Source organism: Enterococcus sp. AZ048 (assembly GCF_051715125.1).
Taxonomy (GTDB): Bacteria; Bacillota; Bacilli; order Lactobacillales; family Enterococcaceae; genus Enterococcus_A; species Enterococcus_A gilvus.
In genome coordinates this window covers 945,857-1,003,527 of the sequence record NZ_JBIOTD010000001.1, presented here as the reverse complement: position 1 = coordinate 1,003,527, position 57,671 = coordinate 945,857, and the positions used below count along the sequence as shown (strand labels likewise).

The following is a 57,671-nucleotide window of genomic DNA, read 5'->3' as shown; positions in this document are numbered from 1 at the left end:
TTTTATCAGTAAATCACGATTTTCAATGCAACGATTTAACAAAAATTGTTTTAAGTCCGTTTTTGTTCATAAATCGGATAAATTGCTTTATAAAATAACTAAGACGTGCTTTTTTGAACAGTACAATGAAAATTAAATGAAATTATTTTCATGAAAATGGAATTGTCAGAATATTTTGGTATTATAGTCAGATATTTATCAGAATCTTTTGAATCTACAAACGATTCTGTTAATTTTAGAAATGAGGCACCTTTATGGAAAATAAATTACAGAAGCAAATGACTTCTCGCCACATTATGATGTTGGCACTAGGGGGAGCGATCGGCGCTGGGCTATTCAAAGGAAGCGGCGAAGCAATCGGCATTGCTGGTCCTTCCGTTATTCTGGCGTTTCTGCTAGGCGGCCTGGTCCTCTTCATTGTCATGAATGGTTTGGGACGTTTGGTCTTAAGCAGCGACAATGTCCAAGGCTTATCCGGTATTATCAAGCCCTTCCTCGGCGACCGCACCGCAGACTTTATCGATTGGCTGTATTGGTCCTTATGGATGGTCAATATTATCGCCGAAGCCGTAGCTGCCGCGAGTTTTATGCAATTATGGTTCCCACATGTTCCTTCATGGATCTTTGTGCTGATTCTGGCGCTGCTGACGACTTTGATCAACCTATACTCTGTGCGCTTATTCGCTGAAACAGAATATTGGTTAGCCTTTATCAAAATTGCCGTCATCATTCTATTGATTGTTTTCGGAGTTTATCTAGTCGGGCACGAAGTATGGAATATCGGACTGGTCGATACCGTCTCACGTATGAACAGCCACGGCGGCTTTGCTCCGCATGGATTAAAAGGTCTCGTGAACTCACTGCTGGTTGTGATCTATTCTTACGGCGGTTCTGAATTGATTGCCATCACTGTCAGTGAAACGGAAGATCCTAAGACAGCGATCCCCAAAGCGATCAAAGGTGTCATGGGACGGATCATCTCTTTTTATATCGTACCAATGATTCTCCTATTGATTATTTACCGTTGGGATACACTGGCTGCAACGACTGCAAGCCCATTCGTGATGGTCTTCCAAAAGATGCATATTCCATTTGCCACTGATATCGTAAACTTCGTCATCGTATTGGCGCTGTTTTCTTCAATTAATTCAGGCGTCTATGCTTCTTCAAGAACGCTTTACTTCCGGGTAAAAGATCATTCAGGTTTTACTTCAAAATTAGCCGTACTGAATAAGCACCAAGTACCGCAGCGGGCCGTATTATTTTGTACAGGAACACTTTATCTTGGCGTCATCCTCTCTTATTTCTTAGGAGACAAGCTATTCAATTATTTAGTCGGCTCATTGTCTTACTCTGTACTGTTGACGTGGATGCTGATCAGCGTGGCAGCCTTTGTATTAGCCTTGAAGAAAGGCACACGCACGGAACGCTTTTTCAGCGGATTGGTCATTCTCGTTTTAGGATTGATCTTCGTAGGAATCTTGATAAACAATCCTGTGGGGGTCACACTCTTTACTGCATGTATTTATCTAGCGATCCTTTTGAGTTATCGTAAAAAGCAAGTGGATACAGCAACCGATCAGATCTAGTCACACCTGTCGAATCAATTTTAACGAATTGATTCGGCTTTTTTTGTTGCTTGAAGCGCCATTATGGAAAGCTAGCTTTACATAGTGTAGATAATGCTTTATACTGATAATGTAAAGCACACTTTCCGTAAGGAGTATACAGATGAAAAATCGCTTAGAGGAGATCCGTAAAGAAAAGGGAATCAAGCAGGAAGACTTAGCCGCAGCTTTAGAAGTTTCTCGTCAGACAATCGGCTCGTTAGAAAACGAACGCTACAACCCCTCTATTCTATTGGCATTTAAAATTGCACACTATTTTGATGTGACCATCGAAGATATTTTCATTTATGAGGAGGAAAAATAATGAGAAAAACAAAAAACTTGGCTGTCGCCTTGCTTGGCCTACTGTCGATCTTTGCTGGCCTCTATTTGATTCGAACGATGAACGAACCACAACACATCATGAGGACTCTTCCTTATTTATGTATCGGAATCGGCAGTGGCTTGTTCGGCAATGGGATTGCTGCATTCGTTAACAAAAAGGCGCTGGAAAAAGATCCCTTATTAGCGAAAAAAGAAAAAATCAATTCAAAGGACGAACGCAATATGATGATCGAGAATATGGCAAAAGCGAAGGGCTTTGATTTGATGATTTATATTTACTCAGCATTGTTATTAACCTTCGCATTGATGGGTGTTTCCTTCAACGTGATCATTCCTCTAGTCATCGCCTATCTATTCGTTGTCGGTTATTTTGTTTACCATCGCTTAAAAATCGAAAAGATTCTTTAAATCCCACAAATTTTCCCTTAAAGCAGAATATTGAATTCTGCTTTTTTTCTTTTCACCATTGATTAGATAAAAAAAAGAGACGATCCAAACGATCGCCTCTTACAAGAAATTATTTTTCTTCGCTGCCCATGAATTTCGCAACAAATGCAGCAATTGCAGCTCCCAAAGTTGGAGCTATTAGATAGACCCAATAATGAGACAGCGCACTACCGCCAGCAAAGATCGCAGGACCTAAGCTGCGGGCAGCATTCAATGATCCGCCTGTTAAGTTAAGAGCGACGATGATCAAGAATGCTAAAGTGATCCCGATTGCCAATGGGGCCATTTGTGCATTCCCGTATTTTTCGCTCGTTACCATCAAAATGACGAATACGAACAAGAACGTGATCAATGTTTCTACACCAAATGCTTGTGCAGCAGAGATGTTTGGAAAATCTGTTTGTCCAAAACCATCGCTAGGTAAGTTTAACGCGTGAACATACACATATAAAATTGCTGAAGCGACGATTGCGCCTAATGCTTGGGCGATAATATAAAAAATGCCATCCTTCACGGTCAAACGTTTATTGATCATCATTGCCACTGAGACACCTGGGTTAAAGTTTCCTCCAGAGATTCCTCCCACTGCATACGCCATGATCGTGATCGCTAAACCGAATGCTAATCCAATCGTTAACGTACCACCTTTAGCAATAACTACTGTACCAGTTCCTAAAAAAACAAGCATAAAGGTACCTAGAAATTCTGCCAAATATTTTTTCATTTTTATTGCACTTCCTTCACAAATAATTGAGAGTTTAGTTTATTTAATTTCTCAACTTTTGTAAAGCGAATAGATAACACGTCTTATTTTTCTCTCTTTTTCCCTATTTGACAGAACTTTTCTTCTAGATAAAGATCGTTATTTTGTGCAATCTAAAATCCTTTCATTCTCTTTCATTCAGGATTGAAAAATAAATGAAAGAAAAACCCTCCGAAGATTCGGAGGGTTTCATCATTAGACCAATTCGACTTCTACATCGATATTTCCTCGTGTAGCTTTTGAATATGGACAAAATTCGTGGGCTTCTTCCACGATCTTCAATGCTTCTTCTTTTTCAACACCTGGCAATGACGTTTCTAAGATCACACCAATTTGGTATCCGCCATCGTCTAGTTGATACAACGACACGCGTGCTTTTACTTCTGCATCAGATTCGATCTTGTGCTCTTTCAACATGTGATGCACGGCGCCATTAAAACATGAGGCATAGCCTGCTGCGAATAATTGTTCCGGATTTGTTCCTTCCGCGTGAATAGAAGGTGGCTCGATTTTCATTTTCATGCTGCCGTTTGGTGCTTGAACATCCCCAGTACGTCCGCCATGATTGATCATTGCTGTTTCATACATTTTTTTCAACATTCATCAGTCCTTTTCTTCTTCTTGACTAACAGTCTACGCGTTATCATTAGCCGATTCAATGATATTGCTCAGGAAAAAGATCGTTTGACAGAAAGACACCTTCCTTTTCTTGTTAAAACCTCGAGAAATGTGCAAACGATTACAAAGTGACGTTTTTTTGCTATAATCAAATACGAAAGGGGGATTGATTTTGAAAAAAATTTTAGTTCTAAGTTTCTTCGTCCTTGTACTGCTGTCTGGCTGCGGTAGTGATTCGCCCAACGGAGAATCCTCGGAAGCTTCAAGCAGCGGGGGTGCAACGACAGAAAGCTCACTACGCCCTACCGATAATTCTTCAAGCGGCGCTCAAACAAGTGAGTCACCAACAAATAGTACAGAAAACAGTACGACTCAAACGACATCTTCAGAAGATGCCCTCGCGGATACCGTCTCAAGTAGTGAATTTGGCGGGTATGCGACATTTTACTTTAATGGCATGAACGTACCCGATTCAATAAATATCAATACGACGACCAATCAACTCACCTTCAACGTCAATACAGCCACGCAAGCGGTGTATAATTTCACGATGGAAAATGTTCCTGTTCGCCCTGTTCGCCTTTTTTCTGCCAATACAAATGTGATTCGTACAGTCAATGTCAGCACGAGACTAACTATCGGAAGTCAATTGTCTGGTTCGACGAATGCGAATAACCAATCAGGCACCCTTTATTTATTCCACAATGCCAATGGCGGACTCTCCTTGGCTACACCAAATTACGCTGGAAATGTTCCTGCTGACCAAGCAGACGTGATGATCGAAGTTCTACAATAAATACGGTATCCCCTTCGAGTGACCATCGTCACTCGATTTTTTTGATTATTCCCGCTGGCTGGTCGTTCGTTTTCGGAATGTCTGGAGTAATCCTTGGACATAGGCTTGCTTCGCGGTCAGCGGTCGCCGGCGCTTCCCTTTTTCTTGCGGGTCGGACCTGATTTCTTCTATTGCTTGTGCTTTTGGCTCAAACACCGTATCTTCCTCGACCATGGATTCTTGTTCCTCTTGCCTGAATACCACTTGAATACCCGCTAAATCGGTAATATCAGGGTGTCCGCCACGGACCAACTTCAATGTCTCTTCCTCAGTCAAGTCGGTCAAATCAACTGATGACGGTGCAATGATTTCGATCGTTCGTAGTTCTCTAGTATCTTCTTCGATCGCTGAAGCTGCTTCAATCTGTTCATCGTCAAACGTGTCTGTTGTTCCTGGCCGAGAAACTTTCACGAATTTAGCAAATCGACGAATACCTTTCATTTTAAAAACACTCAGGGTCGTCAGAATCTCTAATATTCCTTCCGCTTCCGACCTGGTGATCGTCTCTTCGGCGTCTCGAATGGTCAGCGTGTGCCTTTTCCCAGAAGCATCCTCAAAAATAGCGACCATCCGCAACTGCAAATCCAGATACTTACGCTTCCCATCTCTAGGTGCCTTCAACCGTTGTGCATAAATACGTGTCGTCTTAGTAAACTGATGAAAGTTCTTTTTATTACCAAATAAGCGGCGAATGACTTGCTCCCAGTCCCCACTTTTGAAATAATCTTTAAAATAGACACAGTGCTTCCGTAATTCTTCGCTTGGATCAGCGTTCATAAAAATACCAACGATCAGCGCCTGGAAAAGTCCTGTAAAATCACTAACAACCATCGCATTCCGCACTAGTATCGCTACGGCGTACTCAACTACCGAAGCAGCATCCTGCGTCGCTTCATAATAGTCTATGACCTTCCGCTCCAGATTTTCTTTTTTGATCCCAAAAAGTTGACGTGGTGTTAATGGTTTGATCAGTGATTTCTCCTTCATGCGCTTAAACTTCCTTTCAACAATCGTTTTCTTTCAAAAATCATACCGCTATCCGAACGAGAAAACGAACCCTTTATTATTAAAAAAAATCAATAAAATAAGTATTGAAAATTCGTCGCATGTAAAAAAACAACCGTTATATCTTTTCATTCAACCGAATCCTTTTTAACAAACAGGATTCTTTATTTATAGGTCTCAATAAATAATCATTCTTATTAAAACCTTCTATAAAACAACAATCATGTTGACTAAAAATAGGCACAAAAAAACGAGGATCTACAATGAGATCCCCGTTTGAATAATCAACAATGATTATTTTAATGTTACAGATGCGCCAACTTCTTCTAAAGCAGCTTTTAATGCTTCAGCGTCTTCTTTAGATACATCTTCTTTAACTGGTGCAGGAGCGCCATCAACTACAGCTTTAGCTTCTTTCAAGCCTAAGCCAGTTGCTTCACGAACTGCTTTGATAACTTTAACTTTTTGATCGCCAACAGCTGTTAATTCAACAGTAAATTCTGTTTGTTCTTCAGCAGCAGGGCCAGCAGCAGCACCAGCAGCAGCTACAGGAGCAGCAGCAGTTACGCCAAATTCGTCTTCGATAGCTTTAACTAAGTCGTTTAATTCTAAGATTGTCGCGCCTTTAAGTTCTTCGACAATGTTTTCAATGTTCAATGCCATTTTAAATTTCCTCCGTTTAGGTAAGTTTTTTTTAGTTTTATATTTTATGCAGCAATTAAGCTACTTCTTCTTCTTTTTCTGCGACTGCTTTCACAGCGTAAGCCACGTTGCGGACTGGCGCTTGAAGGACAGACAATAGCATAGAAAGAAGTCCATCGCGGTTCGGTAGTTTTGCAAGAGCAGTAATTTCTTCGATAGAAGCTACTTTTCCTTCAATGATACCGCCTTTGATTTCTAGTTTCTCAGCTGTTTTAGCGAATTCATCGATAATTTTAGCTGGAGCAACAACATCCTCATTACTAAATGCAACAGCAGTAGGTCCTGAGAATACTTCTTCTAATCCGTTCAATCCAGCTTTTTCAGCTGCACGAACCAAGATAGAATTTTTGATAACTTTCATTTCAACGTTAGCGTCGCGTAATTGTTTACGTAATTCAGTCACTTGTTCTACAGTCAAACCACGGTAATCAACGATAACGGCTGAAGCTGCTGCGCTGAATTTTTCAGTGACTTCATCAACGATAGCGGCTTTTTTAGCGATTGCTACTTCACTCATTATATATTTCACCTCCTGATTTTGATGGAAGAGTTTTTTGAGCTAAGGAAGAACTTCAGGCAGGTTGTTTCTTTTATAAGGAAACTCCTCTCCCTGCGGTCGACCAGTATTGTTCGACATCGGCTCTGTCGAGAAAATCACTCGCCAATCCCCGTGTTGAGACAACAAAAAACTCCATGCCACCGTAGACATAGAGGGACTATTGAATGTTCTCAATAAACGTCCTCGGTAGGAAATTAAGACTTGCGTCACCTACTGTCTTCGGTACAGTTAATAATTAACCTCGACTAACTTACCATAGATAAGCTAGTCGAGTCAAGTGCTTTTCTAAAATAATTAGATAGCTGTTTGTTCAACATGGATACCAGGTCCAAATGTTGTAGTCATTGAAATGTTTTTGATGTATTGACCTTTAGCAGTAGCAGGTTTTGCTTTTACTAAAGTTTCGTTGATTGTGTTAAAGTTTTCAACCAATTTAGCATCGTCGAATGATACTTTACCGATTGGCACATGAACGTTACCAGCTTTATCCACACGGTACGTTACTTTACCAGCTTTAACTTCTTCAACTGCTTTTGTAACATCCATCGTTACAGTACCAGTTTTAGGGTTAGGCATTAAACCTTTTGGTCCAAGCACACGGCCTAATTTACCAACTGTAGCCATCATGTCAGGTGTTGCAACAACAACGTCAAAGTCGAACCATCCGCCTTGGATTTTTGCGACCATGTCGTCGTCGCCAACGAAATCAGCGCCAGCAGCTTCAGCTTCTTTTGCTTTTTCGCCTTTCGCGAATACTAAAACAGTTTGTGTTTTACCAGTTCCGTTTGGAAGCACAACAGCTCCACGGATTTGTTGGTCTGCTTTTTTAGGGTCTACGTTCAATTTGTAAGCAACTTCAACCGTTGCGTCAAATTTCGCGAAGTTAATTTCTTTTGCTAATGCTACAGCTTCCGCAACAGGGTAAGCTTTAGTAGCGTCGATTTTCTTCAATGCATCTTGCATTTTTTTGCTCTTTTTAGCCATTTTGTTTCCTCCTTGATGTGGTTATAACGGTAGAACCTCCCACGTGTTCCGTATCTTTAGATAGGGAGCCAACTGAGAAGCTACTTTCTTGGGTCGTCGAGAATTATTCGACTGTGATCCCCATGCTTCGTGCAGTTCCTTCAACCATGCGCATTGCTGACTCAACGTTAGCAGCGTTTAGGTCTTGCATTTTCAACTCAGCGATTTCTTTTACTTGATCGCTAGTAACTTTTGCAACTTTTGTTTTGTTTGGTTCGCCTGAACCTTTTTCCACGTTAGCAGCTTTTTTCAATAATACTGCAGCTGGTGGTGTTTTTGTGATGAATGTAAATGAACGGTCTTCATATACAGAGATCACTACTGGAATGATCAAGCCTGCTTGGTCAGCTGTACGCGCATTGAATTCTTTTGTGAATCCCATGATGTTGATACCTGCTTGACCTAGTGCAGGACCTACTGGGGGAGCTGGTGTTGCTTTCCCTGCAGGAATTTGCAGTTTAACTAATTTTTCTACTTTCTTTGCCACGAGACATACCTCCTTGAGTCCGTGATGTGGTTAATGGAGATCAAAATTTCTCCTCCCACTTAAAACAGTGTGTACAAAGACACACTTTGGTATCATAGCAGATTATTTATCTGAATGCAAGATGATTTCCTTACTGTTGCAATTTTTCGACAATAATAAAACGCTTCACAATCTCTTTAACTACTATGAGAATAACAAAATAAATTATTCATTTATCTATTTTCAGAAAGCGTATATGTTACACTATGGTCGACTTGATGAGGATTTTCATCGGATAAATTAGGGAGGTTTAAAATAATGGAAGTATTAAAATATCGTAGTGTTTTTGACATTATTGGTCCAGTGATGGTGGGTCCTAGCAGCTCGCATACTGCGGGTGCAGCGCGAATCGGAAAAGTGTGCCGTATGATTTTTGGGGAACGCCCCGATTCTGTTGAGTTTGATCTGTATGAATCATTTGCAAAGACCTATCGCGGTCATGGAACAGATATCGCTTTAGTTGGCGGTATTTTAGGGATGGATCCAGACGATCCTCGTTTATCCGATTCATTGAAAATCGCTCACGAACAAGGAATGGAAGTTCTTTTTGTTCCAAAAAAAGAAATTGCTGACCATCCGAATACAGTTACCTTACGCATGATCAAAGGTGAACTTGAGATGTCGATCACTGGTGTCTCGATCGGCGGCGGAAATATCCAAATCACTGAAATGAATGGTTACAGCATCTCGCTAGGCATGGGGAACCCTACCTATATCATTATCAACAAAGACGTACCTGGCCTGCTCTCACGTGTATCAACTATCTTCATGAAGCACGGGTTGAACATCGGTAAAGTTACTATGACTCGGAAAACAAAGGGCGAGAATGGCATCGTTTTGCTGGAGATCGATGATACCCCGGACGATCCAGAAGGATTACGACAAGAAATCAAATGTGAAGATGACGTATTAAGCGTGACCTATTTTAAATAAGCAAATGAAGGAGGAATTGTCATGTTCTATTCGATCCAAGAGCTTGTAGAACAAGCAAAGGATTATTCATCTGTTGGCGAATTGATGATCGCCACTGAAATGGAATTAACTGATCGTACAAGGGAAGAAATCATTGCGTTGATGGAACGCAATTTAGAAGTAATGGAAAGTTCTATTGAAGAAGGCATCCAAGGAGTGACTTCTGTCACGAAGATTACCGGCGGCGATGCCAAACGTATGAATGATTATATCGAAAGCGGCAAATTCATGAGCGGTGACACTATTTTAAAAGCCGTTCGTAACGGGATCGCTGTCAATGAAGTCAATGCAAAAATGGGCTTGGTTTGTGCAACGCCAACTGCAGGAAGTGCCGGTGTATTACCGGGTGTTTTGATGGCGGCGCGAGAAAAATTGAACTTGAGTCACGAGGAGCAAATTGATTTTCTATTTACTGCTGGTGCGTTTGGTTTAGTCATGGCAAACAATGCCTCGATCTCTGGTGCTGAAGGCGGCTGCCAAGCGGAAGTCGGTTCTGCTAGTGCAATGTCAGCAGCGGCCCTAGTCTCAGCCAATGGCGGAACACCTGAAATGGCATCAAATGCTTTGGCAATTACTTTGAAGAATGTCATGGGACTGATTTGTGATCCAGTCGCAGGTCTTGTCGAAGTTCCTTGTGTGAAACGAAACGCAATGGGGGCCTCTCAAGCCTTTATCTCAGCTGACATGGCTTTGGCAGGTATCCGCAGTGTTATTCCGCCGGATGAAGTGGTGGAAGCAATGTATAAAGTCGGCCGTGCAATGCCGCAAATTTTCAAGGAAACCGCTGAAGGCGGCGTCGCAACCACTCCAACCGGCTTGCGTCTGCAACGTCAAGTATTCGGCGAACCAGAAAAAGCGACCGTTTAAAACGAATAGAAAGCAGCTGATTTTTTCAATCAGCTGCTTTTCTTTATTTCATCAATCCATCGTGGATTTTCTCTAAATTCCACTTCATCATGCTGTAATAGCTGTCCCCTGTCTCTCCCTTTTTCGCTAAGGAATCTGTAAACAACTCGCTAGAAATCGGCAAGTCTACTTCCTTCGACAACCGTTCCATGCTGCGCTTGTCAACACTTGTTTCAACGAAGAGCGAAGGAACTTTAGACGCACGAACTTTTTCAACGATTTGTTTCATTTGCTCTGGTGTTCCTTGACTTTCTGTATTGATTTCCCAAATATAAGCGGCTGTCAGATCATACGCTTTAGAAAAATACTTGAAGGCCCCTTCACTGGTCACAAGTAATTTTTTCTCATTCGGAATATCTGCAAACTCATTCTTTGCGGATGCATCCAATGCCTCCAATTTTTTGATGTAGGCTTCCGCGTTTTCTTTGTACGTTTCTTTATTCTTAGGATCTTTTTCGCTTAATACATTTTGGATTTGTTTGACGTATAAAATGCCGTTGGAAATATCCAGCCATGCATGAGGATCTTCTTGCGTACTGTTTCCGCTTAGATGGATCGGTTCAACGTCTTTACTGACTGCGAAATAATCTTCGTTTTCTTTCTTTTTCGCCGTTTCCATCAATTTATCAAACCAGCCATTCCCAGTCTCTAAATTCAAGCCATTATAAAAAACGACATCCGCTTCACTCGCCTTTTTGATATCTTCCGGCAACGGTTCATACTCATGTGGATCGGTTCCTACAGGGACGATACTATGGATCGCTACTTCCCCTTTTCCAACTTCCTTGACCATATCTGCAATAATAGAGTTCGTCGCCACAACGTTCAACTGGCTAGACTCCTTTGACGCACTGCTGCTTCCTCCCTTAGCTCCGCAGCCTGTTAAGAACAACAGCCCCAGAAATCCTATAAAAATAATTTTTTTATACTTCATATAAACGCTCCTTTCGTAATTGTTGGATCAATCCCTTGCTAGGTGAAAACAGAAATGCTGCGATGAAGAAAACTGCCGCTGTCATGACGATCGTAGCCCCAGAAGGAAGATTGTAACTATAGCTAAAATACAAGCCTATGATGGCACTTAATACACCAAACAAGGTAGATAAGCCCACCATCACAGACAGTTTATTCGTTAATTGATACGCGGTCGCCGCCGGTGTGATCAGCATCGCGATCACTAAAATCGTGCCGACGGTTTGCAATGAAGTAACGGCCACTAACGTCAGCAAGAACATCAAACCATAATTAATCAGGCTGATATTCCATCCATAAGATTGTGCCATCGTCGGAGCAAAAGAAGTCAATTTCAGTTGTTTATAAAAAATACCCACAGCCAAAACAACAATGACCATGACGATCGCTGTTAGATACATATCTGAATCCCGGACCGCCAGCACATTCCCGAAAAGAATGTGGTACAGGTCCGTGGCACTCCTTGCAAAAGAAATCAAAATGATTCCCAGCGCGAAAAAGGAGCTGAATACAATACCGATGGCAGTATCATTTTTCAACCGTGTATGCTTTCCGACAAAACCAATCAATGCTGCTGAAAAGATACCAAAAAAGGTTGCTCCTATAATGTAACTGCTACCAAGCATATAGGAAATCGCCACACCGGGTAAAACAGCATGAGAGATGGCATCACCCATTAAAGACATTCCTCGTAAAATAATAAATGAACCGATCACTCCAGCAGAGATTCCTACCATGATGGAGGTAATCAACGCATTTTGTAAAAATTGATAGTCAATCAATCCTTGAAAGAAATCATGTAGCAAAGTCCGCACCTCCAATTCTTAACATTTGTGTAATTTCACTACCATACGTTTTTTCCATATTGTTCGTCGTATACGTTTGTTCAACAGGTCCTGAAGCAATCAAGCCTTTATTAAGTAAAATCACTTCATCAAAATAGTCTGTGACTTTATGCAGGTCATGATGGACGATCACGATCGATTTGCCTTCATCCCGTAATTCTTTTAGCAATTCAATGATGATTTTCTCACTCGTCGCATCAATCCCAGCGAAGGGTTCATCCAATAAAATCCAGTCTGCCTTTTGCGCCAACGCCCGCCCGATAAACACACGCTGCAGCTGTCCACCAGACAATTCACTGATTTGACGATCGGCATAATCTGTCAATCCTACCTTTTCTAAGCACTCATAGGCAAAAGCTTTTTCTTTTTTTCCAGGTCGCTGGAACGTTTTAAGATGCGGATACGTGCCAAATAGCACCACTCCAAAAACATCAATAGGAAAACTCAAATCAATGTCTTGCCGCTGTTCAACATAGGCGATTTTCTCCCTTTGCTTCGTCAACGGCTGATCACCATACGAAATTTTTCCTGATCGTGTTTTTACTAATTGCAGGATTCCCTTCATCAACGTAGACTTTCCAGCTCCATTCGGCCCCACAATCCCCGTCAATTTTCCAGGTGCCAGTTCTAAATCTATTTGTTTCAAAGCGATTTTTCCATGATACGCAACCGATAAATTTTCTATCCGAATCGCATTCATAGTTACCCCTTCTTTCTATTTTAGGTTAGCCTAACTTTCATATATATGATATACGAAAAAGAAAGCGTACGCAAGATAAATGCAAAAAAAATACTTCATCAAGAAGAGGTGTCTCCTTGATGAAGTATATATTGAATAATTATTTTGCGTCATGAAGCGTTGTGTTTTTTACTTCTTCAATCGTTTTTGTTCCTGCAAGTTGCATAGTGATGGAAAGCTCTTTATTAAGGTGATCAAAGACGGACTTCACGCCTTCTGCTCCACCAAGATTCAAACCATAGATAACTGGACGACCAATAGCGACTAGATCGGCACCGCCGGCTAAAGCTTTAAAGACATGCTCGCCACGACGAACGCCACTATCGAACACGATTGGAACTCGTTTGTTCACTACACCAGCGATCAATGGCAATACGTTGAAGGCTGCAGGACCACCGTCTAATTGACGACCGCCATGATTTGAGATCCAGATACCGTCAGCACCGGCTGCAATCGCAACCTCGGCGTCTTCAGGGGATTGGATACCTTTAACAAAGACAGGCAAATTGGTTAAGTCTTTAATTTTTTTGATATCTTCAGGAACGAGTCCTTGTTTAGCTGCCGCATAAATTTCGGCGATTCCTTTTCCTTCACCGTCTCCACTATCGCTCTTTGCGCTGTAAGCTGCCAAGTTTGGCATAGGCAATGGGAATTGGAAGTGATTGATCACGTCGTCTTCACGATAGCCGCCAAGTGTTGAGTCTGCGGTTAAAATGATGGCTTTTGCTCCTGCTTTAACAGCCTTATCCAAGATAAATTCGTTAAAACCATCGTCTTTACTCATATATAATTGGAAGAATTGCGGTGCATTTGGAGCTGCGGCTGCGGCATCTTCAATCGTTGTATTTGCATAAGTACTGATTGAAAAAATTGAGCCTGCCTCTGCAACCCCTTTTGCCGTATCCGCTTCGCCGTTTTCATGTGCTAATCCTTGCGCTGCGGATGGTGCTTGAATAATGGGTGTTGCTAAGTCCATATCCCACAGTTTCGTCCGCAAATCTGCACGGTCGATCCCACGCAGTACACGAGGCATAATGGTTTTATTATTGAATGAAGTCGTATTTTCCTTCATTGTCCATTCGTCTTCTGAGCCACCGCGAATGTAGCCGAACGCACCTTTTTCCATGCGTTCTTTTACGCGTTGTTCTAATGAAGCGATGTTTACAATGTCAATTGGATGTTCTTCGTTACTTGCTTGATAAGTCATAATAAATCCTTCTTTCGTTTGATTACATGAGTTATCTTAATACTCTTACAAAAAGTAAGCAAGTATTTTAACTTTTCAATGAAAAACCCTAAATGTATCAGCTATCCCCATAAGAAGGTTGCGACAACCTGATCGACCGCAGGATTTTCGTGTAATTGACTATGCTGAGCATTTGATCCGGTAAATATTTGCTCCTTGATGGGGTTGCCATGAGCTTTTAACAAGGAGTACGTTGCTAATGCACTAGATAAAGGGACCGTACCATCCGAGGGATCTTGTTCATTTAATTTTCCAGCTAGCAATAGAACGGATACGCTGCTTGGGACATTGTTTATGCCATTTCGGTAATCGAGATACCGACTCGATTGAGGGGTAGGTCCGTTTTGCAATACGTCATCGATGGATTGGTCTTTTGCTGTATCGTCGAAGTCATTGAAGGGAGCGCCGATCGCAACAAACTTTTCAATGACGGGGGCGTCTTTCGGCTGACCGTATGTCGTTAAATAGCGGAGCGAGCTGACACCCCCCATTGAATGACCGACTAGATTGACTCGATCTACACCTTCTTCTTTCAAATATTTGAGAACCCCGTAAATCCACTCTGTTTGATCCCACTCGTTGTCTTTATTAGCAGCAAATAACACTTGGATACTAGGATTGTCCTTTTTCTTATTCAATTGTCCGTCTACTTGCAAGGCGCCATCTGGCTGCACAGTGATCGTCAGTTCTTTCCTAGCCACCCCTTCATCCCTGAAACGCCGCAGCATACCTCCAAATGAATTGACTGTCCCTCCATACCCATGGATGAACAGGGTCGGAACGTCACTCTTATTTACTATATCTCGGGAGGCTTCTGTTGCAGTTGACCCAGTAGACGTGTTCCCTTCTTCGTGGTGGGATTGCTTTGTTACACAGCCTGATAGCAGCACCACGGTCATTAATACGAACAACCCATAAATTATTTTTTTCATCTTTTCGACTCCCTTCAGACGATTATTTTTTGTATCTTTACTATAGGTATTTGTTCCTCATTACTCAACAATAAGAGCACGCTTTTCGAGATTTTTATTGAAATCCATAAAAAAACCGAGACACACGGCCTCGGCTTCAGTAGTTGCTTAAATTTTATCGATTTGATCGAAGTCCAATTCAGTACTTGTTTCACGACCGAACATGTCGATGTTTGCTTTGACTTTGTCACGCTCTTCATCGATTTCAGTGATCACTCCTTCAAGACCAGCAAAGGCTCCTTCGATGATTTTCACTGTTTCGCCGACTTCTACTTCAATATCATTTTGACGTGTGTTCATACCTAATGAACGCAAGATATGATTGATTTCCTCTGGCATCAATGGCGCTGGTTTACTTCCGGCACCGTGAGAACCAACGAACCCTGTCACACCTGGTGTATTACGAACAACGTACCAAGAATCATCCGTCATGACCATCTCCACTAATACATATCCAGGGAAAGTTTTGTGGACGATTTCCTTTTCTTTGCCGCCCTTAACTTCTGTTTCTGTTTCTTCAGGGACAACTACACGGAAAATATAGTCTTCCATCCGCATACTTTGTGCACGTGATTCTAGGTTGGCTTTTACTTTGTTTTCATAGCCGGAATAAGTATGTAACACATACCATTGTTTTTCAAAAGATTCCATTTTCGCCATCGGCTCCTCGTTCTAAAATAAAAAAACCTCAGCAGTCCCAAGGTTTTTTCTCTCAAGTAGTATACCATGCTTTTTTTGAATTGGCTACTAGTGAATAATCAAATTGATCACTGCTTGAATGGCTGTATCCATGATGAAAAACATCAAAGCAAAGATGATCGCTGTTTCGATTACGACAAGCGAATCATGGCGCAATTGTTTTTTTGAAGGCCATGAAACCAACTTCATTTCTTCTTTGACACTACGTAAAAAATTCAAGGGATTATCCTCCTTAATTAATAGTTATTTTGTTTCTTTATGTATCGTGTACTGATTACAATGTTTGCAAAACTTATTGATCTCTAAACGCTCTCCGCGTTTGCCTTCACTCACTGATTTCGTGTAGTTTCTTGAACCACAGACCGTGCAGGCCAGAGCCGCTTTTTTAGTTGCCATAGCGATCTACTCCTAATTCCTATTAATGTATTCATTTTTCTGGTGAAAAATGAGTTTCTTTGTCATGCCGTATACCATCCAACTAAGGGGGTTCCTTATTGAGTTACCTAGTTTTTGATGATTTACCTTATGACGCGATGCCTCTTGCGAAAAGTTGGACTGGCATCCTAATTCCTATTAATGTATTCATTTTTCTGGTGAAAAATGAGTTTCTTCGTCATGCCGTATACCATCCAACTAAGGGTTGCATTCTATGACTTACTTAGTGGTTGATGACTTCGTTCATGACACGATGCCTCCTGCGAAAAGTTGGACTGGCATCCTTTAATTCTTAAATATGATAAATCTGAGTTTGACGTTCAGCTTGTGTACCGCAATCTGCTAATCTATAAAAAAGCATAGCTGGTAACCTCACAAAGTCACATAGTTACATTATCATCTATCCTTTTGGCTGTCAATCTTCCATTCAAACAATAAATGATTCTTTAGCAGTCGCTTCTTGAATCTGAATTGTTTCTAAAATAAATTTCTTTATCAGGTAGAATATGATAATATGATGAAAGAATGAATAGCTTTATTGGAGGGTTATTGGATGTTATTAAAAAGTCTCGTTTATCCCAAAGAGAATTTGACGACGATCAATGAATCAACGACTTTGCAAGAGGCATTGGACATTTTAGAAGGCACTGGCTTTCGTTGTGTTCCAATCCTTGATGAGAGTGATCAGATTTTCCGAGGCAATATCTACAAAATGCATATTTACCGGCACAAAGCAAATGGTGGCGATATGTCTCTTCCTGTTACTTATTTGCTAAAAAATGCAACAAAATTTATCTCGCTAGACACTTCTTTTTTCAAGATTTTTTTCACGATCAAAGAATTGCCATATATTACTGTCCTAGATGAGGACCACCATTTTTATGGCATCTTGACCCACAGCACACTGTTGAATATGCTGTCTCAATCATGGAATATCCAAACAGGCAGTTACGTTTTGACGGTTGTCTCCACAGGCAAACGCGGAGACTTGGCGTTGATGTCAAAAATCATCTCTAAATTCACTACGATCGCAAGCTGCATCACCTTAGATGTCGGTCAAGATTTCAAAGGACGACGTACGCTGTTCACTTTATCAGCAGGCGTGGATGAAAACAAGCTGAATCAAATTATTGATCATCTTGAACGCAAGCACTTCGAGATCCAAGAAGTGGAAGCATTATCGATGCAAGAATAATAAAAAACGACGGTCCTGAAAATCAGGGCCGCCTTTTTTATAGCTGCTTTGCAAAATGCAAACGCGTATCTAAATAGTACATAATCGGTGCTGAGATTGCCATGATGATCGCTTCACTTAAAGCTAGCCAGCCATAAGTCGGCCAAAATGGAAAGCTAAGTGTCACATTCAACATCAATGCAATCAAAAACATACTTGCGCTAAAGAACACGACATTCAACGCCAAACGAACCTTCGTATTTTTTACGACATTTTGTAAAATTGCTGTTAGTGTTAACGCCAGCAATGTTTGTCCGCCGCCGAAAACCACATCGAGCCATCCCATGCCAAAAATCGCATTATAAATGACGACTCCGCCGAAGATCCCCCACAAATATTTTCGATTAAATACGACTAAATGATTCAAACTTTCTGAGATACGAAATTGGACCGCACCAGATGCCACCGGTGAAACCAAAATCGTTAGAGCCAAATACAACGCCATAATGATCCCGTTCGTGACCACCACATTGACTCGTTTTCTTTCTACCATATTCATAATTTTCCTTCTTTCTCCGAGTTTTTTTAAAGCGGGATGGTTGATGAACCGCTGTAAACCTTTTTCAGCATACGTTGTTTAGGAAAGTAAGTCAACTCTCAAATTCAACGCCTCAGGTTATCAAAATTGAATTTTTTTTACGGCTGGTGATACAATAGTTCTATAGATTCTTATGCTAGTTCAGAGAAAGGTGATTTTATGCTAGGTATCGACAGTGAGTTGGAACAATTATATCAGCAGGCAGAGCAAGAAGGCGAAGCAATTTTTAAAGACCGCTGGACACCAGGAAACTATGGTTGTTGCAGCACTCGTGCGCCGCTAGTTGAAAAGTATAAAATCGTGTTTTCAGATACACGTATTTCTCTTTACCTTTGGGGCACACTCGTCGTAGAAAGCGATGTACAAACTAAAAAAAGTACGGTCAACAAAGAGTATTCAGCATCTAATTATGAGAAAAAAATTATTGACTGGTTTGTTCAAAAATCAACCCTGTAGTGCCTTCCCGCTATGAGAAGGTTTTTTTTTACGTCAGATTGATGAAAATTGGGTCGCTTTTCTACAGTTCCTTTCATTACTCTGTTATAATCTTTTTTTGAAAGGATCGAGGTCATGAATTTTCATTATCATATTTTAATCAACCCCGCAGCCGGAAGCGGCAATGCGGCAAAAACAGCCGAAAAAATCATTCACTTACTGGATGATGGTGATTATACATACACACCCTATTATACGGAAAGGCCCGGCGATGAAAGAGAAATCGTCAATCGCTTGTCCGACTTGCTAAGCCCGTGGTCAGAGTTTTGCGAAAAGGATCATGTCGATAATTCATTTCATTTATTGGTGGTCATCGGTGGCGACGGCACGCTGCATCAAGTAGTGAATCAGTTTTTTGCATTGGATCTTCAGTTACCCGTCAGCTATATTCCTGCCGGCTCAGGAAACGATTTCGCTCGGGGGATCGGACTTTCTCGTGACCCTGAGAAGGCGTTTGAGCAAATCACGTCAGCAATACAACCGCAGCCTATCAATGTCTTTCACTATGACGAAAAAATAAGTGAAGAACAAGGAATTATTCTAAATAACGTGGGAATCGGATTAGATGCATTGATCGTTGCGACGACCAACGCTTCAAATTCAAAAAAAGTACTGAATAAATATCGTTTAGGCTCCGCTTCTTACGCATTGTATTTAGTCAAGGCGATTTTCACACAAAAGACCTTTCCGATACTGGTTGAATTAAATGGTCAAACGTTGAATTTCGAACGGACCTTTTTATGTACGACGACCAATATTCCTTACTTTGGCGGCGGTATCGCGATCGCTCCTATGGCAGACCCTAAGAAAGAAGCAATTGATCTTGTCGTCGTTGAGAAGCCTAACATGTTGGCTATTCTGAGATTTCTGCTTCAACTTGTTCGTAAAAAGCATACGCAAAATAAACACTATCGACATTTTACCAGCAGTAAAATCCGAATCGTTTCTGTCGTCCCGCAATACGGTCAGGCAGATGGCGAGAATATGGGAGAGCGCTCCTTTGACATGAACTTCTCCACCGCGACACAATATATCTGGTACGTAGACAAAAGGACTGAAAAATAAATCCGCGGATTTATTTTTCAGTCCTTTTTACTTACATAAACATCGCCGGCGTAACCTCTTCCATTCCGATCATCGGATCAATGGCTTGAGACGAAATCAATTGCGGCGTCAAAACGGTCGGTCCTGCCTTGACGGGTTCTTCTCGCTTCTTTACTTTAGTGAAGGGTTCTGCTTTGGGCTTTTTCGGAATATCTTGCGTATCTTTCATGATCCGTTCGATCAGCGTCGTTTTTCGTACCGCAGATTCGCGCGTAACACAAGCTTGAAAAGCATCTTCCTCCCCCAATAAAATCAGCAAATCCTTACTTCGCGTTACCGCTGTGTACAGTAGATTTCGCTGAAGCATCCGAGAATACTGTTTGACCATCGGCAACAGGACCATTTTGAATTCACTCCCCTGTGACTTATGGATCGAACAACAATAAGATAGCTTGATTTTATTCCATTCTGAGCGCTTGTAACTAACCTCGTTACTGTCGAACTGAATGACCAGCTCATCAACTTTGTCTTCAGATTCCTTTGCGGGGATGATCCCGACAATGATCCCCATGTCTCCGTTAAAAACGTTCAATTCCGGGTTATTGACTAGCTGCAGCACTTTGTCCCCAATGCGATAAACGATATCGTTCCATTGAACTTCCTTCTTACGGCCGTCATTTGGATTAAAAATCTCCTGCATCATTTTATTGATAGCATCGATACCGGCTGGCCCTCGATACATTGGCGCCAAGACTTGTACATCTTGTGCTGTGAATCCTTTTTTCTTGGCACGTTCGACGACTTGTTTAATGACTTCCTCCATTTGAAAGGCATGACAAGCGATGAATGACCGATCCCGCTGGTTTTTTCGAAAATCTTGCGGCAGCTTCCCGTCTTTGATCTCATGAGCCAGTGGAATGATCGAAGAACCGTCTCCCTGCCGATAGATATCAGTTAGTTCCATCTTCGGAATCTCTTCGATTTGCAAAAGATCGTGAAAAACCTGACCAGGTCCCACAGAAGGCAATTGATCCTTATCTCCTACAAAGATCACCTGCATATTATCAGGAATTGATTTTAACAGGGTATTCGCGAGCCACGTATCCACCATAGACATTTCATCCACGATCAAAAGGCCGCCATCTAATTCCTTAGCTTCAATATCAGGCGTATCGTCATTCGCATTCAACCCCAGCAAACGATGGATCGTACTTGCTGGCAATCCTGTCGTCTCATTCATGCGCTTCGCCGCACGACCCGTTGGCGCTGCCAAGAGGATTGGGAAGACTGCCTGCGTGTAATCTTTCGGATCTAACGATAACTCATTCAATTCCGCAAACAATTTAACGATCCCGTTGATCACAGTCGTTTTTCCTGTTCCGGGTCCCCCAGTCAAAATGAATAACGGCGAGCGAATCGCTTCCTTGATCGCCTGATCCTGAGAATCACCGTAAGTAATACTCAACTGCTTCTCAATGATCCGCAATTTTTTATCAATTTTTTCTTGAGGATACTTGATTTCTTTCTTTCGAGCCAACAGCCTTTCGATAGAAGAAGCGATTCCCCATTCACTGTAAAACAAGGTGTTTTCATAAATCCTCGTAGCTTCTTGTTGGATTTTCTCCTCTTCCACCAATCGTATGATCATATCCGCCACTTGATTCGGCGCGATTTCCACAGGACGTGTCGTCTCCAAAAGTTGCAGCACTTCTGTTAATAGCTGCTGCGCTTCCACATACGTATCTCCACTTTGGTTGGCGTCCTCGGTTACCTGATGGAAGATGGCTGCCCGAATACGCTGAGGACTATCTGCTGCGATCCCTAATTGTTCAGCCAGCGTATCGGCCTTTTTAAACCCGATACCTTCGATATCTTCCACTAATTGATACGGATTTTCCGCGATTATTTCTAGTGCTTCATTCCGATACGTCTGAAAAATCGCAAAAGACAACTGACTTCCAAATCCATAGCGGCTCAGTCCAACAATAATCTGCTCCATCCCATGATTTTGACGGATCGTCTCTACGATCACTTTTTGCTTTTTGGCATTCAAATTGGGAACTTTTACCAACACAGCAGGATTTTCCATGATTTGATCAATTGCTTCTTCACCTAAAACATCAATGATATTTTCCGCAGTTTTTTTACCGATTCCAGGAAATTTATCACTAGAAAGATAGCTGATCAACCCGTTCGCCGAAGTCGGCTGTGCTTGCTCATAGCTCTCAACTAAAAACTGTTTACCATATCGAGGATGATCAACAAAATGTCCAAAAAAACGATACTCTTCGTCCTCTTGCATATCCCCAAAGCTGCCTGTCACAACGATTTCCTGTTCGAGATAATCGCTGTTCGTATCACTCACTTTGATCAACAGAACTTTGTAAAAATTGCTGGGATTTTGAAAAAAGATGGCCTTTAAAGTTCCTACGATATATAGCTGCTCTTCTGACATTTCGCGTCTCCTTATTCGTAGTAATGAAGGATTTTTCTTAAAAAACCCCTGGTTCGAATGCCGCTTATCATTCAACTAAACACTCCAATCGAAGATCTACCCAACTTTTTTAAGGCGATCATTCTTGTCAAACTGCGAAAAGTTGAACTGACATCCTTATTCGTAGTAATGAAGGATTTTCTTAAAAATCCCTGGTTCGAATGCCGCTTATCATTCAACTAAACGCTCTAATCGAAGATCTACCCAACTTTTTTAAGGCAATCATTCTTGTCAAACTGCGAAAAGTTGAACTGACATCCTTATTCGTAGTAATGAAGGATTTTTCTTAAAAATCCCTGGTTCGAATGCCGCTTATCATTCAACTAGTCGTTCTCGTTGAATTGGCATTCTTCTTTTTAAAGCAATGAATCGGGTTTTGATCCCGTACCCTCCAAGAAATCAACGTTATTCCACTGAATCATTTGATAGGGTGGTTTAATGTCCTTTGCTTCTAAAATCGTCAAACTATTGTTGTACAAGCCGCCCATTTCTCGTAGTTCACTTAATGATTTTCCTGTCAACGCTTGGATGGCCGCAGTCAATGCAGCGCCATGACCAACAAAAAGAAGTGGGCCTTCTTCGGCTTCACTCACTGCTTTTTCCACTAAATCATTGATTCGTTTCAGCATATCCTCAATTTTCTCTCCATTAAATGGCGTTGGATCATAAGCTTCTAAATGGTGGCGCAAATTGACCATGTCTTTAGGGTAACGCTCTTGAATGACCGGAATCAACTGCCCCTCTAATGAGCCTAAGCCAAGTTCTCGTAAATCATCTGAACGCACAATCTCAGCAGGGTGCACCAGTTGTTTGTTGATCCCCTCGGCTGTTAAATACGCACGCTTTAGTGTGCTTGTATATATTTTTTCAAAAGGAATGTCCTTTAATTCTTTTCCTAATGCTTGAATCGCTTCTAAACTTTCAGGTAATAGTGGGGAATCCCCCATCATCCCCTGAAATCGTTTCTCTTGATTCCAACGTGTTTTTCCATGACGAGTAAAATATAGTTTCATAAAAATCCCTTTCTATGTCCGTAGTATCTAATCTAACTTATCGTTTTCATAATGATGCGTCAATTCCAAATTAGGAAAATCTTGTTGACGCAAGGCTTCATAGACTACTAAAGCGACAGTATTGGAAAGATTCAGCGAACGAACATGTTCGTCATTCATCGGAATACGCAAGCATTTATCTTCGTTGTCTCGCATGAAGGTCTCCGGCAATCCAGTGGTCTCTTTTCCAAACATGAAAAAGTGATCCGCATCGTCAGTATAATCGATTTCTGAATACGTCGAATTGGCAAATTTTGTGATCAAATGTAAGGGCTGTTCCCCTACGAAAGCTAAAAAGGCCGCAAGATCTTTATGATAAGTGATGTTCACATCATTCCAATAATCCAATCCCGCCCGCTTCAAATGCTTATCATCCGTAGAAAAGCCTAAAGGTTCGATCAAATGCAATGGCGAATTCGTTGCTGCGCATGTCCGCGCGATGTTCCCTGTATTTGCGGGAATCTGTGGTTCAAATAATACAATATGGTTTGTCATAGTGATTTCCCTCGATCTAAGTTAGTATTTATTTCCTTAAAAGTTATTAGCTGCTCAGTCCATCTAAAAAAGAAACGTATGAAATCAAACTCCTCTATCTCATACAATTAGAAAATTTGTGAAAAGCTGGATTCGTATCTGGCTCACAAGCAAAGAAATCATTTTCCCAAAGACCAGAAAAATGAATCGATTTTCGTACGCATACAATTCCACTGCTCGCGCTAAAGACGCAAAGTGGAATTCGCAAAAAAAAAACGTACCAACTCGGTGTCTAGCACGGCGAGTCGCTACGTTAGTGAAGCACTTTTCACTAACTTTTATCAGAACAGGAACCTGATAAAAACCAATGAAAAACAACTTGTTTGTACTATAACATCACGAAGTCACAAATGCAACCTTCTCTTTTCAGTAATTTGAATGAAAACGATTTCTCTAATGTCCTTTTAATAATTCGATATCAACGGTTATTCTCTTTATCGGATCTCTTGCTAAATCAGCTTTTACTGCATCAGAAACCTGCCATTCCAATGGCGACATCTCTAACAGATCCAGACGATTTTTTTCAGGTATGTCAAATTCATACGTCACACGTTCCCGGTAGTCAATTGAAAGCTCCTCTGTGAATCGTTGAATGACCGCTTCATTTGAGTAAGGTTCGCCATCTGGGTGATAGACCGCTCGCAGCTCTTTTAAATACCCCGATTGCGGAACCACTTTGATCACACTGCCGCCTGGCTTCATCACACGTTTGGACTCTCGATACTGAGACGGAGAAAAAATGTTCAGGATCGTATCGAACGAATCATTCGCGAAGGGCAAATTGGTCAAATCCGCCACACACCAAAACGTTTCAATGAATTGGTTACTTGCAAGATAAATCCCCTCTTTAGCAATATCGAACCCGACACTCACCGGAGTTTTCTTTATTTCATTAATTTGTTGTAAAAAACTGCCTTCACCGCAGCCAACATCCAGAAGGCTGCCGGTTTGCATTAATGCCGCGATTTTTTCGATCACTGGCTGATACATACCGGAACGAATCATTCGTCCTCTGGGAGCGAACATTTCCTGATCATACTCTGTTTTGATTTGATGATCTAAAAAATAAAGCGTTCCTTTTTTTGATAGATCAAAGCGATGACCGTTAACGCAGCGCAAGCCTTTTTCTTGTTTAGTCATTTCCTGATGGCATTTCGGGCAACGAAACAACTCAGCCTGCTTCTCTAAAAACAACGCCCCTCGATCAATTTTTTTAAGCATTTTACACCTGCTTTTTTGCTAATTTTTCAAAGGAAAATCCAATGAGTACTCCCGCAGCTATCTTTCCAAACAACGTGAACACAGGGTTTCCCTTTCGCTCTCTCATCATAGCATAGTTCATCTATTCCTACTATCGTCAAGATGTGCTACACTATACGTCGGAATCATCCGCTTTTCAATTTAAAGATAACTAGGAGGATACGATGTTGATTAAAGAATTTTGTGCTGAAAACTATACTGATATTCCTAAAGCAATCCATGCAGGTGCTGGACGTATCGAACTATGCGACAATTTAGCTGTTGGCGGAACAACCCCTAGTATGGGGGTAATCGAAGAAGCGCTCTTGTACGCAGATGAAAAACAAGTGCCTGTTATGACGATGATCCGCCCCCGTGGTGGAAATTTCGTATACAACGATATTGAATTAAAAATCATGGAGAACGATTTGATTCATGCAAAGAACGCTGGAACAGATGGTGTCGTTTTTGGTTGTTTGACAGAAAAAAATGAGGTTGATGAAGAAGCTTTAGAGATGCTTTTGGGCAATAGCGAAGGATTACTGACAACGTTCCATATGGCTTTTGATGCCTTATCGAAGGAAGAACAATTTAAAACGATCGATTGGTTTGCACAATTAGGCATTGACCGCATCTTGACTCATGGCGGACCGCTATCAACGTCTATCGAAGAAAACCTTCCACATTTGAAAGAATTAGTCGATTACGCTGCAGGACGTCTTATTATTTTGCCCGGCGGTGGTATTCACTCAGGCAATGTAGATAAAATAACCGCTGCGTTAGGCGTGAATGAGGCTCACGGTACGAAGATCGTGGATTTCTAAACAATATAAGACCTGTTGCAACCATTTGAGTGGCTGCAACAGGTCTTTCTCTTTATTCTAAGGATTCTCCATTTGTAGCAATTACTTCTTGATACCAATAGAAGGAATCTTTCTTCAAACGTTTCAGCGTCCCGTTTCCTTCATCGTCTTGATCCACATAGATAAAGCCATAGCGTTTGGACATTTCGCTTGTACTGGCGCTGATCAAATCAATACAGCCCCACGGTGTGTAGCCCATGAGTTCGACACCCTCATCTATTGCTTTAGCCATTTCTGCGATATGATCTCTTAAATAATCGATGCGATAGTCATCGTGGATCTTACCATCCTCGGTAACAACGTCCTTCGCACCCAAACCATTTTCTACCACAAATAACGGAATTTGATAACGATCGTACAATTTATGCAATGTCACCCGCAACCCGACAGGATCGATCTGCCAGCCCCAGTCACTGGCAGCAAGATAAGGATTCTTTTTCGATCCCAAAAGATTTCCAGCTGTTTTCTCCCCAGCCTGTTCATGAGATGCGATACTGCTCATGTAATAGCTAAAGGACATGAAGTCCACCGTTCCTTCTTTTAAGATTTCATCATCCTCGGCCTCTTTTTTGATCTCAATTTTACGATCACGGAAGAATTTATCCATGTATCGTGGGTAGTACCCTCGAATTTGAACATCTGAATAAAACAAATTGATATGGTCTGACTCAACACTTTCCATAACATCTAAGGGATTCGATGTTTCAGGATAAGCCTCTTGTCTAGCCAGCATACACCCGATCTGTGCGTCTGGAATAATCTCGTGACAGGCCTTAACAGCCAATGCACTGGCAACAAATTGATGATGTGCCGCTTGGAATTGGGCTTGGAGCATATTATCCGTTTTATCCGCCAATAAGCCGCCGCTTAAGTAGCCTGTCATTCCAATAATGTTGATTTCATTGAAAGTCAGCCAGTATTTGACTTTATCCTTATAGCGATTGAATAAGACCTCGGCATACCGCACAAAGGCAGCGATCGTCTCACGACTCTCCCATCCGTTTTGTTTGAAGGACAATCCTAATGGGAATTCATAATGAGATATCGTGACCAACGGTTCAATTCCATAGTTCAGACACTCATCAAAAAGCGCATCATAGAAAGCCAATCCCGCTTCATTGGGCTGTGATTCATCACCATTCGGAAAGATTCTCGGCCAAGAAATGGACAATCGGAAGGTTTTAAAGCCCATTTCCGCGAATAAGGCAATGTCTTCTTTGTATCGATGATACGAGTCGATCCCAAACCGTTTCGGGTAAATACCGATTTTATCATTCATAATATCTTTTACTTTTTCAGTCGTCATTGGTTGTAGCAACGGAAGATTAACTTTATCAGGATTTTTTGTATAAACTGCGGTGTCGGCAGTAGACCAGCCTTTTCCATCTTCTAGGAAAGCCCCTTCCCATTGATTGGCAGCGACCGCTCCACCCCATAAAAAGTTTTTAGGAAATTTTTCCATCGTGTCATCCTCTCTAAACGAATAGTGTATAATTATCATTACTCCATCAGTGTAGCACATAATGGTATCGCTTTAATTCCATCTTCAAGCGGCCATTTTCTTTTTCTTCGTTCATTTTCATACGTATGAAAATGACGACTCGCTGCGCCTGGATTACTTAACTTAAGGAGTCTTATGATGTTCACGACCTACGATTTTTTTGATTATTTAAATAGACACGATTCAGATAAAACCTATGCAAAAATTATTACCTATTTGCTGACGCATCAAACAGAGGTTCAAACATTGACGATCTCGCAAATCGCCGAACGCTGCTTCGTTTCGCCTGCAACCTTGACGCGCTTTTGCCAAGCCTTCAACATCCCTTCATTTGGTGATCTGCGCGAGCTATTAAATACCAATCAGCAAATGAAAAGCTACAATTACTTGCGGATGAGGGAGACCGACTTTCAACAATTGCAGGAGCAGCCAGACTTGTTCTTAGGTAATTATGCTGCGGAGATCACAAAAGCTCTCCAAGACGTGCTTGGAAAAATCGACTATCCCTCTGTCGATCTGCTGCTTGAGAAAATTCAGCAAGCAAAGAAAGTCGTTCTGATCGGCTACACGACCACTTTAGAGCTTGCACGAACGATGCAGACCGGCTTTATCGCTTCTAACAAATTGACGCATGTTCCTGAAACGACAGACCTGCAGGAAAAAGCCATTCGTGAGGCAGATGAACAGACCGTTATTCTTGTCCTTTCTTCTTACGGAACCATTCTAACGTCTCATGTTGAGTGGATTACACAAATTAGCAAAGGGCCGGCTTATTCCGTTTTGATAACACAACACACGCAAAATTTAATCACCAATCTTTTTGACGAAGTGATCAACGTGACCAACACAAATTATGTACAGATTGGCAATTATCCATTGGAATTTTTTGGTGATTTCCTTGTTCGACGGTACGCCGCCTTAAACGAAAAAAAGAAATGATCGGTCTAAAACAGACGGATCATTTCTTTTTTTCTTTGATAAAACTGGTGAGTTTAAACACCCATTTATTGACTTTAAAACGTAGACGTACCGGATAATTGCCGCCTTTATAATCTTTGATCTGACGATGACGTTCTGGATAAATGTTCAACGGCAAATTCTGAAGATCAAAAAAATTGTAGGCTATGTAATCCTGCGAGTCCATTTTACTCTGAGAGATTTTCTCTTGTACTTTGTAAACATAGGTGATTTCGTCACTATATTCTTTTGTATAAATACCAATCAAATCCTCGATGGTACTGTCAAAAGAAAGCAGCTCCTTGACCAACCGCTGCATTCCTTCCCGTTCACTTTCATTGGGTAAAAGATTCCCTCCAGGCAAATCCCACACGGGCATCCCTGGCCGACGGACGAGTAAAATCAATCCGTTGCGAATAATTATGGCATAAGCTTTTTTCAAAATTTTCTCACTACTTTCAGCATATGTCTTTTTGAATCATTAACTTCCAATAAATCGTTCCATAAAGAGACTAGCAATATTAAAATAAATCAAAACACTCGTCAAATCACTCAGCGTTGTAATAAAGGGCCCGCTTGCTACAGCGGGGTCAAATCCTAATCTTTCCATGATCATTGGAATCCAGCTGCCAGCCAAATTCGCTACTGTAATAGCCGCCATCATCGCTGTTCCGATGACAAATCCTAGAATAAAATTATGCTTCCATATCCCAACGATAATAAAGATCGTTACCCCTGTGACAAGCCCCGTCACTAACCCTGTTAGAATTTCACCAACCACGAGCTTGCCGAAATTTTTCTCCTTGTCATCCGAGATCGCCAAGCGCCGCACAGCCACAGCAAGAGACTGGGTGCCCGCGTTTCCAGCAGTCCCGGTGATCAGTGAGATGAAAACTGCCAGAATACTTGCTTTACTGACTAACGCCTCGTAATGATTGATAAGGGTCGCGGTCGTCATCCCGAGGAACAACAGTGTGATCAACCAAGGCAAGCGTCTCGAAGCCGCCTTAACTGGATTTTCATTAACCTCTTCAACATTGACCCCCGCAAGTCCGGAGTAATCACTCGCCGCTTCATCATCGATTACGTCAATGATATCATCGACTGTTACGATCCCTAATAAGTGATCCTCGTAATCTGTTACAGGCAACGCAAGAAAGTCGTAATCACGGAAGGTTTGCGCCACATCCTCCTGATCATCTCCTACATGCACGGAAATCACACGTTCACTCATTACATCAGAAATCATCGTATCGTCGTCATTCACGATCAGATCGCGGAGCGAAATAACGCCTACCAGTTGATTGTCATCATTGACCACGTACGTATAATAAATCGTTTCAGCAATTTGCGCTTCTCTCTTTAATACATACATCGCAGAGCGAACCGTTTGATTAGCGACGATCGAAACGAATTCTGTCGTCATCAATGAGCCCGCAGTGTCATCTTCATAGTGAAGCAATTCTCGAATCTCGTTAGCGTGTTCTGAATCCATCAAACTTAGATATTTCGCGACTGGCTTCTTATCTAATTCATTCAGCAAATCCACTGCATTATCGGTATACATTTCTGACAGCATGTCCGCAGCATATTGCGGACGCATTTCATTTAAATAATCATCCACATGGTCGTCGTCTTCCTCAATGACGTCAAACATATCCGCCAATTCTTTCGGTGATAAGTAGGAATAGACCTGTTGTCGTTCCTTCTCGGTCAAAGATTGATAAAATTGTCCCTGGTCATAAAAATGCATCTCCAAAAAATGATCACGAAATGCCTGCAGCTCACTCTGGCTCAGTTCCTCCCGTAATTGTTGGAAATGTATCTCTAGCTCTTCTTGGTTTTCATCCATCAATCTCACCTACCTCGTAGTTATGTACTCATTTTCTTGATTCTCGATCATGTATTCCCATGAAAAGCGATACTGATCACTTATCTCGTAATCTAATAGTGCTTTTGCCTGGCATCGCGCATCGTACTATAGTTTTTTTGCTATATCGGCCATATCTTCTGCTAAAGGCAATTCAAAGGACAATCGTTTTGCATCGAAGGGATGCGGGAACGATAGTGAATAGCAATGCAGAGCTTGACGGTCAATTCCCTGATCCATAGCTCCTCCGTAAAGGTCGTCTCCTAGCAACGGGCAGTCGATCGCCGAAAAATGAACTCGAATCTGATGTGTTCTTCCCGTATGCAGTTGAATATCTACTAAAGCACACCGTTTGTTTCGTTTTTCTAGCCAATACTCAGTTTCAGCTTTCTGTCCTGTCTCGATCACTTGCCGCTTTAGCAACGAAGACAAGTCACGGCCGATTGGTAAAGAAATGGTGCCATGATCACGTAAAGAGGCCACTTCTCCAGAAACCAAGGCTTGGTATTTTTTAACAAATCGCTTCTGTTGCAAGCTTTGATCCAATTTTGAATGAGCAAAGCCGTGTTTCGCAAACAACATCAAACCAGATGTGTCTCTGTCTAATCGCGTAACGACATGAACGACCTGATTGGCATACCCTTGCGCCACATAATAAGCTTTCACCCGATTCGCCATTGTTCCTCTTGGATGATACTGTGCTGGAATCGAGGCGATCCCTGCTGGCTTGTTAACAACCAATAAATGCTCATCTTCAAAAACGATGTCAATCGGCACATCGTCCGCCAATAAGGTTTCATGAGGCGCTTCATCTGGAATCACAACTGTTACAATATCATGGGATTTTAAAGAAAACAAGACGTTTTGTTCTGCCCTGTTCACTAAAATTTTCCCACCTTGAAATTTGATTTTTGCCAATAATTTTTTTGATATTCCTTGATGCTTTAAAAAAGTTCTTACGAGCAAAGGAGTCTGCTCGTGATAAGTCCAATTAAATTCCACTTAATTAATCCTCTCGAATAAAGGCATCTTTCACGCGATGCCAAAAATGCATATGCCGATAGGAAGCAAAATGAATCCGCTCTTCAGCAATCTTATATTTGATCGATGTGATGTCTTTTCTGTTGATATCCAGTTGATCAATCGTGATCGAATGGTATTCATTGCTCTTTAGCCGTACGTCGATCCACTCGTGAGACCCAATAATACTAGGCGAACCGAGCGTTCGAAAAACACGATTATTCAATGAAGCAATCTCCGCCAATTGCATCGCGTTGATGCTAGGATGAACCACTGCTCCCCCAACACTCTTATTATAAGCAGTCGAACCGGTCGGAGTAGAGATTGCCAACCCGTCTCCTCGAAAACGCTCAAACAACTCTTCCTTAATATAGACATCTGCTACCATCGTGCGGCTGCCTTTACGAATCGTGGACTCATTCAAGGCCAAAAAATGTTTTTGCTCCCCTTCGTTCGTTGTTAACACAACGTCTAAAAGAGGGTAGCTGACACTTTTTCCTTGTTCGGCGCTCAAGCTGTTTACAAGCTCCGTCAGCTCATAGTCACGCCAATCTGTATAAAATCCCAAATGTCCAGTATGTACGCCAAGAAAGCGTACTTCATCCAGGCGATGGTTGTATCGATGAAACGCGGACAACAAAGTCCCGTCTCCGCCAATGGTGATCACTAACTCGGGATTACGATCCACGATTTCTAAATCATCCTTTTCTGCTAATAACTTGCGCAAACGCTGCAATACTTGAATCGATTTTTCTTCTTGATTATGGATGATTCCGATCCGTAGACTCATGTCGTCTCACTTCCTTTTTCTGTTCCTTACGATTGAATAAATGCTGAGCTTCTTGAATCTCTCCGCGAATACTGGACATTTCTTCATCCAATTGATAGGCGGCTTCTGCTGCTCGGAATAAGCGTTTTTGAATATCCTCAGGAATCTGTCCTTTATATTTATAATTCATTGAATGTTCGATCGTCGCCCAAAAGTTCATAGACAACGTTCGGATTTGAATTTCAGCTAACAGTTTCTTTTCCCCTTCTAACATCTGTACCGGATATTCGATAACTAAATGATAGGAACGGTACCCGCTCGCCTTTCGGTTCGTGATGTAATCTCGCTCCTGTATGATCCTCATATCGTTGCGTCGTCGCAATATCTCTACAACTAAAGGGATGTCTTCAACAAACTGACACATGATACGCATCCCTGCCATATCAGACATCTCTTCTTCTAAACGATTCATAGGGATTCCCCGAAGCTCTGCTTTGTTGATAATACTTTCTAATGGTTTTACTCGTCCAGTAACAAACTCGATTGGAACATGCCCCCCGCTCGTTCGGTACTGTTTACGTAATCCCCGTAATTTTATCTTTAGTTCAGCAACTGCCAATTCATAGGGCGCTAGAAATGTATCCCAGTCTCTCTCCATCGTGTATCCCCCGCTTCTCTTTCCATTCCTTACCTATCTTATCATAAACTTTCAATAGAAAGAATTGCCACATTTTTGTCTTTTGACAAATATTACAAAATACTAACATTTTCATGTATTTGATTCTAATCGTTTGACTAATCAGGTTATTCTATGTGAGGATGACTTATATTAGGAATATTCTGAAATCAGGAGTAAAATAAGATTGAGTAAAGAGATTGAAATCGAATTCAAAAGTATGTTAACAAAAACTGAATACGAGCACTTGTTACGTTTCTATCGTGTTACGGATAACCAATTTGTCACACAAACGAATCTTTATTTCGATACAGTTGATTTCCAATTAAAGCAACATGGTATGGGTTTAAGAATCAGGCGTTTCTCAGATCGTGCAGAAGCGACATTAAAGGTTCCCCAACCGATCGGGCTATTAGAGGTCACTGACCTCTTGTCGCTATCAGAAGTTGACAACGCCATGGAAAGTGAGCAATTCACACCTGAGGCAAACGAGATTTCTGATTGGCTAAAGGATTTAAAGATTCGATTACAAGACGTGCACCTTATTGGGAAATTAGTCACAAAGAGGGCAGAGTTTATGATCCCAGAAGGAAAACTGGCTTTAGATGAAAGCTGGTACAGTGATCAGCATGATTTTGAATTAGAACTTGAAGTACCTGATTCAACTTTTGAAGAACTCGATTTTAAACAGCTCCTCAAGCGTCATGATCTACCCTATCGCCACACACAAAATAAGATTGTTCGAGCAGTGACGGCATTGCAAGAACAACATAAAGAGATGGAGGGACTTCAGTGATTGAGATTTATTTGTTTGTGAATCCAATTGGAAAAAAATGTTTGTCAATTGAACAACGAATTATTGATTTGATCAACAAATACGATATGAAAATTCAATTACGTTTGGTTCCCATCATGAATCTAAATACTGTTTCAGAATTCATGCAGCGAATCGGCGGCTCTGAAAAAGATATTCAGTTACGAACAGAATTGTCTCAAGAGATACATTCTGCTGCTTTAGATGTCAAAGCAGCGCATCTTCAAGGAAAAAAACGCGGGCGGGACTTTTTGATTGAACTGCAAAAGGCAGTCGGTGAACAGAAACAACCCTACTCGAAAAAATTAGCCATTCAATTGTTCACGAAAGTGGGCGGAGACTTAGAAATGTTTTTAGAGGATCGGCATTCTGCTTTTGTGCAAGAATCTTTCCTGACAGATCAGCAAATCGCCCATGAAATGGAAATCACCTCTCACCCTTCTGCGGTTATCTACAATTACGGAAGTAACTGTGATGCCGGGATTCGCATTGAAGGTTGTGACGCGATCCACCATATTTTAGATACATATAACACGAAGGAAGCGCTGCTTGCTTTCTTAGAAATCGAGAGTAAACATGCACCCATGAGACACTCTCCAGATATTGACCATCATTTATCGTTGATTTAATAAAAGCGTCATTGCCGAGATTGGCAATGACGCTTTATTTTTTTAGATACACCGCATTGTCTTTTGTGAAAATATACTTCTTTTGCTGCTTATTTAGATAGAGAGTAATACGATCTTGTCTTAAATTCTTGATTCCAGCCTTGAATCCGACCGTGTCACTCTCTTTGACAACATATACACCACCCGGAATATTTTCAAATCGGGCGCGCCCTTCCTCATTTGTTGTCGCCATAAATGGAAGGCCCTCTCGTTGAATCGACTGCTTTCCGTTCTTTGTATATAAAGCGAATTCTTTTCCAGTTAAGGGATTTCCTTCTTGATCCATTCGAAGAATAGTCAAATTGAAACGCCTACTCCGCAAAAGATAGCTATGAACCGCACGGTATATTCCAAAAAGTAAAAGTAAAACGGTCAATGCAACGCCAATCAAAACCAACAATTCTTTTGATTTTCGTGTGTCGTCAGCCTTTTTTATTGCTTGCGCCATTTTCTTTGTATAGGGGACGCGATGTCCCGTAACTAAAAGTCGGTGACTGTTGATCATGTACGGTGTACAGGTAAGCAATGTAGCGATGTCACGTCCAGGTTCAATCGTAATTACGGAGGTGTCTGAAGGTTCGACGATATCTATTTTTTCTACTTCATAAGCTAATTTATCATCAAAAAGGTCAATGACAAAGACTTCTCCAATTTTCACATCTTCCAAATCGGTAAATAGTTTTTTTTCTGGCAATCCGCTATGAGCAGAAATGACGGAATGTGTATCTGCCCCTCCTGTTGGATAGGAGGTTCCCTGCAAAACAGTGGCTCCCTCTTGCAGCAGCTTCTCATTTGTTGTGTCAAATAGCGGCAACGTGATCTCGATCGCCGGAATACTGATCGCACCAATTAGGTGTTTGCGAATGTAAGCATCCCCTACAATTTTCCGTTCATTGCTGTTTGTAAAAGGCGGTGCTTTAGGGACCAGTCCGTTTTTTTTCAGCTCTTCATTGCGTTGCTTCATTCGTTCTTTCGCTTTACGTACTTGTTCTATGTTTTGTTCTCGATTTTTTCGTTGAACCTCTTCCATCCGCTTTTGATCGATAAAATCATTCATCGCATTGATATAAAAAGGGTACGTCATTACTAATAACCCGACTAAGAAAATCAGTATCATAAAAATCTTGCTGACCATTTGTCTCTTCGGACTCTTTTTTTTAGGTGCGCCTTTCACGCTAGTTCACCTTGCTTTCAATAATAAAATGTCTGATTTTCTGTTTGATATTCTTGTATCCGCGATGCTTGAGAATTTTGAATTTCTTGTCCTTCAATCGCCATACTTTCCCTTTCACACTTAAGCCATTCTCGGTCTCTGCCCGGTAAACACCACCAGGGATTTGCTTGAATTCAACCTTTCCATAGGCATCACTGACTGTGTGGACAAGGCGGCCATCTATCCGAACAACGTCTCGTTTTTGCGTCAGTAACGCTCGAACCCCCGGTAAAGGTTCGCCATTTTTATAGAGATAAAAGACAAAGGTATACTCGCGCTTCTTCGATTGATAAAGGATGATCTTGCGCCAGACAAAATAGCCAAAAAGCGCTGCAAAGAACAAGCATCCTGCTACAAGATAATAGACTCGTTGCCGGTGGTAGGATTCAGTCTCTTTGATTTTTTTTGCAGCCTCTACTGGGTAGGCTACTCGATGGCCTGTAACGAGCAATCGATGGCTATTTACCCCATAAGGTGTACAGGTCAACAACGTCACTAAATCTCGATCCAGCTCTATTTTAAGTGCCGCATAATTATCAGGTTTTACTTTCTTGATGCGATCAACCTGATAAGCGAGTTTCTTTCCTTCAATATGTAAGAAAAAACGGTCTTTCTTTTTCAACAGCTCCAGGTCGGTAAAAAGCTTTTTCTCTGGCAAGCCTGTATGACCCGTTATCACTGAATGTGTTCCTTTCCCGCCAACAGGAAAAGACGTTCCTTGTAAAACAGTTGCGCCCTTATCCAATAGGAAATCATTGGTTTCATCGTATACAGGCAAACTAACTTGTATTTTCGGAATAAATACCGCGCCGATCATATGCTTTTCATAGTATTCCTTTTTGGGACTTTTCGTTCCTCGCAACGAAGACTCAAATGGATCATCGAAGCTGCCCGCACCAGGAATAATGGTTTTTAACTTCTTATTTTCTTTTTCAAGTCTTTCAAGACGCTTTTTCTTATCCGACTCAGAACGCGACTCCATCTTTTCCTGCACGGCTTCCAAACGCTGCTGATCTACATAGTTGTTGATAGAATCAACGACGAATGGGTACATAAAAATCAGAAAACCCGCAATAAACATGACGGCAATCGATAGCTTCAAAAACAAATCGATTTTGTCTCTTTTATTTGGTTTGCTCATCTTTACCCACCCCCTATACTTATGCTAATTTTCTCATAATTATTATCAAAAGAGAAATTCCGTTTATAAAATTTTTTTCAATTATTTGAATACATTGGCCTTAATTATTAAGTTTTTATTGAGAAAACGTTTAAACCCTTAGATATCCACTTTTAATAAGTCCTTCGCCTCTATTTATCCACATTTTAAAAAAATAAAACTAGCGAATCCTTTTCTTTTTTCGCTTTCGCCTCCATGAAATGCCATTGAACCGAAAAAAAAGCAGAGGCTGTCACCTCTGCTCACTCACGCTATTATTCTTTTAATTCTGCTACCAATTCTTCTAACTCATCCAACCGGCGAGCGAAAATTTCCATAGCATCTTCGATATATGTCGGTTGTGTCATATCCACGCCCGCTTTTTTCATTACTTCGATCGGATAATCACTGCTGCCGGATTTTAAATACGTTAAGTACTTGTCTAAAGCATCTGGCTCCCCTTCAACGATCCGTTTCGCTAATGCGCTTGCCGCTGAAAAACCTGTCGCATACTGATAAACATAATAATTATAGTAGAAATGCGGAATTCTTGCCCATTCGTCTTTTATTTCCTCATCGTTAACGACGATCGGCCCATAGTATTTCGCATTCAGTTCACCATAAAACTTGCTAAGATGTTCGCTAGTCAGTGGTGTTCCAGCAGCATCTTCCGTATGAATAAAGTGCTCGAATTCAGCAAACTGTGTTTGACGGAAAATGGTTCCTTTAAATCCATCTAAGTAATGATTGATAATATAGGCACGAATTTTCGGATCTTTCTCCGTCTCTAATAAGTAGCTCGTCAGCAGATTTTCATTCGTCGTAGACGCGATTTCTGCTAAAAAGATTGAATAATCTCCATAGACATAAGGCTGTGTGTGACGGGTAAAATAGCTATGGGCACTGTGGCCCATTTCATGGACGAGTGTGTAAAGCTCATCTAATCGGTCGTGCCAGTTTAAAAGAATGTACGGTTGCGTATCATAGGCCCCAGAAGAATAGGCACCGCTGCGTTTGCCTTGGTTTTCTACAACGTCGATCCAGCGCTCTGCAAATGCTTTTTTGACGACATCTAAGTATTCTTCCCCTAAAGGTTTTAACGCTTCAAGCGCTTTTTCTTGCGCTTCTTCATAAGTAAACTTCATTGGCGCTTCTGCTAATAGCGGTGTGTACAGGTCATACATATGCAACTCTGGCAGACCCAACAATTCTTTACGCAATTCCACATACCGATGCAGCAGTGGTAAATATTGGTTGACCACGAGCGTCAATGTTTCATAAACATCCTCTGGAATATGATTCCCACTCAATGCGGCTTGGCGGGCAGACGTATAGCCGCGTACTTTTGCTTTATAATTATGCCCTTTTACATGCGTGCTCAATGTTGTTGCCAGCGTATTTCGAAATTGATGATAAACGGAATATAAGGCCTTAAATGCCTCCTCGCGAACTGTGCGATCCGTACTTTCGAGTAACTGTCCATAGACCCCATGAGTCAATTGAACATTTTCCCCTTCTTCATTTTTTACAACCGGGAATTTCAAATCCGCGTTATTCATAATTGAAAAAGTATCCGCTGAACTGCTAAAAATCTCACTGGCTCCAGCTAACAAGGCTTCTTGCTCAGCAGGTAAAACGTGGGCTCTTTCTGAAATGATTTGTTCAACAAAGTGACGGTACAACTCAAGTTTTGGTTCAGCCTCAAAGAAAGCCCAAATTTCTTGGTCCGAAAGCTGCAACATTTCCGGTTCAAACCAGCTAACCGCTTCACTGACCTGCGCGATCAGACTAGATGCTCTGGCGTAAAGTGCTTGGTTGGTCGTATTAGCCGTGTCTTCATCGTTTTTCAAATGAGCATAGACATAAATGACCTCCGCTTTGCGATAAATATCCAAAATATAGTCAATCGCCATTAAAAATTCTGTTGCTCCTTGATTTAGACTTCCCTTGATCTTGGTTACTTCGGTCAATTCATTCGCTAAATCTTGAAATTTTTTCTCAAAAGCAGCATCATCAACAAAGATTTTGGTTAAATCCCAAGTCAACTCCGCTGGTACTTCTTGACGCGTTGGTAATTGCTTTGCCTCACTCATAACTACACTCCTAACTCTATTTTCGTACTTTTTCCATTAGAAAAAAGCAGCATGTATGAACGTTTATCTTTACACTTCAGTCGTTTTACTACGTAAAAGTAAAGGATAATCGATTGTATTTTTCATCCTCAATCTTACCACAATTTAGAAAAAAGTAATTTGGAAAACTGCTAGGGGGATAAAACTTTAGCCTTTCTTTGACAAAAAATAGCCTCAAGATACATTCTCTCTAAAATTTCGCGCTGGTCAATTCTATAAAACAGCCATTCTTTCTGATTCTCTTGACGGAATTCCAAAAATTTCTGAAAGATTCGGGAAGCGTTCTTAGCTTCCTTTTGAAACAAGTAGCGAAATACAAGAAGATCTTCCTGATAGAAAAAAGAATAGCGGCTGGGAAAATATACCCAATTAGGCAAATACAACAAATGTCTACGCTCACTATAAAGATATTCTTGCAACACTCGGACTCTGGGATTGCTTTGAACAAGCTTGAGACTCAATTCCTGTTTTCTTTGACTGATACTTTCACTAGTTAGGTAAAGATGGGGCGGACGTTTTGCAACACAGGAATGATAAATTTCTTTTAACGGGTGGGAAGACTCCGACCACCGTTCTTCTGAATAAATCATTTCATCGACTTCATGGATATGATAAAGCAATCGAATTTGATTATCTCCTAACAGCCATAGGTGCACCCCTCGTTCTTTATCGAAGGAACAAAACTGTTTTTGCAATACCGTAAATTTTTCTTTTGGCCAAAGCTTTTTTCCTAATAACCACCAATCCTGATAGTTTTTGTCCCGGTACCCGTGGATACGTTCTTCTAAGCGCGTGCTTTTCAATGGGGAGCATTGAATTTCCACCGCAATACGTTCATGGAGCAGGTCTGGACGTTGCGGTAGATCTGGCAATGGCGTTTCCAACTGCCACGTTTCGTCAAAGTGATTTCCCCATTCATGAAAAAACCATTTTGCTCCCAGATGTTCCGGTGTCTCTCCTTCACTTAAGCCATGACACTCCGAGTGTCTTCCATGAGCGAAATGAGGAATCTTGATTTGGCCTGCCTTTCGAATCAATCCTTCACCACAATCTGGACAAAAAACGTGTTGTTTCTTTTCAACTTCCGAAGCTTGTACCATCTCTTTTTTTTTCAGTATAAGCAAATATCATTCTCATCACCTCAAAAAAAGATACGCAATTGCATTCAAACCTGCCTATTTTTTGTAGAAGCGTTTATTCCATTCGACAAATATACTGAAAATCAAAAAAAGCCCTCGTTCAAACGAACGAAGGCTGTAACATCAAACTATTTAATTAAAATGAGCACGGGTAATTTCAATCGCTTCACGATGCATCAAAAGCTTCCCATATTCTTCTAACATTTCTGTCGACACAGAAGAATCTTGCGCATATTCCAAAACTTCAGCAATCACGTCTGATAAACCAAACTCACCGAAAATTTCAGGATCAAAGTAGACTTGTAAATAATAAGTCTCGTTCAACAGATATAAATCACACCAAGCTTCATCTAAAAAGTGATAACTTGCTAATTCAATCATATCCTCAAAACTATTCAACTGAAAAACCCGTAAGCGACTTGTTACTTCGTCCTCTTCAAGGCTTTCAGAGTTTGCTAAAATTTGTTGACGAATCAGTTGGTCAAAATCATTCGTTTCGAACTCCGTCGAATTGTTCATCTTGTTGATGTCTTCTGGTGTCAAGTTTTTACTAATAAATAGTTCCAATCCGTCATTTTTCGGAAGGACCTGAAACGTTACCGCTTCACTACTTTTAAACTCATCTTCGATATCTACTTCTTCTAAAATACTGTAAAAGAAGGATTCGATTTCTCGATGATTTCCTAGTAGATCTAAGAAAGTAATACCGCGCTCCGCTAGATCTTCATTCTCAATAATGACTCGGATCGTATTTTCATTGATGTGTTCCATCTCCATCTTGGCACACCTCACTTTAAAGATAGATTATATGTTCATTGTAACTGATTCCGGTTAAAAGTAAAGAAAGCCATCGAATTTTATTAAATTCCTATAAACAAAAGAGGAAACACTCATTTATAAAGGCTGTGCACTCAAGAAATTTTCCCCTTAGAAAAAAAGAGAATCAAAAAAACACCTCGCAACCGCGAGGTATTTATTCTATAATCCAGCCATTAATTGGGCTTGACGTAATTCATATTGGCGAACATCACGCGGTAGGAATCGACGAATTTCATCTTCATTAAATCCTACTTGCAAACGTTTCTCATCGATCATGATCGGACGACGTAATAATCCAGGATTGTCTCTCACTAAATCCAACAATTCCTTCAGTGACAATTCATCTAAATCCATGTTCAACTTTTGGAAAACTTTCGAACGGGTTGAAATGATTTCTTCAGTCCCATCTTCAGTCATTTGTAAAATGGCCTTCAACTCATCAATGTTCAATGGCTCAGAAAAGATATTTCGTTCAACATAAGGAATCTCATGTTCCTGTAGCCAAGCACGTGCTTTCCGACATGATGTACAACTAGGGGAAGTATATAGTGTTAACATGCATATCACTCCTTTTCTTGACTCTCAATTTTTGTAACAGATAATCAGTACTTCCTGCTATCTGTTTCTATTATACAAAAAAAAGGTAACAAAAAAAAGAGGACATTGTCTTTTTTTTTACAAATATTAACGTTATTTAATTTAGGCTTCCGTTATACAAGGAGTCACGACACTTCCCATTTGTCAATATGAGAAAACAATGGCGTATCTCTCATTTCAGACAGTGCTATAACAGTTGCAAAATCTGTAACATAATAAGCGCCATTTTTAAATAAAATCAAATTTTATTCTTTTAAAAAAATTTTTTTATCTTAGAAAAATTAAAAAACAATATTTTTATAAAGTAAATTTGTGTTTATAAAACTTTATATAACAAGGCTTTTTTAGAATGATTTTAAAAAACTTCAGCTAATAAAGTACAGCAGTTATTATTTTATAGTTATTTTATTTTGTGCTGTTAGTAATTTTTCTGTATCAAATTTTTTTACTATTTTGCGGTTAAACAATAGATACAGCTTCCAAATAGTCGAAATAAATCAAAAATTTTATGGAGTTTTCAAAAAATGGTAGACCTTAAAATTCCGCACTTTCTTCCCATTTCAATCATTATTTTTTTCTGCATGAATATTTTTGATTGATGGCAGTCTATGTTTTTTCATCCATTTTGATGCATTGATAACATAACAAGAATTCTCTTAAGTTTCTATTTTTTTGCTCAGAACTGTTAAGAATTTATTATTTGCTATAATAGAGGTACAAACTATTAGGAGTGAGAAAATGATCCAAGGTATCGTATTTGACCTAGATGACACTTTATACGAACAGCAGTCACCTTTCGCAGAGGCGATCAAAAGCCTATTCCCATCGTTTCCAGTCAGTAAAATGAATGATCTTTTTATCCGGTTTCGCTATTACAGTGATTTGCATTATATGAAATCAATTACGGGGGAATGGACGCTTGTGAAAATGCGCTATGAACGCATTCGACTTGCTCTGGCTGACTTCGGTTACCTACCGACTGACTCAGAAATTCATGCTTTTCAAGAAAACTATGATCACGCTTTAAAGAACATTGCTCTTCCTTATGAAATAACGGAGGCACTCGACTATTTGAATCAGTCAGAAATTCCTATTGGACTTATCACCAACGGTCCTGTCGAACGCCAAAATGATAAGATTCGCGCATTGAACATTCCTCGCTGGATTGACCAGAAACATATTCTAATTTCTGATGGTGTTCAAATTCAAAAGCCGGATCCCGGTATTTTCAAGCTGATGGAAGCTGCTTTGAATCTATCACCTGAATCGCTTCTGTACGTTGGCGATAGTTTTGATAACGATGTTCTCGGCGCTAAAGCTGCGGGATGGTCTGTTTGGTGGTTCAATCATCAGAGACGTGAAATACCTAAGAATCAACTCCCTATTTTTGAAAAGGAACTGCGGAGTTTTAACGAATTAAGCCAAGCCCTTATGAACAAAAAAAGTTTGCAGCGCTAACGCACTGCAAACTTTTTTTTATTCACCCAAACTTAAAATCATCCGAATATCTTCTTCTGTAAGTTTGCTTGTTTGTTCTTCATTGCCTTGGATCACTTTTTGGAACAGTTCACGTTTTTCTTGCTGCAACTGATTCATTCGTTCCTCTATCGTCCCCTCAGCTATCATTCGCCAGACTTCGACCACTTTCTTCTGTCCGATTCGATGCGCGCGTCCAGCTGCTTGTTCCTCTACAGCAGGATTCCACCAGAGATCGTATAAGATGACCGTATCTGCACCTGTTAGGTTTAGACCAGTGCCTCCTGCTTTTAATGAAATCAAGAAGACGTCTTTCTCACCTGAGTTAAATGCATCGACCATGGTCAAACGATCAGAAACTTTCGTACTGCCTCGCAAGTAGAAGCTGCTGATCCCTTCTTCGGCAAATTCTTTTTCGATAATTGAGAGCATACTGGTAAATTGAGAGAACAGTAAGACACGTCGACCATTCTCTTTGGCCGCATGGATCAGATCCTTGACCTGATCTAATTTCCCTGAGCCGCCTTCGTAGCCTTCCATGAATAGTCGAGGATCATCACAGATTTGGCGCAAGCGGGTCAGTCCTGCTAAAATACTTACACGCTGTTTGCGGAATGTTGCCGAATCCATTTGATCAACTTCTTGACGCATCCGTTTTAAGTACGCCAGATAAACGGTCTTTTGCTCCTCTGTCAGGCTGCTTAAGACATTGGATTCGATTCGTTCTGGCAACTCCTGCAACACAGTGTCCTTATCACGACGGAGCACAAATGGCTTGATCATCTTTGCAATTTCTGGAACAGCCATTTGTCGGAAGCGTCCAATAGGTGGAAAGAATCCAGGCATGACTGTTTGAAATAATGACCACAGCTCTTCCAGATTGTTTTCGATTGGTGTCCCACTCAAGGCAAACCGATGTGGAATCGACAAATTCCGTAGTGCGCTCGAAGTTTTAGTCGAAGCGTTTTTCACCATTTGCGCCTCATCAAGAATCATGTATTGATACCCATTCTTTTCGTGAAGGTCGATATCCTGACGCAAACTTGCGTAAGAAGTAATGACGATCTCCTTTGCTTCTCCAAGCAATTGCTCACGTTCTCCTCGATTACCGGAAACTACGATAGAGTCCAGCGTAGGAGCAAATTTTCTAATTTCTGCCTGCCAGTTATAAACCAAGCTTGCTGGAGTCACAATCACCGCTTTGATCGGATGCTGTTCTTTTTCTGCTAAGAGGAACGTAATGACTTGGATCGTTTTCCCAAGTCCCATTTCATCTGCTAAAATCCCTCCAAACCCATAATCACTCAGCATTTTCAGCCAACGGAAACCCGATTCTTGATACGGACGCAACGTGGCTTGCAGATTATCCGGCATCGCCACTTGATACTCTTCTGGATGCGTCAAGTCTTGTACCATCGCAGTAAAGCTTTCACTGAATTGCGCTTGCGGATTGTCTTTTAAGCGCTGCTCCAGCATGATTCCTTGGCTTTTAGGCAAACGAATCAGCCCATCTTTCGCACTAATTTTATCACGCAGCTGGCCGATCATCTCGCTAGTCTGTTGAAATGCCTCTGAGTCAAAAGATAATACTTCGCCATTGTCCAATGTATAAAAACGATCTTTTCTCAGTAAACTATTCAATACATGATCTATTTCATTGTCTTTAATACCTGTGACATCAAATTTGATATCTAACCAAGACCCGGCTTGATCGACCTCGATCGTTGGCTGGTATTCTTCTCCGTCTAAGAACAATTGACGAAGTTTTTTCCCCATTCGTACTTCAGCGTATTTTCTAAATTCTTCTACTTCAACCTTGAAAAAGTAATAAAGATTGTCTTTCACCGGCAATTTTTTTTCAAACCCGGTATCGATTTTTTGATAGCGATAAGTATCGAAGAGATCCAATAGTTGCTTTTCCATTTTCCGGTCTCTCAAGATCTCGACATTATTAGGAAGCTTGGGCTGATGGGTCTCATTCGTTGAAAAATAAGCGTTCCCGTAATGGAATTCTACCTCTGCCTTAATCATCCCTTTAATTTTCCGAAAAATCACTACCGCGCGCAAAGGTTCCTCTTTCATGATTTCAGCAACCTCATCCAAAACAATCACGCGCCCAATTTTACGCAAATACGGGAAGACATCCGTAAATAATTGTGAAAGCTGACGTTGCTCGTATCCAATAACAGGCTCTTTCAAGCGTTTCATCAATTGTTTCAATGTGATGTAAGTATCCTGCTGCTCATGAGTCATCAAATAATAAGAATTCTCGACAAATCCCAAGAAATAGTTGCTGTAATAATTTGTAAAACCATCCTCAACAGTCAAACCGAAGTCATTTTCCCCACGCTTCTCTAACGTAAACGTTAACGGTAATTCTTGCCCTTCATGAACCTCAGAATAGGTCTTATCCCCAAGATTGATAGTTAAATTTCCCGTGACTTCCATTTCCTTCAACAATTCCTGCATCCGATGAACAGGCAATAATAGATAACGCTTGTCTAATTTACCTTTGACTTGTAGACCTGCTTTACCTAATAATTGATACGTTTCGCTGATGCCTACCAAATCTTCAATCAAATCTCGACATTTTGGATCAAAAGCGCCCGCTTCAATTTGGAAACGGCACTGTTTATTTACGGTGTATACGGAATCCGTTTGGTACGCATGAAGAAACTCATATAAATTCTTAACGATGTAGCTTCGCTTATTCAAATTGCTGCCAATTCTTAGTGAAACTGCTAAAACATCCAATTCAGGATGGTACGGATTTGTCGGGATCGCTTCTACCACGAATTCCACAAATAATGAACGCAAAGGTTCTGCTTCCTTCTCTAATCGGGAAAACCCTTGATTTAGGAGATCCGCAAAAGAAACACTGCTCTCCATTTTTTTAGGTAGTACACTTTCAGGTTTGATTACTCGTGACAATCCTTTTTCCCGCAAATACAATTCCACAGCCACCGTGTGCTTGCAATAGCCATGCTCTTCCCAATAAGGACACGCACAAATATCATTTTCTTTTCCACTGCCATCTAAATCAACCAGATAAAGTTCACTGCCTAATACTTCACCATGCCAAACACGACGAGCGGGATCTGCCTCTACAGACAAGACCCGACCTTCCTTCAAGTAAGTTCTGCCGCGTTCGATCACTTTTTCTGGAATACTCCATCTCATTTACGCTTCACTCCATCCTTCTAGCTGGTAACGAATACTGCTGCGTCCCGTCCCGCTAGTTTCCACCACAATTTGCTGCGGAATACGTTCTTTTAATTCTCGTACATGACTGATGATACCGATCATACGTCCTGCACTTTCTATTCCTTCTAAGGCTTCCATTGCCATTTCTAATGCCTCTTCATCTAACGAGCCAAACCCTTCATCAATAAACAAGGCCTCAATTGCTACTCCGCCTGCCTGATTTTGGATCACTTCGGCTAATCCTAATGCCAATGACAATGCGGCAATAAAACTCTCTCCTCCAGATAATGTGTGAGAACTGCGAGTCGCCCCTGCATTATCATCGTATACATTGATTTCTAATCCGGTATTTCCTTTAGAGCGTCCCGTTTCTTGTTTTAGTTCAAACTGATAACGCCCTTTTGTCAGATGCTTTAATTGCTGATTGGCATTTTTTAATACTTCTGCTAAATACCACTGCAATACATAGCGCTCCAAACTGATTTTTTGAGGATTGTCCCCATTCATCGTTTGATACAACTGAATAATTTGACTTAAATCCGTTAACTTGTCCTTACTTTGTTCCTGAAGACTCTTGATTTTTGTCACTAAATCACGCTGCTGCATTAACTGATTCTCTTTAGCATAGTACTGTTGCTGATACAACGCAACTTCTGCATCACTTTCGGTCAACAGTTTTTTGAGTTGTTCCATATCCGGTTCAACCTGCCCTTGTAACGTCTCTTCCAACTGTTTCTGACGATCCCTCAGAACAAGCACTCGTTGTTCAAAATCACTGATCTCCTGCTCCAGCAGAGAGACATTCGCGGGTGGCTGCTTCACTTGATCGATCGTTAAGCCTTTTTCAGCCAATTGACTGTTTAACGACGTTTGATAGCTCTCAAGAGTTTTGGCCGAGTCCTGCTGTTGTTTTTCTAAAAACCTTTGCTGTTCGTGCAAACGAATGCGCTTCTGTTCGACCTCTTTTACTAACGCCTGATGAGCGTCTAATTGCACGTGGTACTCCTCTACACGCTGCTTCAGATCAGAGATACGAGCTTCTAAAGCCGCAACTTCCCACTCTTTTGTTTGCTCATCTACGCTGGCTAAACGCCCTTCTATACGTTGATTTTCTCCTTGAAGTACGTGGATACTCGTTTCAAATGCATGCTTTTCAGTTTCATTTTTTTCAAGACCTGCTGCCAACTCTTGCATATCTTGATTGGCTTTTGAAATTTCTGCCAATGCGTCTGCTGTTTCATTCTGTCGCTCCTCAAGAAATTGAAGGATCGGTTCAAGTTCTGCAGCAACCTTTTTCTGGTAATAAGTTTCAAAATCTCTTTGAACACGTTTTATTTTCTCTAATAATGACTGTTGTTCAGACAAACGAGCGGCTTGCAGAGTATCGAAAGCAGTCATTGAAAGCTCATAACGAGCTTCAGTTTGCTCCCTTATCAGCTCTAATTGTTTTAAACGAGCTTCTTGCGTTTCAAGTGCTACCTGTAATTTCCCTAAGTTATCTAGTGTTAATTCTTTATGCTGTGCCGGATTCGGATGCTCTTTTGATCCGCATACAGGACAAGGCTCTCCCGGCAGAAGGTCCATGCTTAAACGAGCGATCTCTGCTGAAGCCCATTGGCTCTTTAATTTTTTATATTCTGCTGTTTCACTCGTCAGCTGGTTGCTTGTACTGCTGACTTTTTCTACTAATTGAGCTAATTCGATCTGTTGGGATTCTTCCGCTTCTTGCTGCTCAAAGATATGCTTAGCTGATTCTTTTAACTCCGCAATTTTTTGTTGAAATTGCAGTTCTTCATACCGTCGCTCTTGCCAAAAATTTTCGCTGTTTTGCTTTTCTTTCAATGTTGCTTGCTTATCTAGCTGCCTCGTGATTTCCTGATTTAGTCGCGCTAATTGCTCCTGTTGCTGTGCTAGCTTTTGGATCAAATCATTTTTTTGTTTGACCAATTCTTCCTTTTGTCGAACCAGAGGCAAGAAGGATTCTAAACTTTGCAATTCTTTTTCTTTTGCTTGCCAATCGGAGCGCTGTTTTTCAAACAGGTCCGATTGCTTTTGACAACGTGTAGATTGGCTTACTAATTCTTCAGAAAGCCGTTTATTTTCATTTTCTTCAATCGTTTGCTGCGCTTGGATTTTGAGTAATTCTTGTATGCGGTCATAGGTTGGACGCAGCTTCTCGATTTCTTTTGTTTCACTCAATCGCCGCTTTCTTAATTCATTCTCGGGTAAGTCTGCTTCCACTTCTTGCTGCTGCTCTTGGGTCTGGCGATACGATTTGAAACTTTCAGACACCTTTTCTGCTTTTTGAACTTGCGACAGCAGCGTTTTTTGCTGTGTCTGTTTTTCAACAAGCGCCTCTTTTTTTTGTGTTAAGGCCTGCGCCTCCTCAGAGAGATAGCCCTCAGCAAAAATCAATGACTCTTCATAGGTTGCCCCTTTTTCAGCTAAGACCTGTTGGAATAGCTGATCGATCCTAGTGGTCAGCTCACTAACCCCTTTTTCCAATTCTGCCTTTTTGAGTTTCAAATTCTCTGTAAACTGTCGATACACATTCGTTCCAAACAAACTACGCAAAACGGCCTCTTTTTCTGTGCTGTTCGCATTTAAAAAGGTTCGGAATTCTCCTTGAGGAAGCATGACGATTTGGCGAAATTGATCTTTTTGCAAATGTAAAATCTGATAAATCACTTCGTTCACGGCATCTACTTTTGTATAGGCTTCCGCTTCTTTTCCAGTATCGTCAAAAATACTGAGCTGAACCTTTTGATTTTTAGTCGTTTCACCCTTGCCGTTTTTCTTTGCTAAAGTCTGCTTTGGCCACCGCTCGATGGCATAGCTTCTTCCCTGGTGTTCAAAAATAAATTGAACGCGGGTTTCTTCCGTAGGCTCCGCAAAGGAAGAACGAATCTCATTAGATGAACGTATTCCCCCTGAGGCGTCTCCATACAAAGCAAAGGTTATGGCATCAAAAATGGTGGTTTTTCCGGCACCTGTTTTTCCACTGATCAAAAACAAAGGCGCTTCTGTCATTTCTTCAAAATTTACTTCTTCATGAAGGAAGGGGCCGAAATTTTCCATAATAATCTTTTTGGGAAGCATTATTCCTCGCCTCCTTTTTTAAGTACGGTATGCAAGCCTTCTTCGATCCAGGACTTTTGTTGTGTTGTTAAGTCATTTTGTGAGACTTCTGTGAAGAAATCCTTCGTTAATTCTATTGGGGATTTTTCTTTAATATTTTTTACTTTTAAACGTGTCTGACTTTCATTTTCAAATCCATTCGCCCGTTCTACTTGAATGATCCGTGGATATACCTGCCTCAATTGATTCATTAAATTCGGGATCACGGCTCGATCTTCCAACAGAATAGAAAGATAATCTTCACGGTTAATCGTTGAATAGAACGCCGGATCGAGCAATGTTGCAAAATCGGCTTGCAGCTCTTTAATTTCATGAAGCGGCGACAATTCCCGAAAGGATAACGCCAGCGTTTCTGTATCTAAGATCCAAACACCCTTCGTCTGGTCTTTTTCTGACAACGAATATTTTAAAGGCGAACCACTATATCGCGCATTCGGCATTTTTAATGCATCTTTTCCATGTAAGTGTCCCAATGCAACATAATCAAAGTCCGACAATAATTGCCCATTGATTCCATCAAGTCCGCCCACTTCGATCTTTGTCTCAGAATCGGTCTTACTGCTTCCTGCAACAAAAAAGTGGCTTACAAGTATCTGTTTTTTGCTTGGATCAAAACTTTTGACTATTTCCTGCATTACCTTTGGCATTGCCTCTTGAATCGTCCGAATGCTTGAATCTTCAAAATAGATGCGGGCATCCACGGGTTCAAAGTATGGAAGCAAATAGAACTGAGTATTGCCTATCTCGATCGGAAGTAGCCCTTCCTGTAATCGCGTATGTAAATGAAAGTTTGCTTGATTGAACCAAGGCGCACCCGTTGCTAGTCTCGTGGCACTATCATGATTCCCAGAGATCGCTAGTAGCGGAAATTGTTCCGTTAAATTCCACTCAGCAATCGTTTGATTTAATAACCGTACACTGTCCTCTGAAGGAACAGAACGATCGTACAAATCCCCTGCGATCACAATAGCATCTACTGCTTCTTCCTGTGCGATTTTTTTTATTTGATCAAGAATATATGCTTGGTCTGACAACAAGTCATAGCCATGCAATTTTTTTCCTATGTGCCAATCCGCAGTATGCAAAATTTTCATTGATCCACCCTTTTTCTAATAAAGTCCTTCCCAAAAGTATAACATGATTTCCCTTTTTTTTCTGCTTGGCGAGTGAAGGTCACACTATAAAAGACTTTCTCTTCAACGTGTTTTACGATACGATAAATGAAGTGTCGAATAAAAAAGGAGGAAACGTTGTGCCTGTTGGTATTATCATTAATTCGCTCTCTATTATTATTGGCGGAGTCTTGGGGGGGTTTTTAGGACATCTGCTTTCTGAAGATTTTAAAAAGCAAATCACTTTGATTTTTGGTGTTTGTTCAATGGCTATGGGAATTCCCAGCATAAGCCAAATGGCGAATATGCCTGCTGTGATTTTAGCTATTATATTAGGAACCTCATTAGGACTTCTCTTACATTTCAATCAAAGGGTCAATGACGCTGCCGCTCTGATGCAAAAACCGATCGCACGATTCCCGCAAAAAGATTTACTTCTTTCACATGATGAATTTATGGGAACACTCGTTACGATCATTGTCCTTTTTTGCGCAAGCGGGACGGGTATTTTTGGCAGTTTGACTGAAGGGATGACAGGAGACCCCACGATCCTCATTGCAAAATCGATTTTGGATTTATTCACCGCAGCAATTTTTGCCTGCAACATCGGTTACGTCGTTGCAGTAATCGCCATTCCTCAATTTATTATTTTTTTCTTTCTATTTCTTATCGCAGTTTTTATTTTTCCTTTGACAACGCCGTCCATGATCTTAGATTTTAAGGCTTGTGGAGGATTTTTAATGCTCGCAACAGGATTTCGCATGATCAAGGTTAAAATGTTTCCTACAGCCGATATGATTCCAGCAATGCTTTTGGTGATGCCCATTAGCTGGATTTGGTCGTCGTGGATTGTTCCGTTATTTGGCTAAAGAAAAAAACAGGTTCCACACTCTACAGTTGAGCGTGGAACCTATTTTTATGAAGCCATACACAGAATCAATCTGCACTTTTTTCTTTTGCAACATATTTATACGTTGGATCGATTTCCTCATCTAGTTGGTTAAAGGCGCCTTGAACACGCCGCTCAACCTCCGCTAAACCAGCCTTGTCCATTTTTTTAATATCAGAAATATCAATAGGATCTCCATATCGAATGATTACGGGCGTCCGTTTGAATAGATGGGAAAATTTAGTTGGTCCCTGATAAACAGAAGGAACAATAGGCTTCTTAGACAAACGGGAAATCAAAGCCATGCCTCCCTTTAACTCCGAAGAGTGACGTGTTCCACTTGGAAACATGATCAGGCTCTTGTCAGAATCCTTTAACATCTTGACAGGTTTTTTAACGACACTAGGCCCTGGCTTGTCGCGGTCCACAGGAAAAGCATTCAAATGAACCAAGATGAAGCGTATAACAGGATTCTTAAATAGTTCCGCTTTCGCTAAAAAGCTGAACTGTTTTGGCGAAGCACCAAGAGCCAAATAAAATGGGTCCCACCACGTTCTGTGAGGGGCTACTAAGATATAGTTTCCCTCGGGTAATTTTTCTCGATTTTGATAGTGAGCGTTCCCATTAACAATCGCCAAGAGAACTCGTACGATGACACGGATAAATTTAAAAAACATTTTTTCTTCCTTTCAGTTAACTAACTAAACGTAGTATAATACATCAGTATGATTTTTTTAAGGGGGCAAAAGAAATTGTTAAAAAAAGGCGAACGAATCGATCAACTTTATGCGGAAGACATCCAAATTATCCAAAGCTCAGAAGTCTTCTCTTTTTCCATTGACGCCGTTTTACTGGCAAATTTTGCTCGTGTTCCAAAACGAGGCAAGATCGTGGATCTTTGTGCTGGAAACGGTGCGGTCGGCCTTTTTTTGAGCCGAAAAACAACTGCGCACATTGATCAAATTGAATTGCAGCCTCGACTTGCCGATATGGGCCAACGAAGTATTCAATTAAACCATTTGGAAAGCCAATTGACTATGCACGAATTGGATTTAAAAAATACGTTTGATCGGATTAAAGCAGATTCTGCGGATCTTGTTGTCTGCAACCCGCCTTATTTCAAAGAACTGCCGACTAGTCAAAAGAACCCCAACCCCCATTTAGCTATCGCTCGTCATGAGATTCACGCAACTTTAGACGATGTTGTCGCTGTTTCAGCAAAATTATTAAAAATGAATGGTCGTTTTTCAATGGTCCATCGTCCAGATCGATTCTTAGAAATTATCGACTGCCTACGTACCCATCGCATTGCACCAAAAAGGATTCAATTTGTTTATCCCAAGCCAGGCAAAGAGGCCAATACACTCCTCATTGAAGGCATTAAGGATGGAAAGAGTGAAGGCTTGCGATTCCTTCCACCATTATATACTTATGACCATTCCGGCAGCTACTCTGCGGACTTACAGGAGATGCTTTATGGCAACTGATCAATTTTTCTACGTATTACTTTGCAAAGACCATAGTTTTTATGGCGGGTACACCACTGATTTATCACGCCGCTTAGCCGAGCACAATAATGGGACCGGGGCAAAATACACCTACCCCCAAAGTCGGCGTCCTGTGAAGATGATTCACGCCGAACGTTTTGATACACGGAGTGAAGCCACAAAAGCAGAAGCAGCGTTCAAAAAACTACCACGTAAACAAAAAGATAAATACCTAATAGACAATCAAACAAAAAATGTCCTATGATCAAAAAAGACCCTGTAATTTGTACACGAGAAAAACGTGTGTGAATTACAGGGCTCTTTTTGGCTTTCTCAAGATTCTTCTATTTTCTCAAGAAAAATTAAGACGTCCGTCTGATAACTGACGGACGAACCTTTTTTGTTGTTGCTTCTTACTCGCCTTTTAACAATTCTTTTGTAATCAGATGACAATAATGGATCGAACCTGTTTCATTCGGATGGACTTGATCGTCATAAAACCAGTCTGGATGATTATTACTAAAATCATACCAATCAATCAAGTGAACATTTTTATACGTTTTAGCCGCAGCCTCTAAGTTTGCATTTACATCATTTTGCCAACGTCGTGTTGGAACATGTGTATTGATAACAAAGACTTGATGTTTTTCACCTAGTACGTTCATTATTTGAGCAAAATCATCGCTGTTAAACGCACCATTTGTCCCTAAACTCAATAAAATCGTGTCATGCAGTTCGCCTTTATCCTTCAAGGCCTGCAACAATGGCGGGCTATCTTTCAACTGTCGGCCAACTTCACCGTCAACCACCATTTTAGGAAATATCTCTGTAAGTCCTTTTGAGCCGGCCAATAGGACGGAATCCCCAAAAGCCGTGACCTTTAGATTCTTCGCCTTCGTTACTTCACGTTGACTAAGACTATATTTGTCTGCCAAGCTTGTAGGGATTTCAGAACTGCTGGTAGACCCTTGTGTCTGATCGGTTCCACTTGAGTCCTGTTGCTCAGAAGAACCTTCTGTTTTATTAGCTGCCTGTTTATTCTGTTCAATTTGCTTTTGCAGTGCCTCTTGGTTCGCATCTACTCTGTTTGTCGGCGCGATAATCATACCAACAACTGCAATCAAAGCAATCAAACTAGAAAAGACAAAACCGATTTTTCTACGACTCTTGATTGGTGCCCCAAACGAGCGTTTTAATGAAACAAACGTCTTGCGATAATTAAAGGTACGCAACGGTTTTTCTACATAGCGATACGAAAGCTCTGTAACGAAAAGAATCAGGATGACTTCCATAATAGTGTGCAAAAATGTATGATTGGCTACATTTACTTTCGCTTCATAAAAAATCATCACTGGAAATTGGTACAAATAAATGCCGTAGCTGCGCTTCCCAATCCAAGTAAAGACTGGATTTGTCAGCCATCGGTTCCAACTTGCGCCAGGATGAGCTGTAATAGCAACTAGCAAAACGCTTAGTAAACTAACGAGAAACATTCCGCCGTAATACACAAAAGACAAATCATCTCTTAAGAATAAGAACGCTAGGATCAATAGTAGTAAAGAGCCAAATCCGATCCCATTTAATATTCGCTTCGCTTGTGAAGGGATTCTCGCCTTCAACCGTGTACTAGGCCAAATGAACGCCAAAGCTCCACCTAATAAAATGGAGAACAAACGTGTGTCTGTCCCGTAATAAACACGTGTAGGATCTTGTCCAGGTACGTATAAAATAGCCATCAAAATCGCTGAAAAGATCGCTGCTCCAACAATACCAAGAAATACTTTCCCTTTATTTTTTACAAACTTCATCAATAGGACAAAAATGATCGGCCAAAATATATAATTTTGTGTTTCAACCGCCAAGGACCAGATATGGGTGAACGGTGATTCCCCTGAAAAGCGATCAAAGTAAGACATTCCATGATTGATCTGCCACCAGTTATTTACATAAAATAAACTGCTGATGACATTTCCCCGTAAATTATTCAGCAAATTACGTTGAAACAAGGTGATGTAGGCCGAAGCCCCGATCAACATAGTTACCAATGCCGGATACAACCGTTTCATTCGTCGATAGTAAAATTGCTTGATATCGACTTTCCCGGTTTGTTTCCATTCTTGAATTAATAAATCGGTAATCAAGTATCCTGAAACTACAAAAAAAACAGGAACTCCTAAGTATCCGCCACGCATTTGAGCGGGCATCAAATGATATAAAATTACGCCAATTACTGCTAAGGAACGGATGCCATCGAAACCAGTAATATAACGGCTATGCTCTAGTCTTTTTCCCATATTTTTACTTTCCAACTTTACTATAGAATATCAAACTAACTATACGTATAAATCAAACAAACTGCAACAATTTCTCAATAAAAAAAGCATTTCCTAAATATTTTAGTTTTTAGATTGAAAAATGTTGATGAGAATATCTTTTGCATTGAGTGTTCTTGTAAAAGATCAATTACTCATTTGCCTACGTTGACTACTTTTTAGACTGCCTGATTCATTATGTTCTCATAGTGCCAATAGTCTTATACTCATGTCAACTGGTATCAACTGCAATCAGCAGCGCTGACAAAAAAAGCTGAGACGGCTGTCTCAACTTTTTAATCCATTGTCTCCTCGTAAAAACGCCCCATGATTCGAACGTTCTCTGAGATACTTACGAACGCAGCTGGGTCACTCTCACGCATGATTGCTTCTAATAAGGGCAATTCAAAACGAGTCACGACCGTAAATAAGACGGTCTGCTTGTCATGCTTATAAGCACCTTCAGCTTCATTGATTATTGTAATTCCGCGACGCATTTGATCTTGAATACCATTGATCACTCGTTCTGGACATTTTGTGACGATCATGACTTGCATTTTCCGCTGCTTCGTATAAAGGGCATCTGTTAGTTTCCCGCTCATAAAGATTGCTAAAGCAGAATAAAACATGTATTGCCAGCTAAACAAAATTCCAGCCATCAGCATGATCATTACATTGAAAATAATAGAAATCGAACCGACAGAAGTTCCCGTTCTTTTGCGGATAGTGATACTCAAAATATCCAATCCGCCAGAAGACAATCCGTTTTTTAAAGCAAAACCGATTCCCACGCCCATAATTGCTCCCCCAAAAATCGCACAGATGATTGGGTCTGTTGTTAGGGTCGTTTCTGGAATAATGTGAATGAAAAACGAGGTTAAAAAAACGGTTATAAACGTAAATATCGTAAATTTGTGACCGATTTTAAACCAAGCCAAGAAAAACAACGGCACGTTGATCAAAAATAATGTGACAGATACTGGTACGGTGAAACCAACTACACGATGCGATAAAGTTGTCAATATTTGAGCAAAACCAGTTGCTCCACTTGAATAGATGTGTCCTGGTTGGTAAAAAAAGTTTACGGCTATCGCCGCTAAAAATGCATAAACTACTGCGACAGATAAGCGGGTGGCGTAATCGTGGTGAGGCCACTCCTCTATCTTCTTTTTCATCATGTCATGTCCGCCTCATTTCAAAATTTCACTCACATTATACGTATTTTCATGAAAAAAAGAAAGCACCTACCATAAAGGCAGGTGCTTCTCTTAGTATTTTCTTAGAGTTACTGCTTGATTATCCAGTTTTTATAGAACATCGGCCCTCTTTAGAGCTGGATTTGCTCGCCTAAATACAGGATTCAGCTGGTTACTCTTCTATTTTAGTCACATCGATACTCAACTCATAAAGTTGTAATGGAGATACGGTACTTGGTGCATCTGACATTGGGTCTGCTGCTTTACCATTCTTAGGAAAAGCAATGACTTCACGAATATTGTCTTCGCCAGCCAACAACATAGCAAAGCGGTCCAAACCAAGGGCGATCCCGCCGATTGGAGGGAAACCATAATCTAGTGATTCCAATAAGAAGCCGAATTGTTCATTGGCACTTTCGCGAGTGAAGCCTAAAGTCTCAAAGACTTGCTCCTGTAATTCACGTGTATTGATACGCAATGAACCACCGCCCAATTCGTACCCGTTCAAGACAATGTCGTAGGCCTGTGCGTATACTTTTTCAGGATGATCTTTTAAGTTCGCAATATCCTTTTCCATTGGCATCGTAAATGGATGATGGGCAGACACATAACGACCCAATTCTTGATCAAACTCAAATTGCGGCCAATCAACGACCCATAAATAATCGAAACGGTCTTCATCGATCAAACCAAGCTCCTTACCAACTTTTGAACGAACCGCACCTAAAGCTGTCACAGCAGTTAAGAATTGGTCGGCAGCGAACATCAATACGTCGCCAGCTTCAGCATTTGTCGCTTTCTTCAAGTCTTCACTGACACCGCCCATGAATTTCGCGATCGGTCCAGTTAATTCACCGTTCTCGTCTACTTTGATCCATGCCAATCCCTTCGCACCAAATTGACCAACGAACTGACCTAGGCGATCCAATTCTTTTCGAGAATATTTATCGGCAGCACCTTTTGCGTTCAATGCTTTAACCACGCCGCCATTATCAGAAGCCATGCGGAATACTTTGAAATCAGTGGCAGAGGCAATATCTGTCACATCGATCAATTCCATATCGAAACGCGTATCTGGTTTATCTGAGCCATAGCGTTCCATCGCTTCATCCCAAGTGATCCGTGGGAATGGCAACGTCACTTCAACCCCACGTACATCCTTCATGACTTGTGCGATCATTGCTTCGGTGTATTCTTGAATTTCTTCAGCCGTTAAAAAGCTCGTTTCAATATCGATTTGTGTAAATTCTGGCTGACGGTCGCCACGTAGATCTTCATCACGGAAGCAGCGAACGATTTGATAGTAACGGTCAAATCCAGCAGTCATCAATAATTGTTTTAAAATTTGCGGTGATTGCGGCAACGCATAGAAATGTCCTGGGTGAACACGTGAAGGAACCAAATAGTCCCGAGCACCTTCTGGCGTTGATTTAGCTAAATAAGGTGTTTCAATATCTAAGAAATCATTGTTATCTAAGAAACGACGAACCGATTGTGTCAAACGGTGACGCATCATCAAGTTTTGTGTCATCTTCGGACGACGTAAATCCATATAACGATATTTCAAACGGACTTCGTCACTGATATTTTGGTCATCTTCAATTGAAAATGGCGGTGTTTTCGCACTATTTAAAATAGTGATTTCTTCACCCTTCACTTCAAAGTCGCCCGTGCTCATTTTTTTGTTTACCGCACCTGCATCCCGTCGGATCACCGTTCCGGTAATTTCAACAACGAATTCGCTGCGGCATTGATCCGCAACCTCCCATGCTGTTTTCGATTCTTCAGGATTAAAGACCACTTGGACGATTCCTT

55 protein-coding genes, 2 pseudogenes and 1 other annotated feature (1 of these 58 cut by a window edge) are annotated in these 57,671 nt (G+C 41.0%); of the genes and pseudogenes, 17 read left to right on the top strand and 40 right to left on the bottom strand.

Features of this window, described 5'->3' with window-relative positions; translation table 11 throughout:
* Positions 1 to 254 precede the first annotated feature (254 nt).
* The 3 genes from IGI66_RS04965 to IGI66_RS04955 all read left to right on the top strand — a co-directional run bounded on the left by IGI66_RS04965 (position 255) and on the right by IGI66_RS04955 (position 2,360).
* Positions 255 to 1,589 carry an amino acid permease gene (locus tag IGI66_RS04965; RefSeq protein ID WP_431380670.1) on the top strand — a complete coding sequence of 445 codons (1,335 nt, stop codon included), beginning with the start codon at positions 255 to 257 and terminating at the stop codon, positions 1,587 to 1,589.
* Between the two features lie 142 nt (positions 1,590 to 1,731).
* Positions 1,732 to 1,932: a helix-turn-helix transcriptional regulator gene (locus tag IGI66_RS04960; protein WP_010781338.1), complete on the top strand. Its 201-nt coding sequence runs from the start codon at positions 1,732 to 1,734 to the stop codon at positions 1,930 to 1,932.
* Complete coding sequence (locus IGI66_RS04955; protein ID WP_086305655.1) at positions 1,932 to 2,360, top strand: DUF6442 family protein; 429 nt, start codon at positions 1,932 to 1,934, stop codon at positions 2,358 to 2,360. Before IGI66_RS04960 ends, IGI66_RS04955 begins: the two co-directional genes overlap by 1 nt.
* Before the next feature lie 109 nt (positions 2,361 to 2,469).
* Here the strand turns inward: IGI66_RS04955 and IGI66_RS04950 are convergent, their stop codons facing one another.
* On the bottom strand, positions 2,470 to 3,123 hold the full coding sequence (locus IGI66_RS04950; RefSeq protein ID WP_086305654.1) for an MIP/aquaporin family protein: 654 nt from the start codon (positions 3,121 to 3,123) through the stop codon (positions 2,470 to 2,472).
* Positions 3,124 to 3,357: 234 nt separating this feature from the next.
* A complete protein-coding gene (locus tag IGI66_RS04945) occupies positions 3,358 to 3,759 on the bottom strand; it encodes an organic hydroperoxide resistance protein (RefSeq protein ID WP_044926436.1) in 402 nt (133 codons plus the stop codon).
* A 193-nt stretch (positions 3,760 to 3,952) separates the two neighbouring features.
* On the opposite strand from IGI66_RS04945, the gene IGI66_RS04940 reads away from it, so the two are divergent.
* A complete protein-coding gene (locus tag IGI66_RS04940) occupies positions 3,953 to 4,576 on the top strand; it encodes a hypothetical protein (protein ID WP_438847853.1) in 624 nt (207 codons plus the stop codon).
* A gap of 45 nt (positions 4,577 to 4,621) precedes the next feature.
* Here IGI66_RS04940 and IGI66_RS04935 read toward each other — a convergent pair whose 3' ends face one another.
* The 5 genes from IGI66_RS04935 to rplK form a co-directional block, all read right to left on the bottom strand.
* Positions 4,622 to 5,602, bottom strand: coding sequence for a hypothetical protein (locus IGI66_RS04935; RefSeq protein ID WP_438847851.1), 981 nt, complete (start codon positions 5,600 to 5,602; stop codon positions 4,622 to 4,624).
* Between the two features lie 312 nt (positions 5,603 to 5,914).
* Positions 5,915 to 6,283: a 50S ribosomal protein L7/L12 gene (gene rplL / locus IGI66_RS04930; protein ID WP_010781344.1), complete on the bottom strand. Its 369-nt coding sequence runs from the start codon at positions 6,281 to 6,283 to the stop codon at positions 5,915 to 5,917.
* A gap of 55 nt (positions 6,284 to 6,338) precedes the next feature.
* On the bottom strand, positions 6,339 to 6,839 hold the full coding sequence (gene rplJ, locus IGI66_RS04925) for a 50S ribosomal protein L10 (protein ID WP_010781345.1): 501 nt from the start codon (positions 6,837 to 6,839) through the stop codon (positions 6,339 to 6,341).
* Between the two features lie 156 nt (positions 6,840 to 6,995).
* Positions 6,996 to 7,122, bottom strand: a sequence feature (ribosomal protein L10 leader region).
* A 53-nt stretch (positions 7,123 to 7,175) separates the two neighbouring features.
* The gene (rplA, locus tag IGI66_RS04920; RefSeq protein ID WP_010781346.1) at positions 7,176 to 7,865 is read right to left on the bottom strand and encodes a 50S ribosomal protein L1; all 690 of its coding nucleotides are present in this window, start codon (positions 7,863 to 7,865) and stop codon (positions 7,176 to 7,178) included.
* 103 nt (positions 7,866 to 7,968) lie between these two features.
* Positions 7,969 to 8,391, bottom strand: coding sequence for a 50S ribosomal protein L11 (rplK, locus tag IGI66_RS04915; protein ID WP_010781347.1), 423 nt, complete (start codon positions 8,389 to 8,391; stop codon positions 7,969 to 7,971).
* Positions 8,392 to 8,688: 297 nt separating this feature from the next.
* On the opposite strand from rplK, the gene sdaAB reads away from it, so the two are divergent.
* Together sdaAB and sdaAA are read left to right on the top strand one after the other, a co-directional pair.
* Positions 8,689 to 9,363 (top strand): L-serine ammonia-lyase, iron-sulfur-dependent subunit beta, encoded by a 675-nt coding sequence (gene sdaAB, locus IGI66_RS04910; protein ID WP_010781348.1) that lies wholly within the window; start codon positions 8,689 to 8,691, stop codon positions 9,361 to 9,363.
* A 21-nt stretch (positions 9,364 to 9,384) separates the two neighbouring features.
* Positions 9,385 to 10,269 (top strand): L-serine ammonia-lyase, iron-sulfur-dependent, subunit alpha, encoded by an 885-nt coding sequence (gene sdaAA, locus IGI66_RS04905; protein ID WP_086305644.1) that lies wholly within the window; start codon positions 9,385 to 9,387, stop codon positions 10,267 to 10,269.
* A gap of 43 nt (positions 10,270 to 10,312) precedes the next feature.
* On the opposite strand, the gene IGI66_RS04900 is transcribed toward sdaAA, so the two are convergent.
* The 8 genes from IGI66_RS04900 to rpmG all read right to left on the bottom strand — a co-directional run bounded on the left by IGI66_RS04900 (position 10,313) and on the right by rpmG (position 16,176).
* Positions 10,313 to 11,242, bottom strand: coding sequence for a metal ABC transporter substrate-binding protein (locus IGI66_RS04900; protein ID WP_438847847.1), 930 nt, complete (start codon positions 11,240 to 11,242; stop codon positions 10,313 to 10,315).
* Positions 11,232 to 12,086: a metal ABC transporter permease gene (locus IGI66_RS04895; RefSeq protein ID WP_010781351.1), complete on the bottom strand. Its 855-nt coding sequence runs from the start codon at positions 12,084 to 12,086 to the stop codon at positions 11,232 to 11,234. The genes IGI66_RS04900 and IGI66_RS04895 overlap by 11 nt, the downstream gene beginning before the upstream one ends.
* Complete coding sequence (locus IGI66_RS04890; protein ID WP_438847844.1) at positions 12,076 to 12,825, bottom strand: metal ABC transporter ATP-binding protein; 750 nt, start codon at positions 12,823 to 12,825, stop codon at positions 12,076 to 12,078. Before IGI66_RS04890 ends, IGI66_RS04895 begins: the two co-directional genes overlap by 11 nt.
* 139 nt (positions 12,826 to 12,964) lie before the next feature.
* The gene (locus tag IGI66_RS04885; RefSeq protein WP_438847843.1) at positions 12,965 to 14,071 is read right to left on the bottom strand and encodes a lactate oxidase; all 1,107 of its coding nucleotides are present in this window, start codon (positions 14,069 to 14,071) and stop codon (positions 12,965 to 12,967) included.
* Between the two features lie 101 nt (positions 14,072 to 14,172).
* On the bottom strand, positions 14,173 to 15,042 hold the full coding sequence (locus IGI66_RS04880; protein ID WP_438847841.1) for an alpha/beta hydrolase: 870 nt from the start codon (positions 15,040 to 15,042) through the stop codon (positions 14,173 to 14,175).
* 147 nt (positions 15,043 to 15,189) lie between these two features.
* Complete coding sequence (gene nusG / locus IGI66_RS04875) at positions 15,190 to 15,732, bottom strand: transcription termination/antitermination protein NusG (protein ID WP_044926432.1); 543 nt, start codon at positions 15,730 to 15,732, stop codon at positions 15,190 to 15,192.
* Between the two features lie 96 nt (positions 15,733 to 15,828).
* Positions 15,829 to 15,999, bottom strand: a complete 171-nt coding sequence (secE, locus tag IGI66_RS04870; RefSeq protein WP_010781356.1) for a preprotein translocase subunit SecE — start codon at positions 15,997 to 15,999, stop codon at positions 15,829 to 15,831.
* A 24-nt stretch (positions 16,000 to 16,023) separates the two neighbouring features.
* On the bottom strand, positions 16,024 to 16,176 hold the full coding sequence (gene rpmG / locus IGI66_RS04865) for a 50S ribosomal protein L33 (protein WP_010739830.1): 153 nt from the start codon (positions 16,174 to 16,176) through the stop codon (positions 16,024 to 16,026).
* A gap of 592 nt (positions 16,177 to 16,768) precedes the next feature.
* On the opposite strand from rpmG, the gene cbpA reads away from it, so the two are divergent.
* Entirely contained in the window at positions 16,769 to 17,410 is a 642-nt protein-coding gene (cbpA, locus tag IGI66_RS04860; protein ID WP_010781358.1) for a cyclic di-AMP binding protein CbpA, read from the top strand.
* Between the two features lie 37 nt (positions 17,411 to 17,447).
* Here the strand turns inward: cbpA and IGI66_RS04855 are convergent, their stop codons facing one another.
* On the bottom strand, positions 17,448 to 17,948 hold the full coding sequence (locus tag IGI66_RS04855) for a QueT transporter family protein (RefSeq protein WP_114524096.1): 501 nt from the start codon (positions 17,946 to 17,948) through the stop codon (positions 17,448 to 17,450).
* 198 nt (positions 17,949 to 18,146) lie between these two features.
* Here IGI66_RS04855 and IGI66_RS04850 point away from each other — a divergent pair, with 198 nt between their 5' ends.
* Together IGI66_RS04850 and IGI66_RS04845 are read left to right on the top strand one after the other, a co-directional pair.
* Positions 18,147 to 18,443 carry a hypothetical protein gene (locus IGI66_RS04850; RefSeq protein WP_438847837.1) on the top strand — a complete coding sequence of 99 codons (297 nt, stop codon included), beginning with the start codon at positions 18,147 to 18,149 and terminating at the stop codon, positions 18,441 to 18,443.
* Positions 18,444 to 18,557: 114 nt separating this feature from the next.
* Entirely contained in the window at positions 18,558 to 19,547 is a 990-nt protein-coding gene (locus IGI66_RS04845; RefSeq protein ID WP_314580698.1) for a diacylglycerol/lipid kinase family protein, read from the top strand.
* A gap of 31 nt (positions 19,548 to 19,578) precedes the next feature.
* Here IGI66_RS04845 and recD2 read toward each other — a convergent pair whose 3' ends face one another.
* From recD2 to IGI66_RS04825, 4 genes are all read right to left on the bottom strand, one after another.
* Positions 19,579 to 21,981, bottom strand: a complete 2,403-nt coding sequence (gene recD2, locus IGI66_RS04840; RefSeq protein ID WP_438847835.1) for an SF1B family DNA helicase RecD2 — start codon at positions 21,979 to 21,981, stop codon at positions 19,579 to 19,581.
* Positions 21,982 to 22,376: 395 nt separating this feature from the next.
* The gene (locus IGI66_RS04835) at positions 22,377 to 23,033 is read right to left on the bottom strand and encodes a histidine phosphatase family protein (RefSeq protein WP_010781363.1); all 657 of its coding nucleotides are present in this window, start codon (positions 23,031 to 23,033) and stop codon (positions 22,377 to 22,379) included.
* Between the two features lie 27 nt (positions 23,034 to 23,060).
* Positions 23,061 to 23,567, bottom strand: a complete 507-nt coding sequence (gene trmL / locus IGI66_RS04830) for a tRNA (uridine(34)/cytosine(34)/5-carboxymethylaminomethyluridine(34)-2'-O)-methyltransferase TrmL (protein ID WP_114524092.1) — start codon at positions 23,565 to 23,567, stop codon at positions 23,061 to 23,063.
* Between the two features lie 432 nt (positions 23,568 to 23,999).
* Entirely contained in the window at positions 24,000 to 24,827 is an 828-nt protein-coding gene (locus IGI66_RS04825) for a putative RNA methyltransferase (protein WP_438847833.1), read from the bottom strand.
* A 206-nt stretch (positions 24,828 to 25,033) separates the two neighbouring features.
* Between IGI66_RS04825 and IGI66_RS04820 the strand changes: the two genes are divergently transcribed.
* On the top strand, positions 25,034 to 25,669 hold the full coding sequence (locus tag IGI66_RS04820; protein WP_438849276.1) for a copper homeostasis protein CutC: 636 nt from the start codon (positions 25,034 to 25,036) through the stop codon (positions 25,667 to 25,669).
* A gap of 52 nt (positions 25,670 to 25,721) precedes the next feature.
* On the opposite strand, the gene IGI66_RS04815 is transcribed toward IGI66_RS04820, so the two are convergent.
* Entirely contained in the window at positions 25,722 to 27,170 is a 1,449-nt protein-coding gene (locus IGI66_RS04815) for a glycoside hydrolase family 1 protein (RefSeq protein WP_438847831.1), read from the bottom strand.
* 177 nt (positions 27,171 to 27,347) lie between these two features.
* Between IGI66_RS04815 and IGI66_RS04810 the strand changes: the two genes are divergently transcribed.
* Positions 27,348 to 28,148, top strand: coding sequence for a MurR/RpiR family transcriptional regulator (locus IGI66_RS04810; protein WP_438847829.1), 801 nt, complete (start codon positions 27,348 to 27,350; stop codon positions 28,146 to 28,148).
* A gap of 19 nt (positions 28,149 to 28,167) precedes the next feature.
* Here the strand turns inward: IGI66_RS04810 and IGI66_RS04805 are convergent, their stop codons facing one another.
* From IGI66_RS04805 to IGI66_RS04785, 5 genes are all read right to left on the bottom strand, one after another.
* Entirely contained in the window at positions 28,168 to 28,608 is a 441-nt protein-coding gene (locus IGI66_RS04805; RefSeq protein ID WP_010781369.1) for an NUDIX hydrolase, read from the bottom strand.
* A gap of 39 nt (positions 28,609 to 28,647) precedes the next feature.
* A complete protein-coding gene (gene mgtE, locus IGI66_RS04800; RefSeq protein WP_438847827.1) occupies positions 28,648 to 30,018 on the bottom strand; it encodes a magnesium transporter in 1,371 nt (456 codons plus the stop codon).
* 126 nt (positions 30,019 to 30,144) lie between these two features.
* Positions 30,145 to 31,038, bottom strand: coding sequence for an RluA family pseudouridine synthase (locus IGI66_RS04795; RefSeq protein ID WP_438847825.1), 894 nt, complete (start codon positions 31,036 to 31,038; stop codon positions 30,145 to 30,147).
* Between the two features lie 4 nt (positions 31,039 to 31,042).
* The gene (locus IGI66_RS04790) at positions 31,043 to 31,846 is read right to left on the bottom strand and encodes an NAD kinase (protein WP_010781372.1); all 804 of its coding nucleotides are present in this window, start codon (positions 31,844 to 31,846) and stop codon (positions 31,043 to 31,045) included.
* Positions 31,818 to 32,483: a GTP pyrophosphokinase gene (locus IGI66_RS04785; RefSeq protein ID WP_010781373.1), complete on the bottom strand. Its 666-nt coding sequence runs from the start codon at positions 32,481 to 32,483 to the stop codon at positions 31,818 to 31,820. The genes IGI66_RS04790 and IGI66_RS04785 overlap by 29 nt, the downstream gene beginning before the upstream one ends.
* 205 nt (positions 32,484 to 32,688) lie before the next feature.
* Here IGI66_RS04785 and IGI66_RS04780 point away from each other — a divergent pair, with 205 nt between their 5' ends.
* A complete protein-coding gene (locus tag IGI66_RS04780; protein WP_438847822.1) occupies positions 32,689 to 33,297 on the top strand; it encodes a CYTH domain-containing protein in 609 nt (202 codons plus the stop codon).
* Positions 33,294 to 33,944 carry a DsbA family protein gene (locus tag IGI66_RS04775; RefSeq protein WP_010781375.1) on the top strand — a complete coding sequence of 217 codons (651 nt, stop codon included), beginning with the start codon at positions 33,294 to 33,296 and terminating at the stop codon, positions 33,942 to 33,944. The genes IGI66_RS04780 and IGI66_RS04775 overlap by 4 nt, the downstream gene beginning before the upstream one ends.
* A 34-nt stretch (positions 33,945 to 33,978) precedes the next feature.
* Here IGI66_RS04775 and IGI66_RS04770 read toward each other — a convergent pair whose 3' ends face one another.
* The 6 genes from IGI66_RS04770 to spxA all read right to left on the bottom strand — a co-directional run bounded on the left by IGI66_RS04770 (position 33,979) and on the right by spxA (position 41,003).
* Entirely contained in the window at positions 33,979 to 35,157 is a 1,179-nt protein-coding gene (locus tag IGI66_RS04770; protein WP_438847820.1) for a class C sortase, read from the bottom strand.
* Between the two features lies 1 nt (position 35,158).
* A complete protein-coding gene (locus IGI66_RS04765; protein WP_086305626.1) occupies positions 35,159 to 36,337 on the bottom strand; it encodes a class C sortase in 1,179 nt (392 codons plus the stop codon).
* Positions 36,338 to 36,630: 293 nt separating this feature from the next.
* Positions 36,631 to 38,448, bottom strand: coding sequence for an oligoendopeptidase F (gene pepF / locus IGI66_RS04760; protein ID WP_438847818.1), 1,818 nt, complete (start codon positions 38,446 to 38,448; stop codon positions 36,631 to 36,633).
* Between the two features lie 170 nt (positions 38,449 to 38,618).
* The gene (locus IGI66_RS04755; protein ID WP_438847816.1) at positions 38,619 to 39,611 is read right to left on the bottom strand and encodes a competence protein CoiA; all 993 of its coding nucleotides are present in this window, start codon (positions 39,609 to 39,611) and stop codon (positions 38,619 to 38,621) included.
* Positions 39,612 to 39,758: 147 nt separating this feature from the next.
* Complete coding sequence (locus IGI66_RS04750; protein WP_010781380.1) at positions 39,759 to 40,403, bottom strand: adaptor protein MecA; 645 nt, start codon at positions 40,401 to 40,403, stop codon at positions 39,759 to 39,761.
* 201 nt (positions 40,404 to 40,604) lie between these two features.
* The gene (gene spxA / locus IGI66_RS04745; RefSeq protein WP_010781381.1) at positions 40,605 to 41,003 is read right to left on the bottom strand and encodes a transcriptional regulator SpxA; all 399 of its coding nucleotides are present in this window, start codon (positions 41,001 to 41,003) and stop codon (positions 40,605 to 40,607) included.
* A 777-nt stretch (positions 41,004 to 41,780) separates the two neighbouring features.
* Between spxA and IGI66_RS04740 the strand changes: the two genes are divergently transcribed.
* Positions 41,781 to 42,500, top strand: a complete 720-nt coding sequence (locus tag IGI66_RS04740; RefSeq protein ID WP_438847813.1) for an HAD family hydrolase — start codon at positions 41,781 to 41,783, stop codon at positions 42,498 to 42,500.
* Between the two features lie 18 nt (positions 42,501 to 42,518).
* Here the strand turns inward: IGI66_RS04740 and IGI66_RS04735 are convergent, their stop codons facing one another.
* The 4 genes and pseudogenes from IGI66_RS04735 to IGI66_RS04720 all read right to left on the bottom strand — a co-directional run bounded on the left by IGI66_RS04735 (position 42,519) and on the right by IGI66_RS04720 (position 49,954).
* Positions 42,519 to 45,698: an SNF2 helicase associated domain-containing protein gene (locus IGI66_RS04735; protein WP_438847811.1), complete on the bottom strand. Its 3,180-nt coding sequence runs from the start codon at positions 45,696 to 45,698 to the stop codon at positions 42,519 to 42,521.
* Positions 45,699 to 46,244, bottom strand: a pseudogene (locus tag IGI66_RS04730) (SbcC/MukB-like Walker B domain-containing protein); the annotation flags it as partial. It abuts the gene before it with no gap.
* A gap of 1,007 nt (positions 46,245 to 47,251) precedes the next feature.
* A pseudogene (locus IGI66_RS04725) lies at positions 47,252 to 48,821 on the bottom strand (AAA family ATPase); the annotation flags it as partial.
* Complete coding sequence (locus IGI66_RS04720) at positions 48,821 to 49,954, bottom strand: exonuclease SbcCD subunit D (RefSeq protein WP_438847809.1); 1,134 nt, start codon at positions 49,952 to 49,954, stop codon at positions 48,821 to 48,823. The pseudogene IGI66_RS04725 and the gene IGI66_RS04720, both read right to left, overlap by 1 nt.
* A 158-nt stretch (positions 49,955 to 50,112) precedes the next feature.
* Here IGI66_RS04720 and IGI66_RS04715 point away from each other — a divergent pair, with 158 nt between their 5' ends.
* Entirely contained in the window at positions 50,113 to 50,841 is a 729-nt protein-coding gene (locus IGI66_RS04715; RefSeq protein WP_438849275.1) for a DUF554 domain-containing protein, read from the top strand.
* 67 nt (positions 50,842 to 50,908) lie between these two features.
* Here the strand turns inward: IGI66_RS04715 and IGI66_RS04710 are convergent, their stop codons facing one another.
* Complete coding sequence (locus IGI66_RS04710; RefSeq protein ID WP_010781387.1) at positions 50,909 to 51,538, bottom strand: lysophospholipid acyltransferase family protein; 630 nt, start codon at positions 51,536 to 51,538, stop codon at positions 50,909 to 50,911.
* Positions 51,539 to 51,613: 75 nt separating this feature from the next.
* On the opposite strand from IGI66_RS04710, the gene IGI66_RS04705 reads away from it, so the two are divergent.
* Together IGI66_RS04705 and IGI66_RS04700 are read left to right on the top strand one after the other, a co-directional pair.
* Positions 51,614 to 52,348 carry a tRNA1(Val) (adenine(37)-N6)-methyltransferase gene (locus IGI66_RS04705; protein ID WP_438847806.1) on the top strand — a complete coding sequence of 245 codons (735 nt, stop codon included), beginning with the start codon at positions 51,614 to 51,616 and terminating at the stop codon, positions 52,346 to 52,348.
* Positions 52,338 to 52,613, top strand: coding sequence for a GIY-YIG nuclease family protein (locus IGI66_RS04700; protein WP_438847804.1), 276 nt, complete (start codon positions 52,338 to 52,340; stop codon positions 52,611 to 52,613). The genes IGI66_RS04705 and IGI66_RS04700 overlap by 11 nt, the downstream gene beginning before the upstream one ends.
* Before the next feature lie 148 nt (positions 52,614 to 52,761).
* On the opposite strand, the gene IGI66_RS04695 is transcribed toward IGI66_RS04700, so the two are convergent.
* The 3 genes from IGI66_RS04695 to aspS form a co-directional block, all read right to left on the bottom strand.
* Positions 52,762 to 54,642, bottom strand: coding sequence for an acyltransferase family protein (locus IGI66_RS04695; RefSeq protein WP_367377728.1), 1,881 nt, complete (start codon positions 54,640 to 54,642; stop codon positions 52,762 to 52,764).
* A gap of 314 nt (positions 54,643 to 54,956) precedes the next feature.
* Positions 54,957 to 55,835: a YitT family protein gene (locus tag IGI66_RS04690; protein ID WP_044926427.1), complete on the bottom strand. Its 879-nt coding sequence runs from the start codon at positions 55,833 to 55,835 to the stop codon at positions 54,957 to 54,959.
* A 193-nt stretch (positions 55,836 to 56,028) separates the two neighbouring features.
* A protein-coding gene (gene aspS, locus IGI66_RS04685; RefSeq protein ID WP_010781392.1) for an aspartate--tRNA ligase crosses the window boundary here: on the bottom strand, positions 56,029 to 57,671 show its 3' portion. It continues 130 nt past the right edge of the window; only the last 1,643 of its 1,773 coding nucleotides appear in the window; its start codon lies off the right edge, out of view; it ends in the stop codon at positions 56,029 to 56,031.

What these genes read in the sequence shown, in the direction of transcription:
- IGI66_RS04700 (WP_438847804.1), top strand. Translation starts at nt 52,338, where the DNA reads ATGGCAACTGATCAATTTTTCTACGTATTACTTTGCAAAGACCATAGT.
- nusG (WP_044926432.1), bottom strand. Translation starts at nt 15,732, where the DNA reads ATGGAATCTTTTGAAAAACAATGGTATGTGTTACATACTTATTCCGGC.
- IGI66_RS04935 (WP_438847851.1), bottom strand. Translation starts at nt 5,602, where the DNA reads ATGAAGGAGAAATCACTGATCAAACCATTAACACCACGTCAACTTTTT.
- IGI66_RS04960 (WP_010781338.1), top strand. Translation starts at nt 1,732, where the DNA reads ATGAAAAATCGCTTAGAGGAGATCCGTAAAGAAAAGGGAATCAAGCAG.
- IGI66_RS04885 (WP_438847843.1), bottom strand. Translation starts at nt 14,071, where the DNA reads ATGACTTATCAAGCAAGTAACGAAGAACATCCAATTGACATTGTAAAC.
- IGI66_RS04720 (WP_438847809.1), bottom strand. Translation starts at nt 49,954, where the DNA reads ATGAAAATTTTGCATACTGCGGATTGGCACATAGGAAAAAAATTGCAT.
- rplL (WP_010781344.1), bottom strand. Translation starts at nt 6,283, where the DNA reads ATGGCATTGAACATTGAAAACATTGTCGAAGAACTTAAAGGCGCGACA.
- pepF (WP_438847818.1), bottom strand. Translation starts at nt 38,448, where the DNA reads ATGAGTGAGGCAAAGCAATTACCAACGCGTCAAGAAGTACCAGCGGAG.
- IGI66_RS04785 (WP_010781373.1), bottom strand. Translation starts at nt 32,483, where the DNA reads ATGGAGAGAGACTGGGATACATTTCTAGCGCCCTATGAATTGGCAGTT.
- IGI66_RS04835 (WP_010781363.1), bottom strand. Translation starts at nt 23,033, where the DNA reads ATGAAACTATATTTTACTCGTCATGGAAAAACACGTTGGAATCAAGAG.
- IGI66_RS04950 (WP_086305654.1), bottom strand. Translation starts at nt 3,123, where the DNA reads ATGAAAAAATATTTGGCAGAATTTCTAGGTACCTTTATGCTTGTTTTT.
- IGI66_RS04845 (WP_314580698.1), top strand. Translation starts at nt 18,558, where the DNA reads ATGAATTTTCATTATCATATTTTAATCAACCCCGCAGCCGGAAGCGGC.
- IGI66_RS04965 (WP_431380670.1), top strand. Translation starts at nt 255, where the DNA reads ATGGAAAATAAATTACAGAAGCAAATGACTTCTCGCCACATTATGATG.
- IGI66_RS04825 (WP_438847833.1), bottom strand. Translation starts at nt 24,827, where the DNA reads ATGCTTAAAAAAATTGATCGAGGGGCGTTGTTTTTAGAGAAGCAGGCT.
- cbpA (WP_010781358.1), top strand. Translation starts at nt 16,769, where the DNA reads ATGTTATTAAAAAGTCTCGTTTATCCCAAAGAGAATTTGACGACGATC.
- spxA (WP_010781381.1), bottom strand. Translation starts at nt 41,003, where the DNA reads ATGTTAACACTATATACTTCCCCTAGTTGTACATCATGTCGGAAAGCA.
- sdaAA (WP_086305644.1), top strand. Translation starts at nt 9,385, where the DNA reads ATGTTCTATTCGATCCAAGAGCTTGTAGAACAAGCAAAGGATTATTCA.
- IGI66_RS04810 (WP_438847829.1), top strand. Translation starts at nt 27,348, where the DNA reads ATGTTCACGACCTACGATTTTTTTGATTATTTAAATAGACACGATTCA.
- rplJ (WP_010781345.1), bottom strand. Translation starts at nt 6,839, where the DNA reads ATGAGTGAAGTAGCAATCGCTAAAAAAGCCGCTATCGTTGATGAAGTC.
- rplA (WP_010781346.1), bottom strand. Translation starts at nt 7,865, where the DNA reads ATGGCTAAAAAGAGCAAAAAAATGCAAGATGCATTGAAGAAAATCGAC.
- IGI66_RS04855 (WP_114524096.1), bottom strand. Translation starts at nt 17,948, where the DNA reads ATGAATATGGTAGAAAGAAAACGAGTCAATGTGGTGGTCACGAACGGG.
- IGI66_RS04900 (WP_438847847.1), bottom strand. Translation starts at nt 11,242, where the DNA reads ATGAAGTATAAAAAAATTATTTTTATAGGATTTCTGGGGCTGTTGTTC.
- trmL (WP_114524092.1), bottom strand. Translation starts at nt 23,567, where the DNA reads ATGACAAACCATATTGTATTATTTGAACCACAGATTCCCGCAAATACA.
- IGI66_RS04740 (WP_438847813.1), top strand. Translation starts at nt 41,781, where the DNA reads ATGATCCAAGGTATCGTATTTGACCTAGATGACACTTTATACGAACAG.
- IGI66_RS04710 (WP_010781387.1), bottom strand. Translation starts at nt 51,538, where the DNA reads ATGTTTTTTAAATTTATCCGTGTCATCGTACGAGTTCTCTTGGCGATT.
- IGI66_RS04880 (WP_438847841.1), bottom strand. Translation starts at nt 15,042, where the DNA reads ATGAAAAAAATAATTTATGGGTTGTTCGTATTAATGACCGTGGTGCTG.
- IGI66_RS04790 (WP_010781372.1), bottom strand. Translation starts at nt 31,846, where the DNA reads ATGAGTCTACGGATCGGAATCATCCATAATCAAGAAGAAAAATCGATT.
- IGI66_RS04890 (WP_438847844.1), bottom strand. Translation starts at nt 12,825, where the DNA reads ATGAATGCGATTCGGATAGAAAATTTATCGGTTGCGTATCATGGAAAA.
- recD2 (WP_438847835.1), bottom strand. Translation starts at nt 21,981, where the DNA reads ATGTCAGAAGAGCAGCTATATATCGTAGGAACTTTAAAGGCCATCTTT.
- IGI66_RS04765 (WP_086305626.1), bottom strand. Translation starts at nt 36,337, where the DNA reads ATGAGCAAACCAAATAAAAGAGACAAAATCGATTTGTTTTTGAAGCTA.
- IGI66_RS04815 (WP_438847831.1), bottom strand. Translation starts at nt 27,170, where the DNA reads ATGGAAAAATTTCCTAAAAACTTTTTATGGGGTGGAGCGGTCGCTGCC.
- IGI66_RS04690 (WP_044926427.1), bottom strand. Translation starts at nt 55,835, where the DNA reads ATGAAAAAGAAGATAGAGGAGTGGCCTCACCACGATTACGCCACCCGC.
- IGI66_RS04955 (WP_086305655.1), top strand. Translation starts at nt 1,932, where the DNA reads ATGAGAAAAACAAAAAACTTGGCTGTCGCCTTGCTTGGCCTACTGTCG.
- IGI66_RS04735 (WP_438847811.1), bottom strand. Translation starts at nt 45,698, where the DNA reads ATGAGATGGAGTATTCCAGAAAAAGTGATCGAACGCGGCAGAACTTAC.
- IGI66_RS04695 (WP_367377728.1), bottom strand. Translation starts at nt 54,642, where the DNA reads ATGGGAAAAAGACTAGAGCATAGCCGTTATATTACTGGTTTCGATGGC.
- IGI66_RS04850 (WP_438847837.1), top strand. Translation starts at nt 18,147, where the DNA reads ATGCTAGGTATCGACAGTGAGTTGGAACAATTATATCAGCAGGCAGAG.
- rpmG (WP_010739830.1), bottom strand. Translation starts at nt 16,176, where the DNA reads ATGGCAACTAAAAAAGCGGCTCTGGCCTGCACGGTCTGTGGTTCAAGA.
- IGI66_RS04750 (WP_010781380.1), bottom strand. Translation starts at nt 40,403, where the DNA reads ATGGAGATGGAACACATCAATGAAAATACGATCCGAGTCATTATTGAG.
- sdaAB (WP_010781348.1), top strand. Translation starts at nt 8,689, where the DNA reads ATGGAAGTATTAAAATATCGTAGTGTTTTTGACATTATTGGTCCAGTG.
- mgtE (WP_438847827.1), bottom strand. Translation starts at nt 30,018, where the DNA reads ATGGATGAAAACCAAGAAGAGCTAGAGATACATTTCCAACAATTACGG.